This window comes from Nonomuraea sp. NPDC050227, assembly GCF_044459705.1.
GTDB lineage: Bacteria > Actinomycetota > Actinomycetes > Streptosporangiales > Streptosporangiaceae > Nonomuraea.
On record NZ_JBITJF010000004.1, the window covers coordinates 1 to 57352 of the forward strand.

Sequence of the window (57352 nt, forward strand, 5' to 3'; positions counted from 1 at the left end):
CCGGCGGGCACGGCCAGCGCGCCCGCGACCAGCGCGAGGACGCATAACCGGGGCTTCCACGAGTTCATCGGGTGGCTCCTGGGGGGTGAGCGGCTCTTCATCGTGTTCCCACAAGGAGTCACACGTGTCAACAGATAAACAATCTTGGAACGATCCAATTTTAGGAAAGTTTCCTAACTCTCGTGGCGAGGGTTGCCGCGATACATCCGATGTGCAAACGGATGTGGACAGATATTTGCTGGAGATGTATGGCTGAAGCAGGCATGAGATCGGACCTGTGCTCGCCGCCGTTCGACAGGAGGGCAAGATCATGCCGCTCAGAAACCGACATCGTGCGGTCGCTCTCGTCGCGGCAGGATTACTGCTCATCCCGCCCGTCCCCGCGGCCGTGGCCCTCACCGCCACCTTGTACGAGGCGGAGGACGCGACGATCTCACAAGGGACGGTCGACTCCGACCATGCCGGGTACACCGGGACCGGGTTCGTCAACTACGACAACGCCGTGGGCTCGTCCGTGGAGTTCCAGGTCAATGCCGTGGGGAGTGGGGCGCATGCCCTGGTCTTCCGCTTCGCCAACGGCACGACCACCGACCGGTCGATGACCATCACGGTCAACGGCGTCGCCGTGTCCCAGTCGTTTCCCGGCACCGGCGCCTGGACGACTTGGCGGACCGCGACCGTCCGGGCCTCGCTCGACGCCGGCACGAACACTGTACGGGCCGCCGCCGCCACCGCAGCGGGCGGGCCGAACCTCGACTCGCTGACAGTGGACGACGACGCCCCGACCATTGACTGGTCCCGCGCCGTGGTCGACTCGACCATGGCCAGGTACACGCCGGGCACGCTGGGCGGCTGGAGCTACACCCGCGGCCTGTACCTTTGGGCCCAATACCTGGTGTGGCGGCGCACCGGCGAACCTCGCTACCTGAGCTACATCAAGGACTGGGCCGACCGGTTCGTGGACGCCTCCGGCGGCATCTCCCAGAGCTTTAACAATCTGGACAGCATGCAGGCGGGCAACGTCCTGCTGGCCCTGTACCGGGAGACCGGCCAGGCCCGTTACCGGACCGCCGCCGCCAAGATCAGAACCAGGCTGAACACCTACCCGCGCACCTCCGACGGCGGCTGGTGGCACTCGACCTCCGACTCACGTCAGGGACAGCTCTGGGGCGACGGTGTGTACATGGTCGACCCGTTCCTGGCCAGATACGGATCCTGGGTCGAGGCCGACTCCTTCACCGGCGCGGAACCGGCCAGGCAGCTCGAGGTGTACTGGAGTCACCTGCGTCGAACGGACGGGACGGCGGCCGGACTGCTGTACCACGCCTACGACGAGCCCGGCGGCCTGACCGCGCCGTGGGTCAAACCGTCGATCGGCAACACGAACGGCGTCTCCTGGTGCCGGGCGATGGGCTGGTTCGGCATGGCCGTCGTCGACGTGCTGGACCTCGTCCCGGCCACCCATCCGCGCCGGGCGGCGCTCGTCGGCATCCTGCGCGACCTGGTCCCGGCCTACGCTCGCTGGCAGGATCCGGCGACCGGCCGCTGGTGGCAGGTGGTCACCGAGCCGTCGAACGCCGCCAACTGGACCGAGACGTCCTGCTCGGCGATGTACACGTACACGATCTCCAAGTCGGTCGAACGCGGGTACGTGGACGCCTCCTACCAGGTCAACGCCGACCGCGGATACCAGGGGGTGCTGGCCACGCTGTCGGTGGGCGGCGACGGCCGGACCAACATCGCGGACATCAGCGAGGGGACCAACGCGAGCGACTCCCTGAGCTATTACTTCGGCCGGGCCAGGCCGGTCAACGACTTCCACGGGCTGGGCGCGTTCCTCATCATGAACGAACAGGTGCGCCGCTGAGGCCGCGTCGATCCGCAACGGATCGGCTCTGAGCAGCTTTCGAGCGCCATCAGCTGAGGGAGGGCTCCTCATCCTTGATCTCCGGGTTCGAAGGCGTGATCAGGCTGGGGCGGTGAGCAGTGTGGCGAGGTCCCGGACGAGCAGCCGTGGTCGCGAGCGTCGCTGAAATCCGCGCCCGCCGTAGGCTCCTGCATGCCGCCGCCGGGCGCTCTTCTCGCTGCTGACATGAGCACACCCACCCTCGTGACGCTGTGCCGTACGAACCACAGCCTCGGGCGCCGGCCCTGACCGGAGCGGTTCAGCCCAGGTAGAAGTCCCGGCGAGCGGCCACGAACGCCTCGATCGTCCCGGCCGGTACGCCGGTCACCCGTTCGACGTCGTCGGAGGCGCGGTCGTAACGGTTCTCCCGGTGCAGCCGGGCCATGGTGGCGATGTGCTCCTCGATGTGCGGCGGCAGGCCCGCCTTCGCGAGCACCTCGGCCCGCCATCGGTCCAGGGGCACGTCCAGGTAGGACACCGTACGTCCCAGGGCCCGCGAGAACTCCTCGGCCATCTCCGTCATGTCGACCGTGCGCGGCCCCGTCAGCTCGTAGACGTGCCCCACGTGCGGAACCGGATCGCGCAGCACGGTGGCGACCACCCGGGCGACGTCGTCCACGGCGATCGGCGACGTGCGCCCGGTGCCGAACGGCAGCGCGATCGTTCCGTTCTCCCGGATCGATCGGGCCGCCAGTGTGGTGAACAGCGGATTGTCCAGGAACGACGTCGGCCGGATGTGCACCACCGGCAGGCCGGACCAGTCGAACACCTGTTCCGCCAGCCAGTGCAGCCGCTGCTGGTGCGACTCGGCAGTGCTGGTGGCAGTCATCTGCGACACCGTCATCTGCGACATGTCGACCAGGCCCGCCAGCTCGGCGTACTCCTTGGCCACGGTGGCCACCACGGTCGCCGCCAGCAGGTGGTCCGGCGACACGGGCATCGCGAAGTACATTCGCCCGGCTCCTTCCAGCGCGGCGGCGACGCTCTCCGGCCGGGTCAGATCGCCGACGACCACCTCTGCGCCACGAGCACGCAGGTCCGCGGCACGGTCATTGTCCCGGTGAACCATTGCGCGCACCGGTACGTCCTGCGCGCGCAGCTGGTCCAGGACCGTGCGGCCGACATCGCCGGCCCCGGCGATGAGAACAAGGTTGCTGACGGCCATCGGTCGATCTCTTTCTGGTAGTCGATCATCTGAGCGAAGGTGCGATCGCACGGGCATATGGGTGTCACTGACTCGCGTACCGTAATTCCACGGCAGGTGTACCCACGTCCGAGTCGGATGAGCCAGGAGCAGGGACAGGCCGGCCGCATCGACGCGGAGATCGGCGCCGAGCCGTACCTCAGCGCCCGCACCGTCGAACGGCGCCAGCGCAGGGTCTCGCCGACGCGGGAGCGGGCGAGAAGGAGGATGGCCGCCGGCGATCGGGACCCTGACCAACTCGGTCCAACGCCAGGAGCCGTACTCGGTGACCAGGCCCGATCCGGGGCATCCGGGCGGACATCAGCGCGGCCGGCATGCTCGCCGCACTCACCGGGATCGCGCCGGCCTCCGGCGAACCGGAACAGCGCGACCCGGCCGGGCGGCTTTTGGACCTCATCATGGACGGCCTGTGGCCGTAGCTCAGAGCAGGGCGCGCAGGACGGGTTGGAGGGCGCGGTGGAAGGTGGGGTAGGCGAAGTGCATGTCGGCCAGAGTGGTGAGCGGGACCCGGGCATGGATCGCGGTCACCAGCGCGGAGAGCACCTCACCGCCTGTGCTGCCGACGACGGTGCCGCCGACCAGCACGCCCTGCGCGGCGACCAGCTTGACGGGACCTGACTCGCCGGCGATCCAGCCTCGGGTGCCGAGGTCGCCGGTGGCTGTCTTGACGTCGAGGCCGCAGGCGCGGGCGGCGGCCTCGGTCAGTCCGACGGAGCCGACTTCGGGGGCGGTGAAGGTGACGCGGCCGACGGCGCGGTAGTCCGCCCGGGGGCCGTCCCCGCCGGTGAGATCGCGGATGACGAGGTCGGCCTGGTACATCGACATGTGGGTGAAGGCGCCCTTGCCGGTGATGTCGCCGATGGCCCACACACCGTCGGCGACCCGCATCCGCTCGTCGGGCTCCAGCACGCGGGCCTGCGGGTCCAGGCCGACGTGTTCCAGGCCCAGACCGGTGAGGTTGTTGCGGCGTCCCGCCGCGACCAGCAGATGGTCTGTGGTGACCACCCGATCGGCCAGGTGAACGCGGAAGCCGTCGTCGTCGTGCTCGACCCGTTCGGCGCGTGCGGAGGTGAGCACGGTGATGCCGTCCTCGGCGAACGCCTGCGCCACGGCCGCCGACGCCTCGGGCTCCTCGACGGCGAGGATCCGGTCGGCGGTCTCGATGACGGTCACCTTCACGCCGAAGGCGGCGAGGGCCGGACCACATCCCGGTTGGTCCAGTACGGGGTGTCGGCCAGGCTGGCGATGGGCGGGGCGGACGGGGTGGTACCGGTGTTGAGCACGATGCCGCGCGACGGGCTTCCAGTCGGGGCGGACGTCTGCCGTGCCGGCGTGACGTGCCGTTCGGAGGCGGTCGGCGGCGGCGATCACCATCTTGGTGGGGATGCACCCGTAGTAGGGCGTTCGCCGCCGACGAGGCGTTCGTCCACGCCGACCACTGACAGTCCGGCCTTGGCCAGGCTCGTGGCCGCGTGTTCGCCGCCGGGTCCCAGGCCGATCACCACGACATCGCATTCCATGGTCTCTCACCTTCCGCTCGTGTCGTCCGTCTGCTCCGACCATCTCGGATATCCCGGGCATTCGCACCCGTGGCACCCACGGGCCCGGACCAGGGGTCGTCCCTGGTGCGACGCCACCGCCGCCGGACGAGGCTGACAGCACTGCAGCACGACCGAGAAGGAGCGGGCATGAAACCGATCAAGACCAAGACCGTCACCGTGGACGGGCTCACCGTCCGGTACGCGGAGAGCGAGCCGCGCGACACGCACGCGCTGCTGCTCAGCCCCTGGCCCGAGAGCGTGTACGCCTTCGAGCCGACCTGGACGGACCTGGCGGCCGACACGCACCTGGTGGCCGTGGACCTGCCCGGGTTCGGGCAGTCGCAGGGCCGTCCCGACGTGCTCGTTCCCCGTGCGGCGGGGGCGTTCGTGCACCGGATCCTGGACGCGCTCGGACTGGACAAGGTGCACGTCGTCGGCCCCGACATCGGCACCAGCGCTTCGCTGTTCGCGGCGGCCCTGCGGCCCGGCCGTTTCCACAGCGTCGTCATCGGCAGCGGCGGCGCCTCCGCCGACCTCGAACTAGGTGAGCCGCTCGCGGGCTGGGTGAAGGACCCCGACCTCACCTGGTACGAGCAGAACGCCGACGCCATCATGGCCGCGACCCTGGACAACATCTTCCCGGCGACGCCTCTCCCCGACCACGTACGCGAGGACTACCTCACCTCCTACGGCGGGCGCCGCTTCGCCGAGTCGATGCGGTACGTCCGCGCCTACCCCGAAGAGCTCAGAGCCCTGGAGCGGCTGCTGCCGTCCATCCCGACCCCGGTGCGGATCATCGCCCCCGAGCGGGACCAGGTCGTCCCGCCCGCGCACGCCGAGTTCCTCGCCGCCCGGCTGCCCCACAGCAGCCTCGCCGTCGTCGACGCGGGCCACTTCATCTGGGAAGAAGCCCCGAAAACCTACGCCTCCCTGGTCCTTGAGTGGTGGGACCTCAACCGCGCCCACCCCGAAAGGTGACAACCATGAACAGCACATCGGACCTCAAGCTCGAAGCCGTCGTCATCCCGGTCGCCGACGTCGACCGCTCGAAGCGGTTCTACCAGGCGCTCGGCTGGCGGCTCGACGCCGACTTCGCCTTCGACAACGGCTTCCGGGTCGTCCAGGTGACGCCTCCCGGCTCGCCGGCGTCCATCCAGTTCGGCACCCTGATCACCGGCCAGAAGCCCGGCACCGCCGAAGGCGTCTACCTGGTGGTCTCGGACCTCGCCGCCGCCCGCGACCAGCTCGTGGCTCTCGGCGCCGAGGTCGGCGAGATCTTCCACCCGCAGGCTCCCGGAGCCCAGTTCAGCCAGATCATGGACGGGCAGGCCGACGGTCTTGCCGCCGACCGCGCCAGCTACGGATCGTTCGCGACCTTCCGCGACCCGGACGGCAACGCCTTCCTGCTCCAGGAGGTGACGGTCCGCCTCCCCGGCCGCGTCGACACCGCCGCCACCTCGTACCTCTCGCGGGGTGACCTGGTCGAGGCGCTCAAGCGGGCGGCGGCGGCACACGGCGAGCACGAGACGCGCAACGGCGGCGCCCACGACGAGAACTGGCCGGAATGGTACGCGACCTACATGGTCGCGGAGCAGCACGGCGACGAACTTCCCCGGTAAGGACGGACTCATCATGACCACACCTACGCAGCTCACCGCGCCCATCCTCGACGTCACCGCCGCCAACGGCGTGACGTACGCCTACCGCCGCTTCGGCCTCACCGGCTCGGGCGCTCCGCCGCTGGTCTTCCTCCAGCACTTCCGCGGCACCCTCGACAACTGGGACCCGATCCTCGTCGACACCCTCGCCGCCGGACGAGAGGTCATCCTGCTCGACAACGCCGGGGTCGGAAGCTCCAGCGGCGAGGTGCCCGCCACGGTGACGCAGATGGCCAGGGACGCCATCGCCTTCCTCGACGCGCTCGGCCTCGCCAGGGTCGACCTGCTCGGCTTCTCGCTCGGCGGCATGGTCGCCCAGGAGATCGCCCTGCTCAGGCCGCGCGGCGTCAGGCGGATCGTGCTGGCGGGAACCGGCCCCAGAGGCGGACGCCAGATGCACGGCTGGACGCTCGACATCGAGCGCGCCGCGAACAAGAACGAGGCTGAGCTCGACGATCTGTTGCACATCTTCTTCGGCGTCACCGAGAGCAGTCGCGCCCTCGGCGTGCAGTACGCCCAGCGGGTCTACAGCAGGACCGAGAACCCCGACAAGGCCAACGGCCCCGAGGTGGCCCGCGCCCAGTACGACGCGATCGTCGAGTGGGGCATCCCGGATCCGAGCCGGCTCGCCCGACTGGCGGGGATCACCCAGCCCACGCTGGTCGCCGCGGGCGACAACGACCCGGTGATCCCGACGATCAACTCGCAGGTGCTCGCCCACCATCTGCCGAACGCCAGGCTGCGGATCTTCTCCGACGCCGGGCACGGGTTCCTGTTCCAGTACCCGCGCCAGTTCGCGGAGCTCGTCGAGGAGTTCCTCAACGATCTGGTCCCGGCCCGAGGGTGATCACTAGAATCGACGCGTGGCAGCAGCGCCGATCCTCCAAGGCCGCCGGCACGAACGTGAGCGGCTGGATCAGGCGCTGCTTCGCGTCGAGGACGGCGAGAGCGCCGTCCTCGTCCTGCGCGGCGAGGCGGGCGCGGGCAAGACCACGCTCCTGCGCCATCTGGAGGAGCGGGCGTCCGGTTGCCGGATCGCCAGGATCACCGGCGTCGAGTCCGAGCTCGACCTGCCGTTCGCCGCGCTCCACCAGCTCTGCGCCCCCCTGCTCGCCTCGGCCGCGACGCTCCCCGAGCCGCAGCGGCAGGCGATCGACGTGGCGTTCGGCAACGCCACAGGAGCGGCCCCCGGCAAGCTCGTCCTCGGGCTGGCGGTGCTGAGCCTCCTGGCGGAAGCGGCCGAGGAACGGCCGCTCGTCTGCCTCGTGGACGACGCCCAGTGGCTCGACGTGGCCACCCGGCAGGTGCTCGGCTTCGTCGCCAGGCGGCTGCACGCCGAATCGGTGCTGCTGGTCTTCGCGGTCAGGGAGCCCAGCCAGGACACCTTCCTGGCCGGACTGCCCGAGCTGACCGTCGACGGGCTGGCCGAGGAGGACGCCAGGGCGCTCCTGACCGCGACCACTCCTGGCCTCCTCGACGCCAAGGTCGCCGACCGTATCGTGGCCGAGACGCGCGGCAACCCCCTGGCCCTGCTGGAGCTGTCACACAGCGGCCGGGCCGAACTGCTCGGCGGCTTCGCGCTTCCTGCCATCGGGACCGGCGCGCTCCAGGAGCGGTACGAGAAACGCATCCGCGCGCTTCCGGAACCCACCCGGCTGCTGCTCCTGCTGGCGGCGGCCGACCCCACCGGTGACGCCGCCCTGTTCTGGCGCGCCTCGCAGACCCTCGGCCTCGAAGCCGAGCAGGCGGTCCCGGCGCAGGAGGCGCAGCTCGTCGAGATCGGCGGGAACGTCAGGTTCCGGCATCCGCTGGTGCGTTCCGCCGCCTACGCCGCCGGCGACGCCGAGGCGCGGCGGGCCGTACACCGTGCGCTGGCCGGCGCGTCGGAGGGCGGCGGCGACCGGCGGCGCCGGGTCTGGCACCTGGCCGCGGCGGCGACAGGCCCTGACGAGCGGCTCGCGGCCGAACTCGCCGCCGTCGCGGAAGGGGTGGAGTCCCGAGGCGGGTTCGCGGCCGCCGCGGCGCTGCTGCGGCGCTCCTCCGAGCTCACCATCGCCCCCGGGCTCAAGATCGAGCGCACGCTCGCCGCGTCCCGTGCCGCGCTCGACGCGGGCGACTTCGCATCCGTGCTCGCCATGCTCGCCCGCGCCGAAGCCCTCCCGGTCGACGATCTGCAGAGCGCCCGGATCTACCTGATCCGGGGGCTCACCGACCGCGCCGCCCACTCCGGGCGCGAGGCTCCGGCGGCGCTGCTGCGTGCAGCCCGGCGGCTCGAACCCCTGGACGGCAGGCTCGCCAGGCACACGCTGCTGGACGCCTGGAGCGCGGCCCTCGTCGCCGGTCGTCTCGCCGTTCCCGGGGGCGACCTGTCCGCCGTCTCCGCCGCGACGCCACCCTTGAACGACGCTCCGACCGCCGCCGATCATCTGCTCGACGGCCTGGCCGCCCTCATCACCACCGGCACCGGGGCGGGACGGCCCTCGCTGCGCGAGGCGGTCACCGAGTTCCTCGCCGACGGCGTCCCGGCCGACCTGTGGCTGCGGTACGGCGTGCTGGTCGCGAACGCCGCGCTGTCGCTGTGGGACTACGAGGGCTGGGAGGCCGCCAATGCCCGGCACGCCGACCTGGCTCGCGCCAGCGGCGCTCTCGTGCCGCTCATCAACGCGCTGAACGTCCGCCGGGTCATCGCGCTGTGGCGCGGCGACGTGACGTACGCCCGTGAGCTGGGTCTGGAGGAGTCGACGGTCAAGGAGGCCACAGGCACTCGCCGGGCCTCATACGGCGACTTCTTCCTCCTCGCCTATCAAGGCCGCGCGGCGCAGGCGCTGCCGCTGCTCACGGAAGCCGCCAACGAGGCGAGCGCGCGCGGCGAAGGGCTCGGCCTGTACTTCACCGAGCGCGCCACCGCACTGCTCCACCTGGGCCTCGGGCACTACGCCGAGGCGACGGCCGCCGCCGAACGGGCCGCGAGTGGCGACCTCGGCCCGTTCACCGCGCAGGCGCTGCCTGACCTGGTCGAGGCCGCGGTGCGCAGCGGCGCGACCGCACTCGCGGAGAGCGCCCTGGTCCGGCTCGGGACGTACACCGCAGGTTCGGACCTGGAGTGGGGGCTCGGCCTGCAGGCCCGCGCTCGCGCTCTCGTCAGCCACGGCGGCGAGGCCGACCGGTCCTACGCCGAGGCCGTTGAGCGGCTCAGCCGTACCCGGTTGAGGTTCGAGCTGGCTCGCACCCGGCTGGTGTACGGCGAGTGGCTGCGCCGCGAGCGCAGCCGGGTGGCCGCCCGTCAGCAACTCAAGCAGGCCTACGAAGAGTTCATCGCGATGGGCGCCGACGGCTTCGCGGAACGGGCCAGGCACGAGCTGCTGGCGACGGGGGAGAAGGTCCGCAAGCGCACCGCCGACACCGCCGACGACCTCACCCCGCAAGAGGAGCAGGTCGCCCGGATGGCCAAAGACGGGCGCACCAACGCCGAGATCGGCGCCGAGCTGTACATCAGCGCCCGCACCGTCGAATGGCACCTACGCAAGGTCTTCGGCAAGCTCGGCATCACCTCGCGCAGGGAACTCCGCGACGCGCCGCTCCACCCGCCCCGCAGGACGCGTCCTGGTCCTGCGCGGTGATCCGGGCGTGGGTAAGACCGCGCTGATCGAGCACCTCGCCGGAGTGGCCGCCGGATGCCGGATACTGCGGGTGGCCGGAGTCCAGTCGGAGATGGAGCTGGCCTTCGCCGGACTTCACCAGCTCTGCGTCCCGATGCTGACCGGGCTGGAGCGGCTGCCCGGGCCACAGCGAAAGGCGCTGCGAACCGCCTTCGGGCTTGTCGACGGAATTCCGCCCGACCGGTTCCTGGTCGGGCTCGCGCTGCTGAGCCTGCTCGCCGACGCGGCGGAGGAACGTCCGGTGGTGTGCGTCATCGACGACGTCCACTGGCTCGACCAGGCGTCGGCGCAGGCACTGGGATTCGTGGCGCGGCGGCTCGCGGCCGATCCCGTCGCGCTGGTGTTCGGCACGAGAACCGCCACGGACGAGCTCGCCGGACTTCCCGAGATGGAGGTGAGCGGGCTTGCCGAGCCCGACGCGCTCGCCCTGCTCAACTCTGTCCTCACCACCCCGCTCGACGACCGGATCAAGGACCAGATCGTCGCGGAGACCCGTGGGAGCGACGTCGGCGGGTACTCCACCCGCGGCGGCGTCACCGAGGGCGGCCGGGCGGCCACCGTCACCGCGACCGAGAAGTCCCTCACGGCGGAGGGCGACAAGCAGCTCGACTCCACTCTCGACACCGCCCTCTGCGCCAGGCGACAGCCGGCCGCGGGTCAGGCTCTGAGGTAGGCGAGCACGGCCAGGACCCTGCGGTGGCCGCTTTCGGAGGGTTGCAGGCCCAGCTTGGCGAAGATGTTCCTGATGTGCTTGTTGACCGCCCCCTCGCTGATCACCAGCCGCGCGCTGAGGTCGGTGTTGGACAAGCCCTCGGCCATGAGCGCGAGCACCTCCCGCTCCCGGGCGGTCAACGCGTGGAGGGGATCACCGGCCCGGCGGCGGACCAGGAGCTGGGCGATCACCTCGGGGTCGATCGCGGTCCCGCCCCCGGCCACCCGGTACAACGCGTCCAGGAAGGACTGCACCTTGCCGACGCGCTCCTTCAACAGGTAGCCGACGCCCACGCCACCCTCGCTGAGCAGGGCGGAGGCGTAGGTGTCCTCGACGTAGGAGGACAGCACCAGGACGGGCAGCCCGGGCTGCGTCCGCCTGGCCTCGATCGCCGCGCGCAGGCCCTCGTCGCGGAAGTCCGGCGGCAGCCGCACGTCCACGATCAGCGCGTCGGGCTTCTCGGCCGCGACGGCGGCGAGCAGGTCGTCGGCGTTGTCGACGGCGGCCGGCACCTCGACGCCCTCGGCGGCCAGCAGCAGCGCCAGCCCTTCGCGCAGCAGCGCGTCGTCCTCGGCGATCACAACCCGCATGGCAACTCCACTTTCAACAGGGTCGGCCCGCCGGGCGGGCTCGTCAGGGTGCTCCGGCCGCCGAAGGCGGCGGCTCGGTGGTCGATTCCGGTCAGGCCGCTGCCTGCGCCGCTCTCGGCGCCGCCCACGCCGTCGTCCTCGATCTCCACGGTCAGCAGGCCGCCGTCCTGGTGCACGCGTACCGCCGCCTTGCCGGCGCGGCTGTGCTTGGCGACGTTGGTGAGCGCTTCGGCGACGGTGAAGTAGGCGGCCGCCTCGACGGCCGCGGGCAGACGGGGGAAGTCGGCGGTCTCGACGGCGCAGGGGACGGGGCTGCGCGCGGCCAGCGCGGTGAGCGCGCCGTCGAGCCCGTGTTCGGTGAGGACGGGCGGATGGATGGCCCGGATGGCGTCACGCAGGTTGACCAGGGCGTCGGAGGCGGCCTCATGGGCGCGTACGGCCAGCTGCCGGGTGCCGTCGGGAGCGGTGGTCAGGGCACGTTCGAGCATGCCGAGGTGCATGACGACGGCGACCAGGCGGTTCTGCGTGCCGTCGTGGAGCGTGCGCTCGATACGCCTGAGCTCCTGCGCGTGGGCTTCGAGCGCCGAGGCCCTGGCCGCGGTCAGCATCGCCACCTGCTGCGCCAGCCGTACCCGGCCCACGGGTTCGAGCAGGCGGCGGCTGAGCCGTCCGGACAGGCCGGCGGCGGCCGGCAGGACCAGGCAGGCCACGCCCAGATAGCCCGCGGCGACGAACGGGCCGGTCAGGGCCAGCGGCCAGGAGTCGATGGCGTAGCCGAGCACCGACGGCGGGCTGCCCGGCGTGAGCCGCCACCACAGCGGCAGGGTGGCCGCGTTGAGCGCGGCCACGGGCAGGCCGAGCGCCAGGAAGCCGAGGACGACGCCGGTGAGGCCGTGCGTGAGGAGCCAGAGCACCTCCCGCGGCGTGGCGGGGTCGCCCACGGCCGCGCGCACGCGTACCGGCAGCGGCCCCTCAAGCGGCAGGTACGGCGGAGCCGGCACCCCCAGACGGCGGCGCTGCCCCCCGGCCAGCCGCCTGACCAGCCGCGTCACCGGCGGGATCAGGGGCAGGCCGACCCCGGCCAGGCTCAGCAGCGCGACGCAGACGACCAGCCAGAACAGCGGCAGTGCGAGCAGCGCGGCGCCGGACCCGAGGATCAGGAAGAGCGCGGCCTTCCGCGTGGCCGTCAGGACGTTCATGGCCGACATTCTGCATGGTGGTGCCCGCACCACCATCAAGACGCCCATCGGTGGGATGTCGCCCTCTCACCCCTCGCTCCTACGTTTGGTGCGGTCCAGGGAAGATCGATGGGGGGCTGCGTTGGCGGTTCGGGTGGAGGAGCTCCACAAGACGTACGGGAAGGTGACCGCGCTCGACGGGGTCACGCTGGAGATCGCCGACGGCGAATTCGTCGCGATGATGGGGCCGTCAGGGTCGGGCAAGAGCACGTTGCTGCATTGTGCGGCCGGGCTGGACACGCCGAGCTCCGGCCGGGTGCTCCTGGGCGGCGTGGACGTGACGGCGCTGGACGAGCCGGGCCTGGCCGCGCTGCGCCGGGAGCGGATCGGCTTCGTCTTCCAGGCCTACAACCTGCTGCAGGCGCTCGACGTCGCCGACAACGTCACCCTGCCGCTGCGCCTGGCCGGCCGCCCGGTGGACGAGGCGAGACTCATGGCCATCGCGTCCAGGGTGGGGCTCGGTGCGCGGCTGGGCCACCGCCCGGCCGAGCTGTCCGGCGGCCAGCAGCAGCGGGTGGCGCTGGCCAGGGCGCTGATCACCGATCCCGAGGTGGTCTTCGCCGACGAGCCCACCGGCGCGCTGGACACGCGGACCGCCCGCGAGGTGCTGACGTTGCTGCGCGAACTGGTGGACGAGGCCGGACAGACCCTCGTCATGGTCACCCACGACCCGGTCGCCGCCTCCTACGCCCACCGCGTGGTCTTCCTCGCCGACGGGCGGCTGGCGGGCCAGGCGCTGCGGCCCACGCCGGAGCGGGTGGCCGAGCGTATGACGCAACTGGGCGCGTCATGACCGACCTGATCTGGAAGCTCCTCAAAGCCGACAAGGCGGGCCTGGCCGGCGCGTTCGCCGCCCTGTTCGCCGCCTCGGCACTGCTGACCGCCTGCGGGCTGATCCTGCAGTCGGGCCTGGCCGCCGGGGTCCCGGCCGAGCGGTACGCCGCCGCCGACGTCGTGGTGAGCGGCCCCGACTCGGTGCGGGTGACGATCGGCGGGGAGAGCGAGACCGAGCCGCTGACCGAGCCCACGACCCTGCCGAGCGCCCTGCTCGAACGGGTGGCCGCGGTGCCGGGCGTGCGCGCCGCCGTCCCCGACCGCGGCTTTCCCGTCGATCTCGTCATCGGCGGCGGCTCGCCGGCCGCCACCGGCCACGGCTGGTCCACCGCGCCGCTGGCCCCGTTCACCCTCGCCGCCGGGCACGCCCCCGGCCCCGGCGAAGTCGTCGTGGACGCCTCCGCCGGGCTGCGGCCGGGCGATCACGTCACCGTCGTCGCCGGTACGGCTCCCGCCGCCGCCTACCGCGTGGCCGGTGTCGTCCGCGGCGAGCTGCGCCGCCCGCTGGTGCTCTTCCCCGACGAGGAGGCCACCCGCCTGTACGGCGGGCCGCGGGCGCTCGACGCCATCGGCGTGCTGGCCCGGCCCGGCATCGACCCGGAGGAACTGGCCGGACGTCTCAAGGAGGCGCTCGGCGACTCCGTCACCATCGCCACGGGAGAGGCGCGCGGCCGGGCCGAGTTCGGCGACGTGCGGAAGGCGCGCTCCGACCTCCAGGAGCTGGCCGCCTCGCTGATCGGCAGCGTGGTCGTGATCGCCGGCCTGGTGCTGACCGGCGCGCTCTCGCTCACCGCGCACCGCAGGCGACGCCAGATCGCGCTGCTGCGGGCGGTCGGCGCGAGCTCGCGGCACGTCACCAGGATGATCGCCGCCGAGACCGCCGCCGTCGCGCTGCTCGCGGGCCTGTCCGGCGGTCTGCCCGGCGGCCTGCTGGCCGCGCTGCTGCTCGACGCGCTGCGCGTGGTGGGCCTGGCGCCCGCCGACTTCGAGATCTCGGTGGGGCCCGTCCCGATGGTGGCCGCGGTCGCCGTCTGCCTGCTGCTCTCGCAGGCCGCCGCCTGGGCGGTCGGCCGCCGGGTGCTGCGGCCGCTGCCCGCGCAGGCGCTGACCGAGGTGTCGGTGGAGCCGTCCCGGTTGCCGGCGGTCCGGCTCGCCTCGGGCGTGCTGCTGCTGATCATCGGTGTCGCGGGGGCGTCGGCGCCGCTGTGGTGGAGCAGCGTGTACGCGGTGGCGCTCGCGGCCGGCGGCGGCCTGATCATGATCATCGCGTTGAGCGTGCTCGGACCGCCCATCGTGCGGCTGGCGACCAGGATGCTCGCCGACCGGCTGCGCCGCAGGTACGGGGCGGCGGGCCATCTGGCCGTGGCCAACAGCCTCGCCCACTCACGGCGGCTGGCCGCGACGGTCTCGCCCATGGCGCTGGCGATCGGCTTCGCGCTCCTGCAGATCGGCCTGCCGGCCACGACCGCCGCCGCGGCCCGGCGCGATCTGGAAGGGGGCACACTGGCCACGCACACGCTCACCGGCGGTGAGTGGGGCCTGCCGCCCGGCGTGCGCGCGGATGCCGCCGGACTGCCCGGGGTACGGGCGGTCACGCCGATCGTGCGGACCCGCGTCTACGCCGTGATCCGCCTGCTCGACAGCCCCGAAGTGATCGACTACCAGGCGCAGGCCGTCGATCCGGCGGGGCTCGCCGGCACTGTCGACCTGGGGGTGGAGGCCGGGTCGGCGGCCGGGCTGCGTCCCGGCACGGTGGCGATCAGCCGGGCCGCCGCGGGCACGCTGTCGGCGAAGGTCGGTTCGACGCTCACCCTGTACCTGGGGGACGGAACGCCGTACCGGCCACAAGTGGTGGCGATCTACCGCCGTGGCTCGGGCTTCGGCGACCTCACGCTGCCGCGCGCGGTGGTGCCGGCGAGTCGTGACGACGCCGTCCTCGTGCGCGCCGACCCGTCGGCCGACCTGGGCGCGCTCGTCCGGGCGCATCCGGGGCTGGTGGTCAGCGACGGCGCGGCCATGCGGGCCGCCCAGGAGGAGGGCGAGGCCGCCGCGATGCTCGGTGGGCTGCTGCCACTGCTGCTGGTCTTCGGATATCTGGCGGTGTCGGTGGCCAACGCCCTGACCCTGGCGGTGACCGAGCGGACCAGGGAGTTCGCGCTGCTCCGCCTGGCCGGGGGCAGCCGCGGCCAGGTCATGCGGATGCTGCGCGCCGAGTCGGCGCTGACCGTCCTGCTCGCGGTCGGCATCGGGACCGCCGCGCCGCTCCTGCCGCTGACGATGATCGCCTACGGCCTGACCGGGCTGCCGCTGCCCGCCGTCCAGCCCGTGACCTACCTGGCAGTGGTCGGCGCCACCTCGGCGCTCGGCGTGCTGTCGGTGCTCGTCCCCGCGCGGATCGCCCTGCGAACGCGTCCCGTCCAGGCCCTCAGCGGCCGTGGCTGACAAGGAGATCGACATGACCGAACCCCGTTGGACCCCGCCGAAGCAGAAGCGGCAGTGGCCCTGGATCCTGCTGGCGATCGTCGTCGTCGCCGTCGTGATCAACGTGGCGCTGACCATCTGAGCGGCAACATCAGGGCGACCCGTCACCGGCGCCGGGCTGCGCCACGGCGCCGGTGACGTCGATGCCACCTGTGACGGCGTGCACCGACCTGAAGCCCGGCAATTACCAGCTGTGGGAACCGCGCACCTGCACCCGGATCGGCAGGCCCATGGCGTCAGGGGCCGACCGCCCCACGTTCAGCCCCGACGGCAGCGTGCTCGTCGTCAGGGAACCGTTCAGCGAGACGCCCACGCTCTGGAACGCCCGGACGGGAACCCGCATCGACGAAGGAACCATCACCGGCTCATCGCACTTCACCCGTGACGACAAGATCCTCGTGACGGTGAACGGCATGCATGTGTGGCTGTTCGACACCACGAGGGGAAAGGTCCTCGACGGCCCGCTGCCCGGGTACAGCCCGATGCCCGTGGCGCCGGTCGACAGCAGCCGGGCCTACCTGATCCGCTGGAGTCGCCCAAGCGGTTCACTTGCGGTCAGATGGCTGTGGGGAGACCAGCGCACTTTCACCTTCCCCGGCGTGCTCGCCCAGGACATCAGCGGCGGTGTGCCGGCGGTCGTGCTCGGAAACGGGCAGATCCGGCTGTGGAGCCTGGACGACGGCAGCCCGCTCGGCTCCGTCGACACCGGCCACCCCCTGTCGAGGGGGACAAGCGTCGAGCTCAGCTCCCACGGGCGAAGCTTGCGCCTGGAGGACACGGGCGGTCGCGGCATCGAGTACTGGGACATCGGACGACGGGTGCGCGTGAGCTTCGTGGAGACGATGGGGAATGTGGAAACGCGGTTCATGCCCGGCACACGGACGGCGGTCGTCGCCGAACTGTCGAGAGACGGCCGCCGCATCAGCAGCCTCATCGACCTCGACACCGGCGAAACGAAGCCTGTCACTATCCCCGATGGCTGGACGAACAACCGATGCAACCAACTCGCCTGCAGATCCGCGGACAGACGGACGATTGAGGTGTGGGAAGCACGAGGATGCCTCGCCCTGATCGGCCGGATCCCTACGTGGCCACGGTGCACTCGTCCGGCGACGGCGGAGCAGTGGACTCCCTACTGCGATCCTGTGCGAACCAAACCAGGAGCCGACCGAGATCATAGCTTTAGGTGTTCGTGTGGCCACTGATGGTGATAACTCTGGAGTGATCAACAAACAGCAGATCGCGAGCGCCCTGAGCGCCGCGCCGCCGGTCGTCCTGTCATCCAGCGCCAGCTCAAGGGCGACCGCCACCACCACCGCTCCTCCCGCCGCGGAGTGGAGCGACCGCTGGCCGCTGCCCGGCGGCACCGCGTGGGTGTACTACGGCGAACACAACCAGGCCCTGACCCGGCCGGTGCTCCTGGCCGACGGCTTCGGATCCGGGGCCAGCGACATCGACGAGCTCTACGACGGCCTGGAGAGGCGTGCCTTCCCGCTGATCAGCGAGCTGCGCCGGCGCGGCCGCGACGTCGTCGTCATCGGCTACGACGACCGCGGCGCCTCCATCCTCGACAACGCGCAGACCGCCACCGCGGCGATCCACCGCGCCGCCGCCGAGCGGGTCGGCGGCACCCGCCTGCTGGCCGGCGGGTTCAGCATGGGTGGCCTGGTCACCCGCTACGCCCTGGCCCGGATGGAGAGGCAGCGCATCGACCACCAGGTCGGCGTGTACTTCTCCTGGGACACCCCGCACCGTGGCGCCTACGTGCCGATCTCGCTTCAGGCGTTCGCGCACCACATCAACGCCTACGACTCGCGCTTCTCCGACCTGTTCAACAGCCCCGCCGCCCGCCAGCTGCTGGCCTGGCACCTGCCTGGCACCGACGGCGTGCCCGGTGTCGACCCGCTGCGTACCCAGTTCCTGCGCGAGCTGGAGTCCGTCGGCGGGTGGCCGCGCATCCCGCGCCTGCTCGCCGTGGCCGACGGTGCGGGCAACGGTGCGGGCAACGGCACCGGCGCGGGGGAGAGCGCGCTGCTGGGCACCGGCGACCTCATCACCGGTACCGACCTGCGCACGCAGCCCAAGGCGCCCGAGACCCTGGCCGGCATGATTCGCCTGGTGACGCCCGACGTCATCGAGGTGCAGGCGCCGGGAGTCCCGTGCGTGGACGGCGCGCCCGGCGGCATCCTGACCGGCTTCAAGATCCTCGCCGACGCGCTGAACGCCATCGCCGAAGCCACAGGTCTCGGCCTGGACGTCGACAATCCGATCGCCGGGCACTGCTTCGTCCCGTCCATCAGCGCCGTCTCCGTCCGCGACGTCACCGACGCCGACCTGTACACCGACATCGACGCGCTGTCCCCGGACGAGAGCGACTTCGACGACTTCCTGTGCGCCGGCGACAACCGCGGCCACACCGAGATCACCGAAGAGGGCGCCACCTGGTTCCTGGACCGCCTGCCCGACTAGAAGGCGCAACCAACCTCACGACAGCCCCGCATCCTCGATGGCGACACTGTCGGCGAATTGAGCAAGGGACGCAGCGGCCCCGTGATCACCAGTGAGATCACGGGGCCGCTCTTTGTCATGCTTTTAGAGCTGCTGACGGAATGAGATGAGGCGTCGCCAGCAGATGAGCGCGCAGGCCAGCTTGAGGAACGCCTCATGAATGTCGTCGCGGACCTCCCAGCAGATGCGCAAGCGTCGGAACGCATGGAGCAGGGCGAAGGTCTGCTCGACCACGTAGCGGTGTTTGCCCAAGCCGGTGCCGCGGCGGGCGATCAGCGGGCGGATCTGCAGTTCGCGGACCAAACGGCGGTACTTGTCGTGGTCGTAGCCGCGGTCGGCGAGGACCACGTCGGGGCGCTGACGCGGCCGGCCACGCTTGCCGCGGACCTTCGGGATGGCGTCCAGCAGCGGGCGCAGCTGAGTGACGTCATTGCGGTTGGCGCCAGTCAGGATCACCGCGAGCGGGACGCCGGTGGCGTCGGTGATCAGGTGGTGCTTGCTGCCGGCTCGTCCTCGGTCGACCGGGGACGAGCCGGTCTGCTCCCCCCTTTCAACGCTCTGATCTGCGAGGAGTCCACCGCGGGCCGGGAGAAGTCGAGCACGTCGGCGGCCCGCAGCCGATCCAGCAGGACCTCATGCAGCCGCTGCCACACGCCGGAGGCGTTCCACTCGGCCAGGCGTCGTCAGCACGTCATGCCCGAGCCGTAGCCGAGCTCCTGCGGCAGGTGCTCCCAGGCGATCCCGGTGTGCAGCACGAACAAGATGCCCTGCAGTGACAGCCGGTCATCCAGTCGCCTACGCCCTGGATGCCGGAACAGCCGCTGACGCTGCGGTAACAGCGGCTCGATCACAGCCCAGAGATCATCGCTGACCTCCCATGGCTTCGGCTTGGCCACCTGCGCCCCTCTCGCTCGGCTACAGCGAGAGATCAAAGCACAACCGAGATCATTCTGTTAGGTGCTCTCAGCGCGTCCTCGGCGTTGAGGGCGCGTTCCCGCTGGGTCGCTTCGATGGCCGCGCCGGAAACTGGCGTGAAGAAAATCTGCCGAGCGGCGAACACTGGGAGACAGTCGCCTTCGGAAGGACGCCATGGCTGCACCACCTGACGCCAACGATGTGCTGGAAGACGTCACCATGGTCGAGCGGTCGATGGACAATCCCGAGCTTTTCGCCCTCCTGTACGACCGGTACTTCAAGGAGGTCTACCGCTACCTGGCCGCCCGGCTCGGCGGCGAGCAGGCCGAGGACCTGGTCGCGGAGGCATTCCTGCTCGCGTTCGACGGCAGGTGCGGCTTCGATCCGCAGCGGGGCACCGTGCGGTCGTGGTTATTCGGCATCGCCACGAATGTCGTGGCCCGGCACCGCCGCAGGGAGGGCCGCCGCCTGAACGCGCTCAGCAAGATCGCGGCTGAGGACTCCGGTGACGGGCACGAGGACCGAGTGACCTCGCAGCTCGCGGCGCAGGCCAGCCGGCCGGAGCTCGTACGGGGGCTGAAGGGCCTGGCGAAGGGCGATCGCGACGTGGTGTTCCTGCTCGTGTTCGGCGGGCTGGGCTACGAGGAGATCGCCGCCGCCCTGGACGTACCGGTGGGGACCGTCGGGTCCCGGTTCAACAGGGCGCGCAAGAAGCTGCGAAAGGCCTTGGGCGACGTCAACCCGATCGGGGAGTGGTGATGGACGAGTTGAAGCTGATCGAGGCCGTGTTCGCGGAGCCCGAGCCGACGCCGGAGGCGGCAGCGAGGGGGCGTGACCGCTTCCTCCGCCTGACCCGCCAGGCACAGGCGTCACGGTTGGACCGTCCGCGCCGCTGGTGGCCCACCGCGCTGCCGATCCGGCGCGTCGCCCTGGTCGGCGCCATGGCGGTGATGCTCACCGGCGGAATCATCGTCAGCCAGGTGAGTCTGGGCGGCTCCGGCTCGCGTACCCCCGGGTACCTGATCGCTGCCCCTCCGGCCGACGCTAAGGCGCTGCTCACCCTGGCCGCGCGGGCCGCTGCCGACCGGCCCGACACGGTGCCGGCCCGCGGCCAGTACGTTCACACCAAGACGCTGGCCCAGCACAGCCTGTACACCAGGGACAAGGCGGGCACCATGCAGTACACCAAGGTGATGGTCAACGAGGAGCGCTGGGAGGCCGCCGACGTGGGGAAGCCCTGGCTGAGCCGCAAGCAGAGCCTGTCAGCCACGGGACCGGCGCCTCGGCGTTTCTGGGACCACGGCGTCGAGGACATCCTCTCCGAGTCGTCGGGCTGCCCTGGCCAACCGGCCTACGCCCGGCTGCGCACCTGGCCGACGGACCCCGCCCAGGTGCGCGCGAAGATCGTGGCTGGCACGGGCGAGGAGCCGCTGCGCATCTGGTCCTCCCTCCAGGGCCTGATCCGCGAGTCCGTGGTACGGCCCAGCCTGGGCGCCGCGCTCTACCAGGTGGCCGCCGGGCTGGACGGCATCGTGCTCATCGGTGACGCGGCGGACGTCTCCGGCCGCCCCGGGCTGGCCGTCGCCATGGACGAGGGCAACGGCACCCGGTCCGAGCTGATCTTCGACCGGCAGACCTATCACTACCTGGGCGAGCGCACGGTGGTCACCAAGGGCAAGAGGGTGGAGCTGCCCAAGGGCGAGTACATCGAGAAGAAGGGCACGGTGACCGGCACCGCGGTGCTCGCCGCCGATCTCGCCCCCGGCCTGCCCGAGGTGTCGCCGAAGGCGTCCCGCATGAAGATCCCCTGCTGAGACCTTTCCCCACCTGATCCGGCCTTTCGGGCCGTGAGTTCTGTTTCGCATGCCCTCAGATCGATCCGGCATGCCCTCAAGGAAAAGGAGAACCTGCATGTTCATCGCCAAGGCCGTCGCGGTCACCCTGCTCGCCGGTTCGTTCGGCGGCCTCACCTCGCCGCCGTCGGGGGACGCCACCGCGTACGAGAAGCAGACACAACAGGAGGCCAAGCGCGTCGCCTGCATGATGGAGCGGGGCCTGGACTACGTGGCCTCCCCGGAGCCTCGGTACACGTGGCAGCCCGGGGAGCAGGAGCGGCTCGCGGGTGACCTGGAGGCGCTGCGGGAGTACCGGGCCAAGTACGGCTTCGGCGTCTGGTCCCCGAACGTCTATCCCAAGGACAAGGTCGTCAACCCCGTCCAGCACGAGGACCCGAACAACAAGATGCTGATGTCGCTCTCGGCCGGCCAGCTGAAGAAGTGGCGCGCCGCCGACGACGCCTGCTTCTCCCAGGCGGTCAAGGAGGTGCTGGGCAAGACCGTCACCTCCCAGGAGGACTACTACGACCAGCTCGAAGCGGCGGTGGACAAGTCGCTGAGCGTCCTCGACCAGGACAAGCAGCTCGTCCAGCTGGGCAAGCAGTTCGCCACGTGCCTGGGGGTCGGCGAGACCAGGCCGACCGCGCTGGACGGTCTGAGCCACACGAAGATCGTGCGGCAGGCTTCGGACGTCGCCAAGAAGACGTGGAAGGGCGAACTACCCAAGGAGGCCGAGGGCAAGACCGTCATCTTCCGGCCGAATCTGAAGCCCGCGCAGGCCAGGCCGTACCTGGACAAGGAGATCAAGGCGGCGCTGAGGGACCTGGAGTGCGGAAAGGCCTTCTACCCCGCCTACTTGCCCAAGGCCGTGGAGATCACGTCGCGGGTCTACCAGGAGTTCGGAAGGGAAGGCGCGGCCCAGGCGGTCCCGTCCCGGATCTACGGCAAGCTCGTCTGACGCAGCGCTCGCGGGGTGCCGCTCGTGGCGCGTGAGCGGCACCCCTCGCAACGAGTGACGCACGAGTTCGGATCTCACGGGCCGGCCTGGGCGCCCCTTGCCCGCGCCCACCTCCAAGGTCCCCTGCTGACCAGAAGGTAGAGCAGAGTCACTTCCCAGGCCATCAGCGTCTCTGCCCCATCTGAGGGCTTCAACTGCACATCGACAACGAGAGAGCAAATGAAATTAACCCACGCAACCCTCGCCGTGATCGTGGCGGGATCTCTCATCGCAGGCGGTACCACGAGTGCCGCACAGGCAGCCGAGCCGGCATCTCCCGTGACCGGGGTGTCGGGCTCAGTGACGCTGCTGACCGGCGACCGGGTGACTGTCACAGCGAACGGCTACCGGATCGAGCCTGGTCCGGGCAGAAACCATCGCTTCGACGTCCAGCGCCGTCAGGGCCACCTTCACGTCATTCCAGAGGATGCCAAACGGCTGCTGGCCCAGGGCCTGCTGGATGAGCGCTTGTTCGACGTCACGCAGCTGCTCACCTGGCGGTACGGCGACGGCTACAAGGCGGAGATACCGCTGATCGTCCAGTCCGCCGAAGGGAAGGCGGCACCGGCGCTCAGCGGAACGCGCAAGGCGAAGGAGTTCGCCGGGCTGGGGCTGGCCGGCACGAGCGTGTCCAAGGCGACGGCGGGCCAGACCTGGCAGAGCCTGGTCGGCGGCGCCCGATCACTGGCCGCCGGCAAGTCGAAGATCTGGCTGGACGGGAAGCGGCCCATCACCCTTGACCGGAGCGTCAAGCAGATCGGGGCTCCGCAGGCGTGGCAACAGGGGCTGACCGGATCCGGTGTCACGGTCGCCGTGCTCGACTCCGGTTACGACGCCACCCACCCCGATCTCAAGGACGTGGTCACGCAGTCGCGGAACTTCTCCGACGAACCAGACATCACCGATAACGTGGGGCATGGCACCCATGTCGCCTCCATCGTGGCGGGCACCGGAGAGAAGTATCGGGGTGTCGCGCCGGGCGCGAAGATCGCGCTTGGCAAGGTCGGCGGAGAAAGCATCAGCGAATCGGCAATGCTGGCAGGCATGGAATGGGCCGCTGTCGAGGTCAAAGCAAAGATCATCAACATGAGCATCGGCGGCCCGGACACACCTGGCATCGACCCGATCGAGCAGGCCGTCAACACCCTGTCAGCGCGTACGGGAGCGCTGTTCGTCATCGCGGCGGGCAACGACGGAGCACCCGGCTCGGTCGGCAGCCCGGGCAGCGCCGATGCGGCGTTGACGGTCGGCGCGGTCGACAAGTCCGACAAGATGGCCGAATTCTCCAGCCGCGGCCCGAGAAATGGCGATCACGCGATCAAGCCCGACGTGACCGCACCCGGCGCCGACATCATGGCGGCGGCCGCGCAGGGCACGGCAGACGGCCCGTACGTCGCCCACAGCGGTACCTCCATGGCGGCGCCGCACGTCGCGGGCGCGGCGGCGATCCTCGCCCAGCAGCACCCGGACTGGAGCGGCGAGCAGCTCAAGGCCGCGCTCATCGGTAGCGCCGCGCCGCAGGCTGGCGCCACGCACTTCGACCAGGGCGCCGGGCGCGTCGACCTGGTTCGCGCGGTCGGTCAGCAGGTGTATGCCAGTCCCGCGAACATCGGCACGGTCCTCCGCTGGGGCAGATCCGGCGAACGGCAGGCGACCAAGGAGATCACGTACACCAACACCGGCGACTCTGCGGTCACGCTGAACCTCACCGTGGACGGCGACGTGCTGCGCACCTCGGCACAGCGGGTCGAGGTGCCCGCCAAGGGCACGGCATCGGTCGCCGTGACGATCGACGGGACCGGCAAGGAGCCCGGCGATCATCCGGGCACCATCACGGCCCGATCGGGTGACCTTCTCGTCCGTACCGTCGCCACCGCGTACGTGGAGCCGGAAGCCTACGACGTGAAGATCAGCGCACTGGGTACCGACGGCCAGCCCGTCGACGCGGTCGGGGAATTCTACAACGGCAAGGGCGAGAGCCTCCGGATGGTCCTTCGCGGCGCGCCGGACACCTACCGGCTCCCCGCCGGCGAGTGGAGCCTGTACGTGGACATCTACGAAGGCACGCGCATCACGACCACGCACATGCCGGTGAAGGTCGGCGAACAGGGCACGGAGATCGTCCTGGACACGCGCCAGGCCAAACCGATCAGATTCACTCTGGACGAGCCCACGGCTGTCGTCAGCGGGTGGACCGAGATGTGGGTGATCAACGGTTCGTGGTACCTCGGCTGGGCCGGAGGCAGGCCCGACCCCAGCGCCGTGTACTTCGTGCTCGGCTCCAAGCAGCCCGGACTGAAGTACGTCACCAGAATGCACTTCCACAAGAAGGACGCCTCTCCCACCCCCGTCCGCTACGACCTGGTGGACGAACGCCATGACGGCGTGCCCGAAGACCCCACGTACGCGGCCAGGGTGAAGGACCTCGACAAGGTGACCACCACCTTCCGCGGTGCCGGAACGGCCGCGAAGGGCACCTACTTCGTGGCGAACGCCATCGAAGGCGTTTCTGACGGATTCCTGACCCCCACGAACGATGTGCCTCTGCCGGGCAAGCTCACGGAATACCGGACGCGAGGGCACAAGTGGTCCAGCGCGCTGCGCGTCGGCGAATCCGCGGTCACGGGGGCCACGGGACCCACCGGCGACGGCCGCGATCGGCAGACGTGGGGCGTCGCGGTCAGCGGCCCGTCCTTCGCCACCTCGGGCGCCTGGCGGGAGGGGAACACCGTGACGTTCGACGGCGCCCGGCTGTTCTCCGAGGGCGTGCCCGGCCGGGTCGGCATGGACGGCGCCGCCACCGGCACCGTCAGCCTCGCCAAGGGTGATCAGGTCATCTCCACGATCGACTACACCAGGTGCGGGCTGTGGGAGGCCGATTCCTGCCGGCTGAGCACCGGTCTCCCGGCGGAGCCCGCCAGGTACACGCTCAGCGCGACGGCCAGCCGACAGGTGCCGCACTCCACGCTGTCCACGAAAGTGGAATCGACGTGGACGTTCCGCTCGGCGAGCACTGCCAAGCGGGAAGCGCTCGCCCTGGCGGCGGTTCGCTTCGCCCCGGAGGGGCTGGACGAGTACAACCGCGCCAAGCCCGGATCGTCCACCCGGCTGCCGATCTGGATCGAACGCAATCCCGGCGCTCCCGCGGCGGCCGTGAAGTCCATCCACCTGCAGATGTCCGTCGATGACGGAGCGACCTGGCGCGACATCCGGGTCAGAGCCAAGGGCTCGGACTGGACGGCGCAGATGACCAACCCGCGCACGGCGGGCTTCGTGTCCCTGCGCGCCACGTCGACCGACACCGCGGGCAACACCGTCAGCCAGACCATCCACCACGCCTACGCGGTCGGATAACCCTCCCCGCAGGGTGGTAGCGATCTTGGACGCCTTGATCACGCACGAGTTCTGGCCCCACCTGGGTGAGATCCCGGTTCGAGGGTTCAGTCCGTCTGTGGGTTCGGGGACACTGCCGTCCCCGAACCCCTGCAGGGCGTGAACATCGCCCCCCGCGGGCGCGGGCTCAGCTCAGCATCCATGCCGAAAGAGGACGTCACTGCCGGCATAGATCGCCATGGCGGGACCAGAGAACGAGCATTGACTATCGCTGCAAGACCGCGCGCCACTCATCTTCGATGATGCTGAACAGCTCGGAGTCTCGCCAACCGTCACGAATCAGCGCGGTGTGGCGATGCCGCCCTTCCCAGGTCATGCCGAGCTTGCTGAGCACCCGAGCCGATCCAACATTTCGCGGGTCACAGGTGGCATAGATCCGGTGAAGGCCAATCTCCTCGAATCCTCGTCTGAGGAGCTCATTCCCTATCGCGGTTCCTACCCCTTGGCCCCACCTGTGCGGGTGAACAACATAGGTGATCTCGCCTTGGCGTTGTTCTTGACTCCGGACGTGCAGCTCACCCATGCCAACCACGTCGCCGATCGAATCACAAGCCGATCTTGCCAGTCGCGCTTGGCAGCGAGCTGAAGATGTGAATCAGGCACTCACGCACCGGACAACGGGTTGACCGCCGTCAGCTGTGGGTGGAGTGCTGGGCCTCGCTCTGAGCGAGCCGGTAGGAGCGAGTGCCGGTGTCGATGATGGCGGCGTTGAAGGTGCGGCGGTCGACGATCGCGGCGCAGAGACGCGGCTCGGTGAAGGTCTTGGTCCATGCGTCCTTCTCCCGAAGCTGCCCCCAGCCGTCAGGTAGCACTGATCGGACAGAACGCCTATTTTCCGTCCGGTTCCGGAATGACTGAGTCGCAGGTCAGCGCATCCGAGACGCTCTCCACGCGGATTCGAGCGTATTCCAGCGCTAACATCCGGTGCCGAAAACTCGGTCTCTGCTGTCCGGCGCGGACCCCGCGCGACCTGTAACGATCGCCGGGTCGTACTGATTGATCAGCACACGGACAGCAGCGGTTACCTGATCATGGCCTGCCAGTAGGAGCGGACCGGTGAACCGGGTTTGGTGTCACATGCGTTGACCCTGTGCGGGATGATGGTCGACGGTCGCCCTGTCGTGATCTCTGACGGGAGTCACTGACCAGCCGACCCCCTGGGGGGGAGAGGTGCCTGATGGCCCTGCCGGTGGTGACTGATGCGAGGGAGTGGCGCGCGAAGGCGTTGGCGAGAGCAGCCGAGGCGCGGAAAGCGCACGGCGCGGCGTGCGGCCTCAAGTAAGCCATGCGAACTGAGAGGCTTTCGTGGATTTTACGATCTGCCAGTTTCTGGGGCACACATGCGCAGATGGCCGGGACTCGCCTATCTGGCACGCGCAGATGCAGGTGGCGGCATGTGCGCATCTGCTGAATGAGTGGCTGCAGGAGGACACCCCTGACAAGGAAGCGGTCGGCATTCGCCTCCTCGTCGATGTTCGTGAAGTGACGCAGGCCCCCGCCGGGCCGGAGACCGCCTCCCTCGTGAACGCCGGTGTGTTTCCGGCCTTGTCGCCCTATGGGCCGGTGCGCGAGCCGCTCTCCTGCGAGCCGATCCCTCTCCCCGGGGTGGCTACGGCCGTGGAGCGCGCCCTGTTCGGCACGCCGGCGTCACGGCGCGTCGAACTGATGTCCGCCGCTCTTCGGGCGTCGATCGAAGACTGGGCAGAGGAGGCGGCGCTGGTGAGGGTCGCCGACCCGGCCGGTGGCGACGTCCAGGGGGAAACGCATGTTGTGCTTCTGTCCTCCTCCGGCCTGATGCGCCTCAGTGTCGTGCGCGTGGCTGATCGCGGACTCGACCGTGACCCGGCCTGTTCCTTCGCGGGGCATTGGTGCGACAGCGGAGCCCGGCCGGGGGAGCGGAGTCACGCGCTCACCGAGGCGAGGCTGCGGGCCATCTGCGCGGGAACTGCTCTTCACGCCCCGCTGGACCTCTTCGGCTACGGCCCGTTCAAGATCGAATGGGTGCGGCATGGGCTGCCGTCCTCAGCTGGAGTGGACGCCATCCGGACGTGGTGGAGAAGTAGCGCGTGGAGCCGACGGTATCTCGAGGATTACCTGCTCGACGAGCTGCCCGTCCCTGACGATCCGCAGGCGTATTTCGAGGATCCGGACAATCTGACGGAGGAGCGTGATCCGCTCGAACTGGGCGACCCGGACAACGGCCGGGCATGGTGGGGAGGGGAGGTCGGCGCCGGACTCCAGCCTCTGGACACGACGGAGTTCTTCCGGGAACTGCAGTCCTTCCGTGCCGCCTGCCTGCAGGAAGCAGTTGGCACGGAGGCGGCAGAGCTGGTGCCGTATCTCCTGAACGAGCTTCTCGACCGGCCCATCCGCCGCGTGGGCGGTCCGGAACGCCGTTTACGGGTGTGGGCCGATGCCGACGAGGACGGCCGCTTCTGGCGGGATGCGACAGACGAGGTCTACCGGTACGGCCATGGGCGCAGGCTCTTGATCCTTGGTCCGGAGGAGGCGATGTACATCGTGTTCAAGGATGAGCAGAATCCCTGAGCCTCCGTCGTGGGCCGTTCTTGAAACGGCTGGACTGAAGTTGACGGGATCCCGTCTGATCGTTGAGATCGGGCGGGATCTCGTCGTTTCAAGGGTTTCCGAATCGGATTCGTCCTGGTTAGGGGACTGCGGAGCGGGTGTCCGGGAAGGCCGGGTGGGGGTCTGTCTAGATAACGGCTCTGGCCCACTTTCGGTGGTGACGGAAAGTGGTTAGCCGAGCAGGATGCGATGGCGAAGGAGCGCGAAGCCGGCTCGCCCGTACATCTGCCTCTTGATCATTTTCGTTTTGGTGTTGACGCCTTCGGTGCCGCCGTTGTGGAACGGGAGGGTGAGGGCGGCGTTGACGGCGGCCCGGTCGTAGTCCAGCCCGCGGGTGAAGGCGTGCAGGTGAGGCAGGTCGACCTGCCGCGCTTGTCCGATCCAGGCGGTCAGTCGCTGGTCGTTGCCCTGCTTGGGATCGAGGAGAGCGGCGAAGTCCCGGACGAATGTCGCGAGCATGGTCATCTCGTGGCAGGCGTTGATGGTGGCATCCAGTCGCTCGGCGTGGTGGCCGGTGAGCTTGCTCGGTTCGGTGAGAAGAAGGCCGGCCAGACGCTTGGGTGAGATTGCGGGCCGGTCGCATTCGACGCGGCCTTGGTTGATGTAGCGGTAGAGCAGGTTCTGGCTGCCGGTATAGCCGAGTTTCTTGATCTCGGCGAGGAGTTGCTGGACCGGGACGGCGGGATCGCCGGCCCGGCGTTCACGCAGATGGTCGCGGAACGGGTCGACGAGCGTGGGCCGGTATTTCGGCACGCGTACCAGCCGTTCGGGTTGGCTGACCCGGGCGTAGCGCTTGACGGTGTTGAGCGCCAGGCCGAGACGGCGGGCGCATTCCAGCAGACCGACACCCTGATTGAGCAGGGCATGAACCTGCTGCCAGCGCTCGCGTGTGGTGGCGGACCGTACCCCTTCTTTCGGCGGCGGGCCGGTCTTGCCCCAGCAGATCGAGTGCGCGGCGACCTCCTTGACCACGGCTTCGGCCAGGTTGTGCCAGATATGCCAGCGATCACCGATCTGCACTGCGTTCGGCAGGGCGCGACGGATCGCCTCGGCATAGGCACCGCTGCTGTCCCGGCACACCATCCGCACCCCAGGGTGGGCACGCAGCCATGCCTGCAAGGTGTCGGCCTGACGATCGGTGAGCACATCGATCCGTTCCCGCGTCACCGCGTCGATGATCACGGTGGCGTAGCGGTGTCGTTTACGGAGCGCGAAGTCGTCCACCCCGATCACCTCCGGCACCGGACGAGCCGGCAGGGGCAGGCGCAGCAACGAACGGACGGCGCTCTGCCGCGACATCCTGACTCCCAGCATGGCCAGCAGGCGCGATCCCGCCCGCCCGGCCAGTTCCCGCACCACTGCCCCCACCTGCGTGGTCAAGGCGATCGTGCGGCGCTGATACGGCTCGGCCAGCCAGGGCAGCGGCTCTCGAAACGTCTGCCGCTCACACCCGACCGTCGGGCACCTCAGCCGCCGCAACCGCAGCCGCACCAGCACTCGCTGCCCGCCAACCGGAAGGTCAGCCAACTGCCGATCCACATAGCCATGCACCCGCCCGGCCGCCCCACAGCCGGGACACGCCACCGGCGCGTCCCTGGAGGCAACATGCACCACGATCGCCTCTGCTCTGAGTTGAACACTGCCGATGGCCAGGCCGGCCAGTTGGGGGAACACCAGCCTCGCAAGATCTTTTACGTCACACCTGCGTCATGCTGACACAGCACTCCGAGACAGCCATGGACCGACACGAACCCTCACACTCCGTCACCACCGAAGGTGGACCAGAGCCGTTGTTCTTACAGTCCCGCCCGCGCGGTTCAGCTGCCCTCTGTTATGGAGGCGGCGAGGTGGTCTTGGAAGGTGGCGTGGCGGAACTGGTAGATCGGGCCGACGGAACGCAGCAGGCCGAGGCGGTGGGCGTCGTCCAGGAAGTCCATCAGCTTGCGGGGGATGTGTCCCTCGTGGGCCAACCGCCATATGGCGAGCGTGTAGATCAGCCAGGCGTGGCGACGCCCGAGCATGAGTCCGGATACGAGCCCGGCCGCGAGCCCGGCCGCGAGCCCATCCGCGAGCCCGACCATTGGCCCGGCCGCGAAACCGCCCGCAAGCCCGGCCACGAGCGCGCTCACGAGTCCAGGGATGGTGGTTCGTAGTGTCGTGAGGGTTCTGTCGGCTCTCCAGCTCGACAAGGGCGTGATTGCAGCCGTAAGGGATGCTGGACGTTCCGCCCATTCGATGAGCCCGAGCGCGAGCGCGAAAACGAGCCCGGCCGGGAGTCCCACCGCGAACCCCCCAGCGATCCCGAACGCGTCTATCACCGCGAGCCCTCCCGCGAGCCAGGTCGTGGCCTGCCCGAGCAAAAGCCCGAACACTAGCTGGAATCGCACATTCTTGGTGAACCGGGCTGTTCTGCCGGTGAGGCGAAGATCGGCATAGCCGGGCAATTCAGTGAACCAGGTGAAGGCCTTGGGCCCGTCCATGGCTCCCATGAGCCCGAGCATGAGGCCGGGGATGAGCCCGAGCATGAGTCCGAACGGAAGCCCGCCCTCGAGACCGGGCTCGAGATCGAGCGCGGGCCCGCCCACGAACCCGAACAGGAGCGCGACTGCGAGTCCGAGCGTGAGTCCGGCTGCCACCCCGGATCGTTGGATGACGAGGCGCTGTTCGGCTGGAGAGGTGGTGTGCTGGGCCAGGTTCCACCAGGCCAGGTCGTAGGTGGAGTGCTCGTGCATGAGGCGGGCGAGGCAGGCAAGGTAGTTACGGGCGTGGTCGGGGTTCCAGGCGGTGCGGGGCCGGAAATGATCGGCGGGGTCAAGGCTGCGGGGCCGGTTGTCGATGACGGCCGGGATGAGATGGTCGAACAGGTGCCGCCGCAGGGTCGCCTCTTGTTCGGCCAGAGGGCCGGTCAGCGGGGCGGGGTCGGCGGCGGGGGTGATGTAGACGGTCCGGATGAGCCAGAGCCCCAGTGCCGTTTCGGTCAGCCGGCTCAGCCCTGGGTGGGAGCCGTCGCGCAGGGCGGCCCAGACCGGGTCCCAGTCGTGGCGGGGCACCGGCGGCAGGCATGTGTACAGGTAGGTTTCCGCGGCGGCGGCGGTGATGGAAGCGGGGGTGATGACAGCGGCGGCAGTCAGCACGTCCCCGGCCTGGTCGATCGCGGTGGCGAACTCCTCGGTGCGGCTGGTCAGGATAAAGGCGTCTCCTTTGGCCAGCCACCGGTTCAGTGTGCCGATCACCTGGGCGCGGGCTTGGACGGGGATCTCGTCCAGGCCGTCCAGGATGGGGAGGACATGGCCGTGGTCGACCAGGGCCTTGGCCGCGCCTGGGCCGAACCGCTGGGCTCTCAGCGCGGGGTAGTCGCGGCTCAAGCGGGTGGAGAGCCAGTCGTGTAGCCGCGGGTAGGTGGCGGCGTCCCAGTCGTTGACTGGCACGAGGACCGGCACCGGGTCGTCGTCTCGACGGTCAGGGCCAGCCAGTTCATGCAGGAGTTGGATGGCCAGGGTGGTTTTGCCGGTTCCGGGGCCGCCGGTGATGACGAGCCGTCGGCGGTACAGCTTCCGGAAATCCTCGGCGAGTTGGCGGACGCAGTCACTGGAGGCGGTGAACGTCAACGGTTCGGGGCCGATCAGGCGGAGGTGGTCCATCAGGCGCGGATCATCGGTCAGATGCCAGGAGATCGGGATAGGTTCGGGGTCACCCAGGGCGCGGATACTTGCCTCGGTTTCCCACTGCTGGGCAACTATGACGGCCAAGGTCCTCTTCGCTGCGGCGAGGTTTTCCTCCGGCGTTCCCGCAGCCAATGGAAGGCGGGCGACACGCTCGGCCCACATCCCGCGCGCCGTCAGGCCCAGGCCGATCACGCCGATGAACGCGCCGATCACGCTGGATGCCTGATCCGCCTTCTCCAAACCGACCTGGCTGAAGTGCAAGCCCATCCAACCCACGATGCTGGCGAACGTAATGATGCCTGCCCATTTGAGAACTCGTCCCGGCATGGACTCATCGTCGCGTCACGGCACTACCAATGGGGATAATCAAAGGCAAGGTTAATCCGACCGTTGCACGATTTCCTCAGCCGTACAAGGCAGTGAGGGGAGTGGTAGTTCCAGCCTGTGCGGTGCCAAAACGCGGTTACTGCTGCTGAGCTGGGCGTTTGTCGGGCGATCAGGATGCTCCGTGGTGTTCGTTGATCGAGCCTGCGACGGTCCTTCGACAGTGGATCCGGGAAGTCATGTCGACCACCTTGCGGGGATCGTGCAACAGCGGGCGAGGAGAACGGCCCTGATGCGGGCGATGATGGTTGAAATAGTGTTCGTACTCGGCCAGGACCTTACGCAGGTACCGCTCACCATGGATGAGTAGGTGATCGAGGCACTCAGGGCGTAGCGTTCCTAAGAACCGCTCCACGAACGCGTTCGCTCGGGGCGACCGGACGGGCGTCTTAATGACCCGCACGCCATTGGCGGTGCACACCTCATCGAACGAGCGGGAGAACTTGCCGTCACGGTCTCGGATGAGAACCCTGACGGCGCTGGCGCGCTCGTCCAGGTCCATCAGCAGGTTCCGGGCTTACTGGGTGGCCCAAGCGCCCGTGGAGTTGGGAATCGCCGGAGCTGCTTGCCGGCTACAACGCCGGCCGAGCAGTCCGGCAAGTCGTCGCTGCCGGCGGCGACCAAGCAGGTGGCCCTGGGCACGGCCAGCGTGGCCAACGGTTGGCAGTACTGGGTGGTCGCGCACTCCATCCTGGCGCTGCGCGCGCGGGTGCCGGCCGAGGTGGTCCAGGACCTGCGTGCGGACCGGCCGCCGGCCGACGAGGCCAGGAGTGGAGCCGGGAACAGGCGGCAGTGTGAGCACTGTGATCCGTGCCGGTCAGACCCGGTGTCGCTCGGCGCGCCGTCTACTGGACGGCCTTGTGGCGCGTCAGTGGCACGGTCGTCCCCGCCACTGATCTCGTGAGGTGCCCAGGCCGGGCGAACGCCTCGCGCGCCGCCTGAGCCTCGGACCGGATGACGCACTCCTTGACATGATCGTTGATCAGGCCCATCGCCTGCGGGAACGCATGCACGGTGGTCGGCCCGACGAACTGCCAGCCCTGCTTGCGCAGATCCTTCGACAGCGCGATCGAGGCCGAGGACGTCGAGACGGTCTGCGGTTCGGGCAGTTCAACCCACCGCTCAGTAGGGGCGCGTCTGCCCATGGGGGGTGAGGCGCGGCGGACTTGCTCGATAGTAGCGAGCTCTTGCTCAATCCCGCTCTTCTCAGAGGAGAGGCGGAAGCAGCGCCTGAGGGTGATCGCGTGACGGCTATGCTCGCAGCAGCCTGTATCCGGAAGTGGTGAGGCACTGACCGACGCAGTGAGGTACCCGTGGCCAGTGATGCGTTATTCGGCCGCCGTGCCGAGCTCGAACAGCTGTCCGGCTTTCTCGACGCGGCTCGGCGGCATGGCGACGCGCGGCTGATATGGGGTGACCCCGGCATCGGCAAGTCCGCTCTCATGGCCGCTGCGGCCGAGCTGGCGGTCACGGCGGGGATGCGCGTGCTGCGAGCGTCCGGGTCGGAGTTCGAAGCCGACGTCAGTTACTCCTGCCTCAATCAGCTGCTCCTGCCGGTCGAGGCCGACATCCAGCACCTGCCGCCGCAGCTTCGAGAGGCATTGTCGGTGGCGTTGGGGTTCGGCGTCGGCGCGCCCACAGACGCGCTCCTGGTCTGCAACGCCGCGCTCCTGCTCGTCAAGAGGGTCGCCGCTGAGACATCGCTCGCCCTTCTGGTGGACGACGTTCAATGGATCGACCGGGCCAGCGCCGTCGTGCTGGGATTCGTCGCCCGCCGGCTGCAGGGGGTCGGGGCCGCGCTGCTGTTCTCCGCCAGGACGGGCGCAGTGAGCTCCGCGGCGCCGCGCGGGTTGACCGAGATGGCCGTCCAGCCCCTGGATCGAGCGGCGGCAGGGCAACTGGTCGACGTCCACTTCCCGGACATGCCGGTACGGATCAGGAATCGGCTGCTCGACCTGGCCCAGGGCAATCCGCTGGCCTTGACGGAACTGCCTTCGACGTTGCTGGGCGCGACGCATCCCGCGGTGGCGCACTCGGAGGTGGTCCCGCTCAGCGACCGGCTCCAGGCGATGTTCGCCGCGCGGATCGCCGATCTGCCGGCGTCGACCCGGAGAATGCTGTTGCTGGCCACGTTCGAGGGCACCGGCGACGTCCGGGTGCTCAGGGCTGCCTCGGCGGATGAGGCCGGGCTGGCCGACCTCGCCCCCGCCGAGCGGGCGCAGCTGGTACGCGTGGACGACGCCACGGCGCGGATCGCGTTCCGGCACCCGCTGATCAGGTCGGCGATCGTGGCGGGGTCCACGCACGAAGAGCGCCGGACCGCGCATGTCGCCCTCGCCGGCGCCCTGCCGGGTGACCAGGAACGTCGTGCGTGGCATCTGGCCGCGGCCGCCGTCGGCCCGGACGAGACGGTGGCGGCGCTGCTGGAGGGCTCGGCGCATCGCATCATGCTGCGCGGTGACGCGTTGGCCGCGGTCGCCGCGCTGGTCCGGGCAGCCGAGTTGAGCGTGACGAGCGCCGATCGGGGGCGTCGGCTGTCCGAGGCCGCGTACATCGGCGCCGAGGCGAGCGGGGCCGTCGACGACGCGAAGACGCTCCTGACCGACGCGCGGCGGGCGGCTCCGGATTCCACCGGCTCGCTTCACGCGGCCAACGCGGCCGCGTTCCTGATGCTCAACGGGGATGGCGACGTCGCCACCGCCCACCGGCTCCTGCTCGGCGCCATCGAGACCGCCGGGCACGGCTACCGGGCGGAGGATCCCGCGCTCGTCGAGGCCATGCACACGTTGATGCTGTTGTCCTGGTACGGCAGCGCTCCGGAATACTGGGAGCCGTTCTACCGGGTGTTGGAACGGTTGGAGCCGCGACCGCCCGACGTGTTGTCGCTGGCGAGCAGGACCTTCCCGGACCCGGTCCGCACGGGGGCGTCGGCGCTGGCGAGCAGCCGGCGCATCCTCGACACTCTGACGGACGAGACCGACCCCACGCGGATCGTGCGGGTCGGCACGGCCTCGGTCTATCTGGATCGGCTGGGTGACTGCCGCGAGTCCTCGTGGCGGCTGGTCCGGCAGGGACGGGACGGAGGCGCGCCCCGACGGCACCTCGGCGCCCTCATGCACCTGTGCCTGGACGACTTTCTCGTCGGCCGATGGGACGAGGCCGAGGAACTGGCCAGTGAGGGTCAGCAGGTCTGCCAGACCAGCGGCTTCTCCTTCTTCGCGTGGTACTTCCTGTACAACAGGGCGATCCTCGCCGCCGGACGGGGACGCTTCGAGGAGGCGTACGCGCTCGCCGACGAGATCACCCACTGGGCGCTCCCACGCGGTGTGACGGCCGCGGCGCTGTTCGCCCAGCATCCGCGTGCCCTCGCGGCGCTGGGACAGGGGGACTTCGGCGCGGCTTTCCACCACGCCGCCGCGATGAGCCCGCCCGGCGCGCTCGCCGCGTACGTGCCTCACTGCACGTGGGTCATGCTCGACCTCGTCGAGGCGGCGGTGCGGACCGGGCGGATGGTCGAGGCCAGGGCGCACGTCGAGGCGATGCGGGCCGCCGACGTGGCCGCGTTGTCGACCCGGATGACGCTGGTCCAGGCGGCCGCGGAGTTCCTCGTGTCCGACGACGAGGGGACGAGGGCGCGGCTGGAGTCGCTGTTGTCGGGCCACGTGGCGAAACGGTGGCTGTGGGACGCCTCCCGCGTCCGGCTCGTCCTCGGCGAGAGGCTGCGTCGTGACAGGTCGGCGTCGCAGGCGCGCCGGCAGCTGCTCATCGCCCGCGACGGCTTCGCCGCGATGGCCGCCGGGACCTGGGCCGAGCGTGCACGGAACGAGCTGCACGCCGCCGGACACCGGACGGCCGAGACCTCGGCAGGCGGCCCGGCCGCCCTGACCGCGCAGGAGTTGCAGATCGCCGAGCTGGCGGCGAGCGGCCTGACCAACAAACAGATCGCCGAGCGGCTGTACCTGTCGCACCGGACGGTGGGCGCGCACCTGTACCGCATCTTCCCCAAGCTCGGCGTCGCCTCCCGCGCCGGGCTCAGGGATGCTCTCGCACCGGATTCCGAAGCCCCGCGCTGAGCTCGTCGGCCTGTGCCTCCTTCTCCTCCAGCAGCCGCTCCAGCAGGCGCCGGGTGGTGGGGTCGTCGGCCCCGACCCAGCGCACCGCCTCCTGCAACGACTGGACGAGGATCCGCGCCCCCACGAGGTCCTGCGTCACGATGCCGGTGAGATCGCCGTCCTGGAACGTCTGGAAGGTGATGCGCGACCGCGCCGGCAGGTGCCGTGGGTCGTGGTCGGCGGCGAACCCGAGGTGAGCGATGCGGGTCGCGAGCAGCCGCGCGCCGGCGCGGTCACGGTCGGCGCAGCCGTGGAGGAACTCCGCGACCGCTCGATGCGACGGCCCGCGGACGAGCAGGGCGTGCTGCTCGTACTGCAACGAGGACACGACCAGGCTGGCCAGCAGCACGTTCAGCAGGTGTGCGACCGCTTTGAGCTCGGCCCGGTTCGACGGCGTGACCGCACCGTCGTCCGGGTCGAACAGCGCCCGGTCCCGGACCTCCCGCATGCGCAGGACGGCCGGCGGCTCTGAAGGACTCGTCACGTGTCGATGGTCGGGCACGCGCCCGAGCCGCGCATCTGTCAAATGACCTAACCGCACCAGCGGTTAGGTCATCGGCCGCCATGGGCGCTCAAGGCGGGAGTCGGATGACTGATGTGACGCCGGCCGGGCGGCGCCGACAGTGGGCTGCGACAGATCCACCCGTGAGGAGTGATCCCATGACCATCGGCCACGGCTTCCACGCCGCCATGACCGCGCAGCCGGGCCGGGGCGACGACCTGGTCGCCGCCCTGCTCGACGCGCCGTCCCTGCCGAACGACGACTGCCGTGTCTTCCTGGTCGGCCGCTCGGCCGGCGATCCGGACACCGTTTACGTCACCGAGGGCTGGGTCAGCCAGGAGGCCCACGCCCGGTTCTTCGCGACCGAGCAGGCCCAGACGTTCGCCGCCGCCCTCCAGCCGCTGCTGGCCGGGCAGCCGCGGTACGCCGACGAGATTCCCGTCGGCGGCAAGGCCGCCCTGTGAACGAGGAGACCACGATGGCCCGTCCCGGCCTCGACCCCGAACTGCGCGCGTTCCTCGCCGACCTGCCTCCCAGGCCCGAGCTCGGTCCGGAGGTGCTCGCCGAGCTGCGCGGACTGCCGTCCACGCCGGTCGACGTCATCCTCCAGGGCCGCGCCGCCGGCCACCGCGAGATCACCGCTCCCGTCCCCATGTCGATCTTCACCCCGGCCAGGACCGGTCACGCGCCGGCCCCGTGCGTCTACTGGGTCCACGGCGGCGGCATGGTCATGGGAGACCGCTTCTCGCAGATCGACATCCCCCTGGACTGGCTCGACCTGTTCGGTGCCGCCGTCGTCTCCGTGGACTACCGGCTGGCGCCGGAGGCCACCGGCACGATCCCGGTCGAGGACTGTTACCAGGGCCTGCTCTGGGTCGCCGAGCACGCCGATGAGCTGGGCATCGACCCGAGCCGGATCGTCGTGGCGGGAGTCAGCGCCGGCGGTGGCCTGGCCGCCGGGCTCACCCTGATGGCCCGTGACCGGGGCGGGCCGCCGATCGCCGCGCAGGTGCTGATCTGTCCCATGCTCGATCACCGCAACGACACCACCTCCAGCCGCCAGTACTCCGGCGCGCCCGGGGTCTGGACCCGCGAGATGAACGCGTTCGGCTGGCGGTCGCTCATCGGCGGCGGCGAGGTGTCCGGCTACCTGTCGCCCGCGATCGCCGAGGACCTGTCCGGCCTGCCGACCACCTACGTCGACGCCGGGACGGCCGAGGTGTTCCGTGACGAGGACGTCGCGTTCGCCACCCGGATCTGGGCCGCCGGCGGCCAGGCGGAGCTGCACGTCTGGGCGGGCGGCTTTCACGGCTTCGACGCCCTGTGTCCCGAGGCCCGGATCTCGGTCGCGGCCCGGCGTACCAGGAACGACTGGCTCGCCCGGGTGCTGGGCACGTCGCCCGGAGCCGTCCGGTGAGCGCCCACGACCGCGCCGCGTTCCTGCACGAGTTCGCGCGCGCCCCCTTCACCGTCGGCGCGGTCGCGCCGAGCGGCGAGCCGCTGGCCGACCTGATCACCTCGCCTGTCACACGTGACGGTGACCCGTTGGTCGTCGAGGTCGGGCCGGGCACGGGCGCGTTCACCGCGGCGATCCAGCGCCGGCTCGGCGGCCGTGGCCATCACCTGGCCGTCGAGGTCAACGAGCGGTTCGCGCGGCGTCTCGCCACCCGGTACCCGCGGATCGACGTCGCCGTGGCCGACGCCCGGGACCTGGGCGACGTGCTCGCGGCGCGCGGCCACCACCGCGCGGACGTCATCGTGAGCGGACTGCCCTGGGCGGCGTTCACCGCGAACCGCCAGCACGACCTGCTCGACGCCCTCACCGGCGCCCTCGCCCCGCACGGCGCATTCACCACGTTCGCGTACGCGCACACGCGGTGGACGCCGCCGGCGCGACGGTTACGGCGATCCCTGGACGGGCTGTTCGAGGAGGTCGTGGTCAGCCGGACGGTGTGGGCCAACGTGCCGCCCGCGTTCGTCTACTTCTGCCGCCGGCCCCGTGTCCGGGCCCTGGTCCTCGATTAGATGCGGCAGAAGACTTCGCCGGTCGGCGAGGACCACCGGGCGACGCCCTTCGAACTGTTCTTCGACCTCGTCTACGTCTTCGCGATCACGCAGCTCACCGGCTCCATGGCACGCGAGCGCGACGCCGACGGCGTGTTCCGGGGGCTGCTGATGCTGGCACTGCTGTGGGGCACCTGGTCCGGCTACACCTGGCTGGGCAACCATTCCCGGGCGGACGGCGGTCTGCTGCGGGGCGGGATGGTCGTCGCGATGGCGGCGATGTTCGTGGTCGGCCTCACCATCCCGGAGGCGTGGGCCGACGGGCCGGGCGCCTTCGTGCTGGTGGGCGCCTATCTGGTGGTCCGGTGGGTGCATCTCGTGGTCTTCGCCGTGGCCGCGGACGGTGACACCGGGCTGCGCCGTCAGATCGCCATCACCTGGCTGCCCATGACGGCGAGCGCGGCGCTCCTGGTGTCCGGGACGGCGCTGGGGAGCTGGACGCAGGTGCTGCTGTTCGCGGTCGCCCTGGTGGTGGACTGGGCGGGCATCTACCTCACGGCCAGGAACGGTCACTGGCGGCTGCGCAGCCCGGCGCACCTGACCGAGCGGCACGGGTTGTTCCTGATCCTGGCCATCGGCGAGTCGGTCGTCGCCGTCGGCGTCGGCGCCGCAGGACGGCCCATCAGCGCGGGGCTGCTGCTGGCGGCCGTCCTCGGCATCGCCGTCGCGGTGTGCCTGTGGTGGCTCTACTTCGACGTGGTGGCGGGCGCGGCCGAGCGCAGGCTGCGCGGCGTACGCGGCGAGGAGCAGGTCATGCTGGCCGTCGAGGCCTACACCTACGGGCACTTCCCCATGATCGCCGGGATTCTGCTCACCGCTCTGGGTGTCGAGGGCGTGGTCGCGCACGCCGGCGAGGGTGCGCCCTTGGGTGTGTTCTCCGCGCTCGCGCTCCATGGCGGTGTCGCGCTCTACCTCGTGGGACATCTGCTGTTCAGGCTCCGGACGCACCGCACGCTCGGCCGCCGGCGGCCGGCCGCGGCCTGCGCCGTCCTTGCCGCCGCGCCGGTCGCCGCGGTCCTGCCGCCGCTGGTCGGGCCGGCCGTCGTGGTGGCCGTCCTGGCCGCGCTGATCGCCGCCGAGAGCCGCCCGCCTCGTGAGCAGGAATGGGCAAGGACGCGCGAGCTTCGGGGATCGTCCGCCCGGCGCGGAACTGATTACGTAGCCCCGAGAGAGGGAGGACGATGACGAACCATCACCGCAGCGTGATCTCGCTCCAGGTCAACGGCGTGCCGCACCGGCTGGACGTCGACAACCGCACGACGCTGCTGGACGCGTTGCGCGAGGACGTCGGCCACACCGGCCCCAAGAAGGGCTGCGACCACGGCCAGTGCGGCGCGTGCACCGTGCTCCTCGACGGCCGGCGGGTGGTCTCCTGCCTGATGCTGGCGGTGGCCGCCGAGGACGCCGAGGTCACGACCGTCGAAGGGCTGGCCGGTGACGGCGAGCTGCTGCCGCTGCAGCGGGCGTTCATCGGGCTCGACGGCTTTCAATGCGGATACTGCACGTCCGGGCAGCTCTGCTCGGCGGCCGGGATGCTGGCCGAACACGCGGCGGGCTGGCCCAGCGCGGTCACCGCCGACGTGTCCCCGGGCGGCCCGGCGCCGGTGCTGGACGCGGCGGAGGTGCGGGAGCGAATGAGCGGCAACCTGTGCCGCTGCGGCGCCTACCCGTCCATCGTCCGGGCCGTGCTGGAGACGGCTGCCCGGAAGGAGATCGCGGGATGAGGGAGTTCGCCTACGAACGCGCGGCGGACGTCCGTCAAGCGTTGATCGCAGCCGGCGGCGGCGCCCGGTACCTGGGCGGCGGCACCAATCTCGTCGATCTGATGAAGGCCGGGGTGGAGGCTCCCACGAGGCTGGTCGACCTACGGCGGCTGCCGCTCGCCGGCGTCGCCGAGGCGCCGGACGGCGGGCTGGTCGTCGGCGCCACGACGACCAACAGCGACCTCGCCGCCCACCCCGAGGTGCGGCGGCGCTACCCGGCGCTGAGCCAGGCGGTGCTGGCCGGCGCGTCCGGCCAGCTCCGCAACATGGCCACGGTGGGCGGCAACCTGCTCCAGCGGACCCGGTGCGCCTACTTCGCCGCGCAGGTGTGCAACAAGCGCGTCCCCGGCACCGGCTGTCCCGCGATCGCCGGGGAGCACCACAACCACGCCGTCCTCGGCTGGACGCCGAGCTGCGCGGCCACCCATCCCTCCGACATGGCGGTCGCGATGCTGGCGTTCGACGCGGTCGTGCGTTACGAGACGCTCGACGGCCCCGGGGAGCTCCCGCTGGCGGACTTCTACCCGCCGGTCGGGGACACGCCGGACCGCGAGACGGCGCTGCCGCCGGGCGCGTTGATCACCGCGGTGGCCCTGCCCGGGAGCGCGGTGTCCCCGCGCTCGCGCTACCGGAAGGTCCGCGAGCGCGCGTCCTACGCCTTCGCCACCGTCTCGGTCGCGGCGGCGCTCGACCCGGACGACGGCTCGGTGCGCATCGCTCTCGGCGGGGTCGCCTCGCGGCCCTGGCGCGCCCGCACCGCCGAGGCTTTCCTGTCGGACTCTCCCCTCACGCCCGGCGCGTTCCGTGCCGCCGCGGACGCCGAACTGGCCGCCGCCGAACCGCTGCCCGGCAACGGTTACAAGGTGCGGCTGGCCGGCAACCTCATCGAGACCGTCCTTGAGGAGCTCCTGCCATGACGAACGCGGTCGGGGCGGCGCGGCCGCGGATCGAGGGCCGGGCCAAGGTCACCGGCGCCGCCCTTTATGCCGCCGACGTGCCGGTGCCGGGCCTGGCCTTCGGCGTGGTCGTCCTGGCCGCCGTGTCCCGGGGCCGCGTCAGGGACGTCGGGGTCTCCACCGTCCAGAGCATGCCCGGCGTGCTGGGTGTGATCGACCACCGGAACGCGCCTCGGCTGGACCCGGCGGCGGGCGGCTTCTTCGGCCCGGACGGCCAGCTGCAGCTGTTGCAGGACGAGGTGATCCCCTTCGCCGGCCGGCCCGTCGCGCTCGTCGTGGCCGAGACACTCGAACAGGCCCAGGCGGCGGCCGAGGCGCTGCCGGTGATCTACGACGAGGAGCCGCACGACACGGCCTTCACCGCCGACCACCCGGCGAGCCGTCCTGCGGTGACGATCTTCGACGAGCCCGTGGACGTCGGCGACGTGGCGGCGGAGCTCGCCGCGTCGCAGGTGGTGGTCGAGGAGCGCTACCGCACCCCCGAGGAACACTGCAGCGCCATGGAGCCGCACTCGGCGACCGCGTGGTGGGAGGGAGAGCACCTGGAGGCGATCGACTCCAACCAGGGACCCTTCTCCGTGGCCCGCACCCTGGCCACGCTGTTCTCCTTGAGCCCGGAACTGGTACGCGTCCGCACCGAGCACGTCGGCGGCGGCTTCGGCTCCAAGGGGCTCTGCGGCCCGCAGTTGATCCTGGCCGCGATGGCCGCGCGGCTGTTCGGCCGGCCGGTGCGGGTCACGCTCACCCGTGCCCAGGTGTTCCTGGCGACCGCGATGCGGCCCGCGACCGACCAGCTGATCCGGATCGGCGCCGACGCGGACGGCCGGCTGCGGGCGATCCACCACGAGGCGGCGTTCGAGATCTCGCCGCTGGTGGAGTACCTGGAGGGCTGCACCGAGCTCACCAAGACGCTCTACGCGGTGCGCGCGATCCGAACCCGGCTCAGCGCGGTGCCGCTCGACATCCTGCCGCCGTACTCGATGCGGGGACCGGGCGCCGCGCCCGGGTCGTTCGCCCTCGAATCCGCCATGGACGAGCTGGCCGAGCGGCTGGGCATGGATCCGCTGGAACTGCGGCTGCGCAATGAGCCGGTGGTCGGTCCCGTGTCCGGCCTGCCGTTCAGCAGCCGCAATCTGGTCGCGTGCCTGCGCGAAGGCGCCCGCAGGTTCGGCTGGGACACCCGCGATCACCGGCCGCGGACGCGGCGGGAGGGGCCTCTGCTGGTCGGCACGGGGCTGGCCGCGACGTCCTTCAGCGTCGGGGCCTTCCCCTCCTCGGCCACGATCACCGCCGAGGCGGACGGGACCTTCACGGTCGCCGTCGGCGCCACCGACCTCGGCACCGGCGCGCGCACCGCGCTGACCGCGATCGCCGCCGACGCGCTGGCGGTCGGCACGGACCGGATCCGGCTCCGGATCTCCGACAGCGGCCTCGGTCCCGCGTGGGGCGCGGGCGGTTCCCGGGGAACCACGTCCTGGGGCTGGGCGATCATCGAGGCCGCGGAGAAGCTACGCGGCCAGGGCCGCCGCGGGACGGTCACGGCCGACACCACGAGCTCGCTCGGCGGGTTGCCGTCCCTGGAACGGCACGCCTTCAGCGCCGTGTTCACCGACGTGACCGTCGATCCGATGACGGGCGAGGTGCGGGTGCGGCGGCTGCTCGGGATGTTCGCGGTAGGCCGAGTGGTCAACCCGCTCATGGCCCGCAGCCAGGTCGTCGGCGGAATGATCGGCGGGCTCTCCATGGCGTTGCACGAAGAGGGCCTGCGCGATCCGGTCTCCGGCCGGCACGTCAACGCGGACTTCGCCGGCTACCACATCGCCGCGCACGCCGACGTGCCCGACATCCAAGCCGACTTCGTACCCGACCACGAGCCCGGCATCCCCATGGGCGTCAAGGGCGCCGGCGAGATCGGCAACGTCGGCACGGCCGCCGCGATCGCGAACGCCGTCTGGCACGCCACCGGCGTCAGGCAGAGATCCCTGCCGATCCGTCTCGATCGCGTGCTGGAGTGAGGCGCCTGGCGTCCTGGCTCGGCGGCGCGCCGAACTGGCGACGGTACTCGCGGCTGAACTGGGACGGGCTGGTGTAGCCGACGCGCCGGCTGACGGCGGCGACGTCACCCGGCGCCGCGGCGAGCTGGAGCCGTGCCTGCTGGAGGCGGATCTGCTTCTGGAACTGGATCGGGCTCATCGCGGTGGCGGCGTGGAAGTTGCGGTGGAAGGCCGAGACGCTCATCCCCGCCAGTCTGGCCACGTCCTCGACGCCGAAGGGCTGCGCGTAGTGGTCGCGGATCCACTGCACCGCGCGGGCGACGTGGCTGAGGCTGCTGTCGGGAAGCCCGAACTGGCGCACGATCGCGCCCTGCTCGCCCGTGATCAGCCGCCACAGGATCTCCCGTTTGACGAGCGGCGCGAGGACGGTGATGTCGCCGGGCCGGTCGAGCAGGCGCAGCAGGCGGACGACCGCGTCGAGCAGCTCGGCGGAGGCGGTGCTGACCGCCAGCCCGGGCGGCGCATCGTCGCCGAGCTCCGACAGGTCGTCCGGGCCCGCCTGCAGCAACACCTCCGCGATGGCCGCCGGATGCAGGGTCAGCCCGACCCCGAGCCCGGGTCGTTCGGCGTCGGCCTTGGCGAAATGGGCGGTCACCGGCAGGTCGATCGAGGCGACGAGGTACTGCCCCTCGTGGTACTCGTACAGGCGGTCGCCCAGCGCGAACCGTTTCGTGCCCTGGGCGACGAGCGCCAGCACCTTGCCGTAGGTCGTCGGTGTCGGTGGCCGGGGGCGTTCGGCCTTGAAGATCAGCACATCCTCGATGGGAGTGGTGAGATCAGGTCGAGCATGGCGGATGAGGAGGTCGCGCAGCTCGTCGAGGGCCATGATCCCCATCCAAACACCGCGGGAGGTTCGGTGACAATCGGGCCCACACACCCGGGTGGAGGCGTGGCGGCCGAGGAAGCAGAAGGTGGCGCCAGCGCCAGTGCGCTGATCCGCCAGAGGGCCGCTCACGCCGATCTTCCTCGGTGAGTTTGCCGGCCACTGCGGATCTCGCAGAACGGCCTGAAGGAGCTGGGTATTGATGAACACCAATGAGGACTGCAGCAGGTGCAAGGTGAGCATGGACACCTCGGCGTGCTCGCGGTCGGCCCCGGTCAGCACGCCTTCGCGCCCGTAAAAGATCTTGCCGTTGGCGCTGTTCCAGTTCTCCGCGACCTGCAGTCCGCCATTGATCTCCCGGCGTAGCCGCTCGTCGGCGAGATGGTCGCAGGCGAAGATCGTACGCACGACCCGGCCGGGTTCCTCCAGGGCCAGGTAGACCGGGTGCTTGGGGCCGTTGCCCTTGATAAAACGCCGCAGGACCTGCTCGGTTTCCGCCGTCCGCAGCCGCAGCGCCGCCGCATACTTTGATCATCCGGTCGTAGTTGCGGGCCTGACGCTGTGCGCGGGCACCTGCACGGCGGCCGTCCCACCTGGAGCCCTTCGAATCCACCCTTGCCACGGATCCGAGTACGGTCCACTCCGCCCCGCTCGCGACCTATACCGGCGGCCAGGTGCTGCTCGACGCCCCGCACAAGGACCCGCGCCGGGCGCGTTCAGCGGCCGTCAACATCGTCCCCACGACCACGGGTGCTGCCCGCATGGTCGGTCAGGTGCTGCCCGAGCTCGCGGGGCGCCTGAACGGCGTCGCCATCCGGGTGCCGGTCGAGGACGGCTCGATCACCGATCTGTCCGCTCAGCTCTCCCGGCCGGTCCCCGCGCAGGAGGTGAACGACGCTATTCGGTGTTGCTGAGTACCAGTAGTCAGTGTTACTTTGTACTGGTAGTAAGCACTACTGAGTAGCGGAAGTGTGGAGATTCCATGGGTGAGGAGGTGACGGAGATGCTCAAGGGCGTGCTGGAGGGCGTCGTCCTGGCGATCCGGGCCGGCCGGCCCGCGTACGGCTACGAGATCACGGCGTGGCTCCCAGATCAGGGCTTCTCCGACATCGCCGAGGGCGCCCTGATCCCGCGTAACCATCCTCGAAGGAGACCGCATGTCAAACCCCCGATGGCGAGGGTTCCTCGCCGCAGTCGCGCTTGAGCTCCCGCTCGTAGTGGCCGCTGCCCCCGTCGCGTCCGCGACGGCGGAGCCGGAGATCAAGGTCTCCGGCGGGCTCACGCAGCCGGTCTTCTCCTATCAGGACGCCATCCGCGAGCACGTCCGGGTGCAGTCACCGGTCGACAGTGACGGGGACGGCAAGAAGGATCTGGTCCGGGTGGACATCATCCGGCCGAAGGAGTCGGGTTCCGCGCTGAAGGTCCCGGTGATCATGCATGAAAGCCCGTATTACGACGTGCCGGGTGTCGGCTACGAGATCGAACACAAGAAGTATGACGCGAACGGGAACGTAACGAAGTTCCCGATGTACTGGGACAACTATTTCGTGCCGCGCGGATACGCGTTCGTGTCGGTCGACATGATCGGCACCAGGCTGTCCGATGGTTGCCCGACCACTTACGGTGCTTCCGACGTGCTGGGCGGCAAGGCGGTCGTTGACTGGCTGAACGGCCGGGCGATCGCCTATGACGACAAGGGCGATCCGGTCGAAGCCGGCTGGACCACCGGACGCACCGGGATGATCGGTCATTCCTATGAGGGAGCGCTCGGTGTCGGCGTGGCCGGCACCGGCGTGCCGGGGCTGGCGACGATCGTGAACATTTCGGGTTACACCAGCGGATACGAGACATCGCGCAACAACGGCACCGTCACTTGGTACAAGGGCGGGCAGGAGGAGCTGGCCCAGCGGGTCGACCTCGATCCGGATGAGAAATGCGCGGCGGTGCACCAGCGCCTGCGCGAGGGCTCGGACGACGCCACCGGCAACTACAACGCCTACTGGGACGAGCGCAACTACCGGACCGGGCCGATCTCGAAGGCGCGCAACGTCCGCGCCAGCGTCTTCTCGGTGATGGGCATGCAGGACCGCAACGTCGTGGGCAGCCAGTTCTCCGAGTGGTGGGCCAAGCTGCCCCGCACCGTGGAGCGCAAGGCGTGGGTGACCCAGTACGGGCACCTCGATCCGTTCTGGGCCCGCCGCGACGTGTGGCTCACCACCCTGAACAAGTGGTTCGACCACGAGCTGATGGGCGTCCCCAACGACATCATGCGTCAGCCGCGCGCCGACGTGCAGCTCGGCCCGGGCCGATGGGTCACCCAGGCCGACTGGCCTGCATCGACGCGCACGATGACTCTGCGGCCACAGCATGACGGTTCCCTGGGCCGTAAGCCCTCGACCGGCTCCGGCAGCTATCTCGACACCGCCCAGACCGAGATCGCGATGGCCGGCAATCCCGCCACCGCCAACCCCAACAGGCTGGCCTTCCTGACCCCGCCGCTGGAGAACGCGACGCGGCTGTCGGGGACACCGTCGGTGAGCCTGCGTCTCAAGCTGGACAAACCGACCGCCAACCTGGGCGTCCTCCTCGTCGACTACGGTACCGACACCCGCATCAACTACCGCGAACGCACCGCGACGTCCGCGGAAGGCCTCAAGTTTCTCGGCGGCGAAGACTGCGTCGGCCAGAGCACGGCCGACGACGACGGCTGCTACCTCAGGGCCGGCGACAACACGGCGACCTCCGGCTTCCACGTGGTCACCCGCGGCATCCTGGACGCCCAGAACCACAAGTCGCTCAGCCGCCAGGAACCGCTGACCCCAGGCAAGTCCTACCAGATCACCTGGAAGACGCTGCCGCTGGACTACGAGTTCAAGGCCGGACACCGGCTGGGCCTGGTGCTGACCGGCGCAAACGACGACTTCAACCTCGACGTCACCGGCAACGGCGGCGGGGACGATGCCGAACCCGGCACCGGGGCCAAGGTCACCGTCGACCTGGCCGGTACGTCGATCTCGCTGCCGCTGGTCACCGGCACGTCCACCGGGTCCAGCTAGTACTGCGTTCCTCAAAGGGTTAGGTGAACCGTCGGTGTGGCTGGCGGCCAGTCCCGGATTCCGAGTCCTGGTCGCGCGTGTCATGGGCACGGCCGTGAGCCGGCCGCGGCGATGTTGCGGCGCGCTCAGCAGGACGGCATGGTGGCCGGCGCGGTGGCGGCCTACCGGGTCCTCAAGTCGAACCCGCCGGACACCGCCGAGATGCTGTGCTGTCTCACCGCCGTCTATCGCCAGGCTGGCTGGTATCCGCCCGCTTGGCGCGATTGACAAACACCTGGCGCTCGGACTCCGTGCGGCAGGGTGGGGGATTGGTCAGCGCGTGTGGTCGGCTCGGTTCCACCAGCCGGTGGTCGCTGCGACGCCGGCCGCTCCGGTGAGCACCACCAGCAGCAGGCCCGGCGGACCTGGCGGGTCCTGGACCACCCCGGCGATGCCGGCGTACAGGCCGGGGACCGACCAGGGGAAGACGGGGCCGTAGCCGAGTGCGGCGATGATTTGGGCGGCGAAGATGATGCCGAACAGCACGCCGACGGCGGCGAGGTAGCCGCGGCCGGCGCTGGCGGCCAGGGCCAGCGGCGTGGTGGTCAGCGCGGCCAGCCCCGCCGCCGCCACGAGTCGCGCGACCCCGGCGGCCACGGTCGGCGCCGACCAGCCGGGCAGGGCGAGCACCGCGCCGATCAGCAGGCCCAGCCCGGCGAGCAGCAGGGCCAGCAGCAGCGCCCAGATGGCGGCGACGGTGAACTTGGCGGCCACGACGGCGGTTCGGGAGGTACGGTTCCGGCAGTGGGCGCGATCATGCCGAGCAGCATGCGGATCAGGGTCGTCTTGCCGGCGCCGTTGAGGCCCAGCAGCGCGTAGATCTCGCCTCTGCGCACACTCAGGCTGACGTCGTCGACGGCCACGACGCCGGTGTAGCGCTTGGTCGGGCCGGCCACCTCGATGACCGGGGCGCCTGCGCTGCCCATATGGTGCTCCTTCATCGCCCGGTGATGGCTGGCAGGATGCACAGGCCGTACACGATCTCCACCTCACACCTCTGTGACGACGTTGCGGCGACGCAGGCGGGCGGCGGCGACGGTGATCCAGGCGAAGCCGACCAGCAGGGCGGCGTGTTCGAGCAGCCCGGCGGGCGCCGGCCGGACCACGCTCTGCGCATCCAGGCGGAAGGCGACCCCTGCGGCGATGGCAAAGGTGATGACAAGAGCCCCGGACCATCGCGAGTAGATCGTCCACCTGCGGCTCCCGGCGTGCGGGCCCCGTGCCAGCACGAGCGGCATGGCCGCCAGCGCGGCGAACAGCACCAGGCCGGCCAGCCCGTGGACGCGGCCCGCGGTGGTGACCACCTCGGGCCGGCCCGGCGGATAGCCGAGGGCCGGATCAGTGGGCACGACCCCCGCCACGACCATCGCCAGACCACCGGCCACCAGGAGGAACGCCGCCCAGACGGTGGCCCGGCCGGGAAGAGCGCGGCTTATTCCGGCGGCGAAGGCGAGCAGCAGGAGCCCGCCGATCATGAAGTTGGCCGTTTGCAGCCAGCCGCGTTCGCCGGTGCCGAGCTGGCTGGCGCCGTTGTGCCAGAGGCTGTAGCCGGGCCGGGTGGCGCCGTCGATCAGGAGCACCGCTGGGACGAGTACGCCGGCGGCGACGCCGCAGCCGAGAAGGGTCGTGGTCGGGCGCATGGGGAGCAAGCCTCCTAGCTCCGCGATCGGAAGATCGCGGGCCGACCAGGCTTCCCGGCTCACCCACGTTCGCGCCCCTTCTCGGGGCACGTTCATGCAGACGCCTGGAATGTAACACCTGGCCGTCCGCCCGGCCAGGTCTCACACGGCTTCAGCCCTGGATGAAGCGGCGGGTCATGTACCGGCGCACCGGTGGCAGGGACGCCAGCCGCAGCGGAAGCAGGCTCAGCCACAGCACCAGGGGGTTGGCCGGGGCGTAGACGCCTTTGACCCGGCGGCCGAGCTTCTGCTTGCGTTCGGCCTCGGGACGGATCGCGGCCTCCCACGCGGCCAACGCGGCGGGGATGTCGCCGGGGTGGGCGGCCAGTTCGGTGCCGAGCCGGTCGGCGCCGCCGACGGCCAGCGAGGAGCCGTACCCGGCGAACAGGGTGACGCACCAGGCGGCGTCGCCGAGCAGCACCACCCGGCCCTTGCTCCAGGACGGGGCGACGACCTGGCTGATGGTGTCGAAGTAGACCGAGTCGGCCCGCTGGAGGCCGGCGAGGGCTTCGGGGATGACCCAGCCGAGGTCGCCGTAGACGCGTCCCAGCTGGGTGGCGACGTCCTCGCCCGGGCGGGCGTGGTCGGTGCGGTAGCCGAAGAAGGCCACGTTGCGGCCGTCGCCGACGCTGATGACCGCCGCGGTACGACCGTTGGACGACAAGGTGCCGGTCGCGCCGGGTGCGATGGTGGCGGGCAGCCGGTCCAGCATGAAGACGGCGACCTTGTGCTCCAGGTCGAGCAGGAAGTCCTCCTCCGGGCCGAACAGCAGAGCGCGGGTGGCCGAGTGCAGGCCGTCGGCGCCGATCAGCAGGTCGGCCTCCTCGACCGAGCTGTCGCTCAGGGTGACGCGGACGCCGTGGTCGTCCTGGTCGACGTGGGTGAGGGTGGTGCCGAAGCGGATCTCGGTGTGGTCGCGGACCCTGTCGTACAGGACGGCTTCGAGGTCGCCGCGCAGGATGGTGATCGAGCGTGGCCCGGTGGTGGCGGCGATGGTGGCGCGATCGAGTGCGAAGCGGCGGGAGCCGTCGCTCTTGTGGTAGACGAGCTCGGTGGTGTCGAAGGCCTTGGCTCGCAGGTCGGTCACGATGTCCATGTGTTCGGCGGCGTCGTAGCCGATGCCGCCGAAGGTGACCGCGTAGCCGCCGCCGCGGCGGGCCGGGGCGCGTTCGACGATGAGGGTGTCCCAGCCGATCTGGCGCAGGCGCAGGGCGGTGGCCAGGCCGGCGATGCCGGCTCCGATGATGACGGCGCGCATGATGGGTGCTTCCTTCAGTGGGAGAGCTGGTCGAGCAGCCGCTGTTCGGCGGCGGCGTCCAGCCAGGTGTCGGGGGAGGGTGCGTCGGCGCGGGGTGCCGGGTCGCCTTCGGCCTGAAGCCAGGCCCAGGTGTCGGCGAGGGTCTCGCGCAGCGGGCGGGTGGTGAGCCCTTCGGCCAGGGCGGCGCTGACGTCGGCGTCGTGCATGCCGCTCGGCACGCTGCCGTCTGGCAGCCGTAGCCCGAACTCCATGCCGAGCGGCAGGCCGTGCTGCAGGAGCAGCTCCGGCGGTGTCCACACCAGTTCGGTGTCGAAGCCGGTGACGTTCAGCGCCGTGGTGAGCAGGTCGCCGAGGGTGGTCGCGCCCGGCGGGCCGGTCACGGTGAAGGCCCCCTTCAGGCCGCGTTCGGCCGAGCGCAGCATCCAGGTGGCCAGGTCCCGGACGTCGAGATACTGCAAGGGGGTATGGGCGAGAGCGGGGGACAGGACCCTGCCGCCCTTCTCCAGGCGGCGCAGCCACCACGGGATGCGGCCGACATCCTCGTACGGGCCGAGGATCATCCCTGCCCTGGCCAGCAGTGCCCGCTCGCCGAAGGATTCCAGGACGGCGAGTTCGCCGCCGCGCTTGGCCGCGGCGTAGTCGGCGTCGTCCGTACTGGCTGGGTCGCCGTCGACCAGCGGCGCCTGCTCGTCGGCGTCCGCCGGCCAGGGCCAGCGGTGTACGCCGCGGCTGGAGACGTATCCGTAGTGCCCGGCCCGGCCGGACAGCAGGCGGGCGCTGTCGCGCACCACCTTGGGCGCCCAGGCCCAGGTGTCGATGACCGCGTCCCACTCGCTGTCGCCCAGTGCCAGCCGTACGGACTCGGTGTCGGTGCGGTCGGCGAGCAGCGGCCGCACGCCGGGCGCGGGGGCGCGGCTGAGTCCGCGGTTGAGCGTGCTCACCTCATCGCCCCGCTCCAGCGCGGCCTCCACGACGGCGCGACCCACGTGGTGGGTGCCGCCGAGAACCAGTAGTTTCACGATGCTCCTGAGGTGAGGGGCAGCCAGAGGGCTGACGGGTGCTGATGGTCGTGGAAGATCTCGTGCTCCGAGGCGCGCAGGTTCGTGCCGGTCGCGAGCGGCCCGCCGACGCCGGCATGACGGCCGTGCCGTCGGCCGGACCATGGCGTCGCGCACAATGGCCGGGGCGGCGGGGAAGGCATCGGGTCGTCTCCTGGGTCGGCAATGCTGCTCGCCGACCAGGCTTCCCGGCACACCATCGTGCCCTCTCGCGGAGAGGTCGATGTGATGACTGTATCGAAGTTTCAGAAATTACTGAAGAGTGAGCATGTTCGATAGCCTGCCTCTTGAGAAGGAGGCGCCTTGAACGACAGGTCTGAACAGTGGCAGGCGGCGGAACGACTGGCCCTGACCTTGATCGAGGGCGGGCTTCAGCGCATGCCCGCTCGCACGCTCGCGGTCTTCCTGTTCACCGATCAGGACAGTGTCACCGCCGGCGAGATCGCCGAACGGCTTGAGGCCAGTGCGGGATCGGTCTCCGGCGCCATCAGATCGCTGCTGGCCGTCGGACTGATCGAACGCCTGCCCGCGCCCGGCAGCCGCCGTGAGCACTACCGACTCCGTGACGACGCCTGGGCCACCCTGTTCACCAGCCAGAACACCGTCATCCAGGCCATGCTCCAAGCCGCGACCGCCGGAATCGCCGCCACCGAGGAGGGCGATCCCGCTCGGCAGCGCCTGACGCAAATGCACGCCTTCTACGAGTTCCTCCTCGGCGAACTCCCCGCCCTGCTGCAACGCTGGCACCATCAAAGCGGCTGACTCCGGCCAAGATCTCGTCAAAGCGGCCCCGTCACATCAGGTAGCGCAGCCATAGATACGGCGCCACCAGGGCGACGGTGACAACGGTGACGATCAGGCCGTACTTGGTGAACTGCCAGAAACTGATCGGGATGCCGTTGCGGGCGGCGATGCCGAACGCGACGACGTTGGCGGCGGCGGCAACGGCGGTCCGCCCGGTCACGGCACGACCCTGTCGAGGAGGGATCGCCATGGACTCATCGGTGCCGGACGTCGTCATCGCATGACACGCGGATCTGGACATGTCCTCCCCGGGTCGCGGTCATCATGCCCGCATACCGTCCGATCGGGGACTCAGACCAAGAGCCGGACCGAGGGAACCTCCGCATCAGCCGCGATTTCGTCTTGCATTCTCCGCACCGTGGACTCCAAGGACGACGCACGTTCGTCTGAATCGATCCCCGCCCCGCTTGGCATCCTGGAACGGCACCCACCAGAAGACGATCACGGCCCTCAAAGCCAACAGAGCGCTCTCGCTCGTCAGGTCAGCGCTGCATGTCGATGATGAGCTTCCCGCGGACTCCGCCGGCTTCGAGTCGTCGGTGAGCCTCTGCGACGTCGCCGATCGGGTAGACCGTGTCGATCACAGGGCGGATGCTGCCCGCCTCGGCGGAGGCGGTGAGCTCGGCGATCCGCGCGGGGGAGGGGTTGTTGCTGAAGAGTTTCATGCGCCGGGGCGAGAGGGCGGCCCGCAGTCCCGTGGTGACCATGGAGGCCAGGATGCGGTCCTGGTCGAAGGCGAGCGCGACCATGCGGCCGCCCCGGGCGAGCCGGGCCTGGTAGGCGCCGAGATCGGTGCCTACGACATCGAGGATCACATCGTAATGACCGAGGTCCTGAGGCCGGGTCGTGCGGTAGTCCAGGGCCGCGTCGGCGCCGAGTTCGGTGACCCAGCCGAGATTGCGGGCGCCGGCGAGCGCGGTGACGTGGGCGCCGAGCGCCTTGCCCAGTTGCACGGCGATGCTGCCGACGCCGCCTGTGGCGCCGCGGACCAAAAGCCGTTCACCGCTGGTGAGGCCGGCCTTGTCGGTCAGGGCGGTGAGGGCGGTGGTGCCGGACGAGGGCAGGGCGGCGGCGTCGAGCAGGCTCAGGTTCTCGGGGGCTCGGGCGAGCCGCTGTTCGGGGACGGCCACGTAGTCGGCGATGGCGCCGAAGGCGAAGTGCGGCATCAGCCCCCACACCTCCTCTCCCACGCTCCAGGCGGATACACCGGGCCCCAGGGCCGCGACGCGGCCGGTGAAGTCCCCTCCCAGGCCGCGGGGGAATCGGGCGCGGGCGATGCCGCGCAGCCTGCCTGCGCGGAAGGCGAGTTCGCCGGCGTCCACGCTCGCGGCACGGACCTCGACGAGCACTTCTCCTGGCCCGGGCCGAGGTGCGGGCACGTCGTCGACGCGCAGCACCTCGGGAGGGCCGAAACGGGTGTATTGGACGGCGCGCATGATCTCTCCCAGTCGCTTCGAGCATAAGTGGGCTAGCAGCCCACTTATGGTTCGGCTACTCTAACCGGAGCGCCAGCCCACTTGTCAAAACCTGGAGGAGGCCATGCCCCACACCACCCGGCGGCAGCCCCTGCGTGCGGACGCCCAGCGCAACTACGACCGCATCGTCAGCGCGGCCCGGGACGTCTTCGCACGTGACGGCGCCGGCGCCGCCCTGAACGAGATCGCCCGTCAGGCCGGGACAGGATCGGCGACGCTGCACCGCCTCTTCCCCTCCCGTCGCGCCCTGCTCGAAGCCGTCTTCCACGACCGCGTCGAGGAGTTGTGCGCCATGGCGGCACAACGCGCCGAGCAGAGCGAGCCGGGCCCCGCGCTCCTGACCTGGCTGGGCGACCTCAACGCCTACGCGAGCGCCAGTCGCGGTCTGGCCGCCTCGCTGCTGCACGGCAGCCGGGATGCCGACCTGCTGGAGCAGAACGAGGGCTGCCAGGCGATGATCACAGAAGCGGCGCGCGAACTCCTGCGACGAGCACAACAGGCAGGCGCCGTACGCCCAGGGATCCGCGCCGAGGACCTGCTCGCGCTCGTCAACGCCATCTCGCTGGCCACCGAGCATCACGAGGACGACCATCAGGCCGACCGGCTGCTGGACATCGCGATCAAGGGCATCAGCGGCCGGTCGGCATGACGGATCAGGTGGCCCGCACCTGGCCGGGGCGCAGGGTGTCAGTGGCGCGTGGCACTGTGACATCCATGAAGGTGAGCGTGCGTGAAGCCGTCCTCGACGCCGGACGGGCCCTTGACCTACCCGAACCGGTGACCGAGGCGTTCATTCGCCTCCTGCGCCCCTGTGTCTACCTCTGCCCCTATGACGAACTGCCGGAAGAGCTGAAGAAGAATGCCCGTCCGGCCGCTCGGGCCGTCGGGCTTCCCCATCTGCCCAAGGACCTGGAACTGCCCTCATACGTGCCGCACGTGGTGACCATCGACTGCGCCGCCCTGCCCACCGGCGTCCTCGACATCGACTTTCCCGCCGACGGCCACCTGGTCATCCTCGCCGAGATCACCGACCTCGACGAAGGCGTCGTCATCCACCTGCCGCCAGGCACCGAGACCGTCGAACGCCACTCGCAGGCGAAGGCTCACGAGCCGTTCCCGCTCTACGCGGTTCCTGGCACCACCTGGTCTGCCGCTCTTCGCTGGTCCGACGTCGCGGAAGCGGCCGACTACGCCGAGGGGGACGCCGAGCGGGCCGGCCTGGTGGCCAAGTTCCTCGATGACATGGGGGAGATTCCTGACCTCCGATGGAGATTCGACATCCAGCTCGGCGGCTACTCCCGCGCCTGGCACAACCCGGTGGAAGCGCGCGGGAAGGTGCTGTTCGCCTCCATCCCGGAGAGCGCGGTCTTCGGGGACGGCTGCATCACCCTCATCTCGGGGACCCGGGAGCAGATCGCGGAGTTCCGCTACGATGAGCTCGATTTCGACGTCGAGTGCTGATTTCCAGGTCGTGGGTTCGACCAGGGTGATCAGACATGCGGTCAGCGGCGGACGACGCGACGACCGTGGAGCATCGGACGGTTGTGGCACGGCCGCCCACTGCTCGGCGGCCAGTGCGGCTGCGACGGCGGCACTTGCACCTCCGCCTACGGCACTCCGGACCGGCAGCTCACCGGCATCCGGCTCCAGGGCGGATGGCCGTCCCGGATGCGGCGCCGGCCGGCCCCGGCTTCTGGACCACCCTCAACCCCGAGGCCCGCTGGGTCTTCCCCGGCCGGAACCCCCGAGAACCCCTCAACGCAGCCACCATTCGAGAGCAACTCCGGCAACTCCCCGCTGTCATAAAGGAGATCCTCACCGAGGCCGGTATCAAGACGGTGCTCACCGGCATCCGGATACCGCGGATGAAATCGATCAGTAGGGTATGCCCGCTGTGGGTCCGGCTTGACGGGGTACCCGGGGCCGCATCGGGCAACGGGTCTACGACCGCTGGTTCCCCGGTTGCACGACGCCGATCGACGAGCGCGACGACGAGGCGATCCGGTGCCTCATGGTCCGTATGGCCGCCGACGGGTTCTGGGGATACGAGAACGCGCTGGGCGCCTCCATCCCCAGCAGGGTCAGGGAGCGCCTCGTAGACGACATTCTTGCCCTCATCCCTGAGCCGCCGGAGTCCTGAGGGGTCCGCTCGCCGCCTGGCATGCCCTACGAGGGGCAGGGCGACTCCATCTGCCCCGGTCCTACGAAAGATGGCGGGTTGGTCGGCGGGACCGTAGACCACGGAGGGCTTCGCGTCGTGCCCGGCGGCCGCGGTGCCCGCAGGACGCCCTCCGCGCCAGCCGCTGGCGGAGGTAGGTTGTTGACGAGCGATCGGGACAAGGTGAGCCGACATGGCGCATCGAGTTCGAGGGGTGTCGAAGCAGAGAAGCGGAGACCGACATGGAATCCGTTGATCTTCCAACGGCATCCGTCCCTCTACACGCGGTGGTCGCCCCAAGAGCTATGTGCCCTGCACGGGATGTGGTTTCCCAGACCGCGCCTTACCTCAGGGCTGGGCTGTTGCAGTGTGACCTCGTCCCACAATCCGTGGGACGAGGTTCCCCGACTACACGTTCGTGCCTGCCATCGGAAAGGACGGGGTCGATGTCCCTAGCCCTTCGTAAGGACAGCTAGCACAAGGTGTGGGCTGCGATCGGTGAAACGGTCAGCAGCCCCTACGTCTGGCTCCTGCCGATCGCTCTACCAGTCGTGGCGTTTCTGGGAGTCCTTCGCCTGATGGCCAAGGGCGACGCACACAAGGTGGAGTCGCTGAAGTGGAAGACCAGATTCCTTGGTGAGCTTGAGCTGACCTTCCGCGAATCGGACTCCTCCGACATGGGGGACAGCAGCGGCGATGCCTTACCGGGCAACGTACCTGCATGGAAGAGATGGTGGCGTCGCCTACGTAGGCGGGAGTGACCGCTCCTCCGATGCATGAGCTCTCGAACCTTCCGCGGCCCCGGACATCCATCATGGCCGGGGCCTGCTGCTTTTCAGGGTGCCCTGCCCGTCGAACCCCTACAGCCGCCACACGGGCGGGCCACGTCCACCGACCGTGTCAGCACGCCCTCCCCCTGCTCGGCTGAGCCTGCACCCGGTGGTGCCACACATCCAGCGGAGCGTCGAACGGCAGATCCTCCCGCCACCACTGCCGGACGGTGATCACGCCTCCGACCCCTCCCGCGTTGACTTCCGGGCGGATGGGCCGCCTACTGCTTATAGGAAGGGCTTGGCTCCGTGACATGGGAGGGCTCATGGCCAAGAAGGGCAGCGTCGAGAGGGCGATCGAGAAGGTCGAAGAAGAGATCATCCGCGACACGCCGGACGGCGGGTTTAAGGGCGCCGTGAAGGGTGCGGACAGGGGGGCCACCGCCGGCATCGTGCTCGGCGGCTTGGCCGGCGCCGAGGGCGGCCTGACCGGCATGGCGGTCGGTGCTCATCTCGGCGGCATCGCCGGGGGAATCCGCGGCGCCGTTCTCGGGGCGAAGAAGAAGAGGCAGAAGGACTGAGGCCCTGCCACACCGTGAGGGGCATCGGGCCGCAGGCCGAGCGCCCCTCACGCTGGTGTGCCTCGTGGTCAGGGCCCGGCGGGCGGGGCCGGGG

General features: G+C 70.3%; 50 protein-coding genes and 2 pseudogenes. 32 read left to right on the plus strand and 20 right to left on the minus strand.

The genetic code is table 11. The features are described from left to right. Positions 1-310: 310 nt before the first annotated feature. The gene (locus ACIBK9_RS17055; protein WP_397159015.1) at positions 311-1867 is read left to right on the plus strand and encodes a glycoside hydrolase family 88 protein; all 1557 of its coding nucleotides are present in this window, start codon (positions 311-313) and stop codon (positions 1865-1867) included. Positions 1868-2165: 298 nt separating this feature from the next. Here the strand turns inward: ACIBK9_RS17055 and ACIBK9_RS17060 are convergent, their stop codons facing one another. Beyond that, on the minus strand, positions 2166-3071 hold the full coding sequence (locus tag ACIBK9_RS17060) for an NAD(P)H-binding protein (protein WP_397159017.1): 906 nt from the start codon (positions 3069-3071) through the stop codon (positions 2166-2168). A 459-nt stretch (positions 3072-3530) separates the two neighbouring features. After that, positions 3531-4289 (minus strand): FAD-dependent oxidoreductase, encoded by a 759-nt coding sequence (locus ACIBK9_RS17065; protein ID WP_397159019.1) that lies wholly within the window; start codon positions 4287-4289, stop codon positions 3531-3533. A 509-nt stretch (positions 4290-4798) separates the two neighbouring features. Between ACIBK9_RS17065 and ACIBK9_RS17070 the strand changes: the two genes are divergently transcribed. The 5 genes from ACIBK9_RS17070 to ACIBK9_RS17090 are packed head-to-tail and all read left to right on the plus strand — an operon-like array spanning position 4799 to position 10641. Beyond that, the gene (locus ACIBK9_RS17070) at positions 4799-5629 is read left to right on the plus strand and encodes an alpha/beta fold hydrolase (protein WP_397159021.1); all 831 of its coding nucleotides are present in this window, start codon (positions 4799-4801) and stop codon (positions 5627-5629) included. Positions 5630-5634: 5 nt separating this feature from the next. Further along, a complete protein-coding gene (locus tag ACIBK9_RS17075) occupies positions 5635-6270 on the plus strand; it encodes a VOC family protein (RefSeq protein WP_397159023.1) in 636 nt (211 codons plus the stop codon). Positions 6271-6283: 13 nt separating this feature from the next. Next, positions 6284-7156: an alpha/beta fold hydrolase gene (locus ACIBK9_RS17080; RefSeq protein WP_397159025.1), complete on the plus strand. Its 873-nt coding sequence runs from the start codon at positions 6284-6286 to the stop codon at positions 7154-7156. A gap of 16 nt (positions 7157-7172) precedes the next feature. Beyond that, entirely contained in the window at positions 7173-9929 is a 2757-nt protein-coding gene (locus ACIBK9_RS17085; protein WP_397159027.1) for a BREX system ATP-binding domain-containing protein, read from the plus strand. A gap of 7 nt (positions 9930-9936) precedes the next feature. After that, complete coding sequence (locus ACIBK9_RS17090) at positions 9937-10641, plus strand: AAA family ATPase (RefSeq protein ID WP_397159029.1); 705 nt, start codon at positions 9937-9939, stop codon at positions 10639-10641. Here ACIBK9_RS17090 and ACIBK9_RS17095 read toward each other — a convergent pair. Next, positions 10626-11270 (minus strand): response regulator, encoded by a 645-nt coding sequence (locus tag ACIBK9_RS17095; protein ID WP_397159031.1) that lies wholly within the window; start codon positions 11268-11270, stop codon positions 10626-10628. The genes ACIBK9_RS17090 and ACIBK9_RS17095 overlap by 16 nt on opposite strands. After that, on the minus strand, positions 11258-12469 hold the full coding sequence (locus tag ACIBK9_RS17100) for a sensor histidine kinase (protein WP_397159033.1): 1212 nt from the start codon (positions 12467-12469) through the stop codon (positions 11258-11260). Before ACIBK9_RS17100 ends, ACIBK9_RS17095 begins: the two co-directional genes overlap by 13 nt. A 121-nt stretch (positions 12470-12590) precedes the next feature. Between ACIBK9_RS17100 and ACIBK9_RS17105 the strand changes: the two genes are divergently transcribed. The 4 genes from ACIBK9_RS17105 to ACIBK9_RS17120 all read left to right on the plus strand — a co-directional run bounded on the left by ACIBK9_RS17105 (position 12591) and on the right by ACIBK9_RS17120 (position 18292). Then, entirely contained in the window at positions 12591-13301 is a 711-nt protein-coding gene (locus tag ACIBK9_RS17105; RefSeq protein WP_364335987.1) for an ABC transporter ATP-binding protein, read from the plus strand. Beyond that, entirely contained in the window at positions 13298-15784 is a 2487-nt protein-coding gene (locus tag ACIBK9_RS17110) for an FtsX-like permease family protein (protein ID WP_397159036.1), read from the plus strand. The genes ACIBK9_RS17105 and ACIBK9_RS17110 overlap by 4 nt, the downstream gene beginning before the upstream one ends. A 182-nt stretch (positions 15785-15966) precedes the next feature. After that, complete coding sequence (locus ACIBK9_RS17115) at positions 15967-17028, plus strand: hypothetical protein (protein WP_397159038.1); 1062 nt, start codon at positions 15967-15969, stop codon at positions 17026-17028. A 16-nt stretch (positions 17029-17044) separates the two neighbouring features. Further along, entirely contained in the window at positions 17045-18292 is a 1248-nt protein-coding gene (locus ACIBK9_RS17120; RefSeq protein ID WP_397159040.1) for an esterase/lipase family protein, read from the plus strand. Positions 18293-18415: 123 nt separating this feature from the next. Here ACIBK9_RS17120 and ACIBK9_RS17125 read toward each other — a convergent pair. Further along, positions 18416-19227, minus strand: a pseudogene (locus ACIBK9_RS17125) (IS5 family transposase). A gap of 193 nt (positions 19228-19420) precedes the next feature. Between ACIBK9_RS17125 and ACIBK9_RS17130 the strand changes: the two are divergent. The 4 genes from ACIBK9_RS17130 to ACIBK9_RS17145 all read left to right on the plus strand — a co-directional run bounded on the left by ACIBK9_RS17130 (position 19421) and on the right by ACIBK9_RS17145 (position 25432). Then, positions 19421-20005: an RNA polymerase sigma factor gene (locus tag ACIBK9_RS17130; protein ID WP_397159042.1), complete on the plus strand. Its 585-nt coding sequence runs from the start codon at positions 19421-19423 to the stop codon at positions 20003-20005. Next, positions 20005-21060 (plus strand): CU044_5270 family protein, encoded by a 1056-nt coding sequence (locus ACIBK9_RS17135; RefSeq protein WP_397159044.1) that lies wholly within the window; start codon positions 20005-20007, stop codon positions 21058-21060. The genes ACIBK9_RS17130 and ACIBK9_RS17135 overlap by 1 nt, the downstream gene beginning before the upstream one ends. 97 nt (positions 21061-21157) lie before the next feature. Then, positions 21158-22039 carry a hypothetical protein gene (locus tag ACIBK9_RS17140; protein WP_397159046.1) on the plus strand — a complete coding sequence of 294 codons (882 nt, stop codon included), beginning with the start codon at positions 21158-21160 and terminating at the stop codon, positions 22037-22039. Positions 22040-22378: 339 nt separating this feature from the next. Further along, entirely contained in the window at positions 22379-25432 is a 3054-nt protein-coding gene (locus ACIBK9_RS17145) for a S8 family serine peptidase (protein ID WP_397159048.1), read from the plus strand. A gap of 244 nt (positions 25433-25676) precedes the next feature. On the opposite strand, the gene ACIBK9_RS17150 is transcribed toward ACIBK9_RS17145, so the two are convergent. Together ACIBK9_RS17150 and ACIBK9_RS17155 are read right to left on the minus strand one after the other, a co-directional pair. Beyond that, complete coding sequence (locus ACIBK9_RS17150) at positions 25677-26003, minus strand: GNAT family N-acetyltransferase (protein WP_397159050.1); 327 nt, start codon at positions 26001-26003, stop codon at positions 25677-25679. Positions 26004-26103: 100 nt separating this feature from the next. Further along, positions 26104-26283 carry a hypothetical protein gene (locus ACIBK9_RS17155; RefSeq protein WP_397159052.1) on the minus strand — a complete coding sequence of 60 codons (180 nt, stop codon included), beginning with the start codon at positions 26281-26283 and terminating at the stop codon, positions 26104-26106. 568 nt (positions 26284-26851) lie between these two features. Between ACIBK9_RS17155 and ACIBK9_RS17160 the strand changes: the two genes are divergently transcribed. Beyond that, positions 26852-28018 carry a hypothetical protein gene (locus ACIBK9_RS17160; protein WP_397159054.1) on the plus strand — a complete coding sequence of 389 codons (1167 nt, stop codon included), beginning with the start codon at positions 26852-26854 and terminating at the stop codon, positions 28016-28018. Positions 28019-28228: 210 nt separating this feature from the next. Here ACIBK9_RS17160 and ACIBK9_RS17165 read toward each other — a convergent pair whose 3' ends face one another. The 4 genes from ACIBK9_RS17165 to ACIBK9_RS17180 form a co-directional block, all read right to left on the minus strand. Beyond that, positions 28229-29731, minus strand: coding sequence for an ISL3 family transposase (locus tag ACIBK9_RS17165; RefSeq protein WP_397159056.1), 1503 nt, complete (start codon positions 29729-29731; stop codon positions 28229-28231). Between the two features lie 143 nt (positions 29732-29874). Beyond that, positions 29875-31989, minus strand: a complete 2115-nt coding sequence (locus tag ACIBK9_RS17170) for an NACHT domain-containing protein (RefSeq protein WP_397159058.1) — start codon at positions 31987-31989, stop codon at positions 29875-29877. Between the two features lie 229 nt (positions 31990-32218). Continuing rightward, positions 32219-32608 carry an integrase core domain-containing protein gene (locus ACIBK9_RS17175; protein ID WP_397159060.1) on the minus strand — a complete coding sequence of 130 codons (390 nt, stop codon included), beginning with the start codon at positions 32606-32608 and terminating at the stop codon, positions 32219-32221. A gap of 343 nt (positions 32609-32951) precedes the next feature. Then, a complete protein-coding gene (locus ACIBK9_RS17180) occupies positions 32952-33251 on the minus strand; it encodes a DNA-3-methyladenine glycosylase I (protein ID WP_397159062.1) in 300 nt (99 codons plus the stop codon). A gap of 168 nt (positions 33252-33419) precedes the next feature. Here ACIBK9_RS17180 and ACIBK9_RS17185 point away from each other — a divergent pair, with 168 nt between their 5' ends. Further along, positions 33420-36179, plus strand: a complete 2760-nt coding sequence (locus ACIBK9_RS17185; protein WP_397159064.1) for an AAA family ATPase — start codon at positions 33420-33422, stop codon at positions 36177-36179. On the opposite strand, the gene ACIBK9_RS17190 is transcribed toward ACIBK9_RS17185, so the two are convergent. Further along, the gene (locus ACIBK9_RS17190) at positions 36139-36702 is read right to left on the minus strand and encodes a ferritin-like domain-containing protein (protein WP_397159066.1); all 564 of its coding nucleotides are present in this window, start codon (positions 36700-36702) and stop codon (positions 36139-36141) included. The two genes, ACIBK9_RS17185 and ACIBK9_RS17190, sit on opposite strands and share 41 nt — an antisense overlap. Before the next feature lie 176 nt (positions 36703-36878). On the opposite strand from ACIBK9_RS17190, the gene ACIBK9_RS17195 reads away from it, so the two are divergent. The 7 genes from ACIBK9_RS17195 to ACIBK9_RS17225 are packed head-to-tail and all read left to right on the plus strand — an operon-like array spanning position 36879 to position 43518. Further along, entirely contained in the window at positions 36879-37184 is a 306-nt protein-coding gene (locus ACIBK9_RS17195) for a putative quinol monooxygenase (protein ID WP_397159068.1), read from the plus strand. Continuing rightward, a complete protein-coding gene (locus ACIBK9_RS17200; RefSeq protein ID WP_397159070.1) occupies positions 37181-38137 on the plus strand; it encodes an alpha/beta hydrolase in 957 nt (318 codons plus the stop codon). The genes ACIBK9_RS17195 and ACIBK9_RS17200 overlap by 4 nt, the downstream gene beginning before the upstream one ends. Continuing rightward, the gene (locus ACIBK9_RS17205) at positions 38134-38745 is read left to right on the plus strand and encodes a class I SAM-dependent methyltransferase (RefSeq protein ID WP_397159072.1); all 612 of its coding nucleotides are present in this window, start codon (positions 38134-38136) and stop codon (positions 38743-38745) included. Before ACIBK9_RS17200 ends, ACIBK9_RS17205 begins: the two co-directional genes overlap by 4 nt. After that, positions 38746-39969 (plus strand): low temperature requirement protein A, encoded by a 1224-nt coding sequence (locus ACIBK9_RS17210; protein ID WP_397159074.1) that lies wholly within the window; start codon positions 38746-38748, stop codon positions 39967-39969. Continuing rightward, positions 39966-40508: a (2Fe-2S)-binding protein gene (locus tag ACIBK9_RS17215; protein ID WP_387667075.1), complete on the plus strand. Its 543-nt coding sequence runs from the start codon at positions 39966-39968 to the stop codon at positions 40506-40508. The genes ACIBK9_RS17210 and ACIBK9_RS17215 overlap by 4 nt, the downstream gene beginning before the upstream one ends. Next, positions 40505-41464, plus strand: coding sequence for an FAD binding domain-containing protein (locus ACIBK9_RS17220; RefSeq protein ID WP_397159076.1), 960 nt, complete (start codon positions 40505-40507; stop codon positions 41462-41464). Before ACIBK9_RS17215 ends, ACIBK9_RS17220 begins: the two co-directional genes overlap by 4 nt. Then, positions 41461-43518, plus strand: a complete 2058-nt coding sequence (locus ACIBK9_RS17225; RefSeq protein WP_397159078.1) for a xanthine dehydrogenase family protein molybdopterin-binding subunit — start codon at positions 41461-41463, stop codon at positions 43516-43518. Before ACIBK9_RS17220 ends, ACIBK9_RS17225 begins: the two co-directional genes overlap by 4 nt. Here the strand turns inward: ACIBK9_RS17225 and ACIBK9_RS17230 are convergent. Continuing rightward, a complete protein-coding gene (locus ACIBK9_RS17230; RefSeq protein WP_397160171.1) occupies positions 43472-44893 on the minus strand; it encodes an AraC family transcriptional regulator N-terminal domain-containing protein in 1422 nt (473 codons plus the stop codon). The two genes, ACIBK9_RS17225 and ACIBK9_RS17230, sit on opposite strands and share 47 nt — an antisense overlap. Positions 44894-45009: 116 nt before the next feature. On the opposite strand from ACIBK9_RS17230, the pseudogene ACIBK9_RS17235 reads away from it, so the two are divergent. The 4 genes and pseudogenes from ACIBK9_RS17235 to ACIBK9_RS17250 form a co-directional block, all read left to right on the plus strand. Beyond that, positions 45010-45285: pseudogene (locus ACIBK9_RS17235) on the plus strand (type I glyceraldehyde-3-phosphate dehydrogenase); the annotation flags it as partial. Positions 45286-45362: 77 nt separating this feature from the next. Further along, the gene (locus ACIBK9_RS17240) at positions 45363-45584 is read left to right on the plus strand and encodes a hypothetical protein (protein WP_397159080.1); all 222 of its coding nucleotides are present in this window, start codon (positions 45363-45365) and stop codon (positions 45582-45584) included. Next, on the plus strand, positions 45538-47436 hold the full coding sequence (locus ACIBK9_RS17245) for a CocE/NonD family hydrolase (protein ID WP_397159082.1): 1899 nt from the start codon (positions 45538-45540) through the stop codon (positions 47434-47436). Before ACIBK9_RS17240 ends, ACIBK9_RS17245 begins: the two co-directional genes overlap by 47 nt. A gap of 138 nt (positions 47437-47574) precedes the next feature. Next, complete coding sequence (locus ACIBK9_RS17250; RefSeq protein WP_397159084.1) at positions 47575-47703, plus strand: hypothetical protein; 129 nt, start codon at positions 47575-47577, stop codon at positions 47701-47703. 45 nt (positions 47704-47748) lie between these two features. Here ACIBK9_RS17250 and ACIBK9_RS17255 read toward each other — a convergent pair whose 3' ends face one another. The 5 genes from ACIBK9_RS17255 to ACIBK9_RS17275 form a co-directional block, all read right to left on the minus strand. Continuing rightward, a complete protein-coding gene (locus ACIBK9_RS17255; protein ID WP_397159086.1) occupies positions 47749-48189 on the minus strand; it encodes a hypothetical protein in 441 nt (146 codons plus the stop codon). After that, positions 48114-48401: an ATP-binding cassette domain-containing protein gene (locus ACIBK9_RS17260; protein ID WP_397159088.1), complete on the minus strand. Its 288-nt coding sequence runs from the start codon at positions 48399-48401 to the stop codon at positions 48114-48116. Before ACIBK9_RS17260 ends, ACIBK9_RS17255 begins: the two co-directional genes overlap by 76 nt. A 63-nt stretch (positions 48402-48464) precedes the next feature. Beyond that, complete coding sequence (locus tag ACIBK9_RS17265) at positions 48465-49115, minus strand: DUF998 domain-containing protein (protein ID WP_397159090.1); 651 nt, start codon at positions 49113-49115, stop codon at positions 48465-48467. 151 nt (positions 49116-49266) lie between these two features. Then, positions 49267-50412, minus strand: a complete 1146-nt coding sequence (locus ACIBK9_RS17270) for an FAD-dependent oxidoreductase (protein WP_397159092.1) — start codon at positions 50410-50412, stop codon at positions 49267-49269. 14 nt (positions 50413-50426) lie between these two features. Beyond that, on the minus strand, positions 50427-51431 hold the full coding sequence (locus tag ACIBK9_RS17275; protein ID WP_397159094.1) for a reductase: 1005 nt from the start codon (positions 51429-51431) through the stop codon (positions 50427-50429). Positions 51432-51773: 342 nt separating this feature from the next. Here ACIBK9_RS17275 and ACIBK9_RS17280 point away from each other — a divergent pair, with 342 nt between their 5' ends. Beyond that, entirely contained in the window at positions 51774-52232 is a 459-nt protein-coding gene (locus ACIBK9_RS17280) for a GbsR/MarR family transcriptional regulator (RefSeq protein ID WP_397159096.1), read from the plus strand. Between the two features lie 31 nt (positions 52233-52263). Here ACIBK9_RS17280 and ACIBK9_RS17285 read toward each other — a convergent pair whose 3' ends face one another. Together ACIBK9_RS17285 and ACIBK9_RS17290 are read right to left on the minus strand one after the other, a co-directional pair. Continuing rightward, positions 52264-52434 carry a hypothetical protein gene (locus tag ACIBK9_RS17285; protein WP_397159098.1) on the minus strand — a complete coding sequence of 57 codons (171 nt, stop codon included), beginning with the start codon at positions 52432-52434 and terminating at the stop codon, positions 52264-52266. Positions 52435-52756: 322 nt separating this feature from the next. Beyond that, complete coding sequence (locus ACIBK9_RS17290; protein WP_397159100.1) at positions 52757-53710, minus strand: NAD(P)-dependent alcohol dehydrogenase; 954 nt, start codon at positions 53708-53710, stop codon at positions 52757-52759. 103 nt (positions 53711-53813) lie between these two features. On the opposite strand from ACIBK9_RS17290, the gene ACIBK9_RS17295 reads away from it, so the two are divergent. The 4 genes from ACIBK9_RS17295 (at position 53814) to ACIBK9_RS17310 (ending at position 57258) form a co-directional block, all read left to right on the plus strand. Further along, positions 53814-54398 (plus strand): TetR/AcrR family transcriptional regulator, encoded by a 585-nt coding sequence (locus ACIBK9_RS17295; protein ID WP_397159102.1) that lies wholly within the window; start codon positions 53814-53816, stop codon positions 54396-54398. 8 nt (positions 54399-54406) lie between these two features. Beyond that, the gene (locus ACIBK9_RS17300; protein ID WP_397159104.1) at positions 54407-55210 is read left to right on the plus strand and encodes a hypothetical protein; all 804 of its coding nucleotides are present in this window, start codon (positions 54407-54409) and stop codon (positions 55208-55210) included. A gap of 466 nt (positions 55211-55676) precedes the next feature. After that, a complete protein-coding gene (locus ACIBK9_RS17305) occupies positions 55677-55889 on the plus strand; it encodes a hypothetical protein (RefSeq protein ID WP_397160173.1) in 213 nt (70 codons plus the stop codon). Positions 55890-57003: 1114 nt separating this feature from the next. After that, positions 57004-57258 carry a hypothetical protein gene (locus ACIBK9_RS17310; protein WP_397159105.1) on the plus strand — a complete coding sequence of 85 codons (255 nt, stop codon included), beginning with the start codon at positions 57004-57006 and terminating at the stop codon, positions 57256-57258. Positions 57259-57352 lie beyond the last annotated feature (94 nt).

What these genes read in the sequence shown, in the direction of transcription:
- ACIBK9_RS17055 (WP_397159015.1), top strand. Translation starts at nt 311, where the DNA reads ATGCCGCTCAGAAACCGACATCGTGCGGTCGCTCTCGTCGCGGCAGGA.
- ACIBK9_RS17060 (WP_397159017.1), bottom strand. Translation starts at nt 3,071, where the DNA reads ATGGCCGTCAGCAACCTTGTTCTCATCGCCGGGGCCGGCGATGTCGGC.
- ACIBK9_RS17070 (WP_397159021.1), top strand. Translation starts at nt 4,799, where the DNA reads ATGAAACCGATCAAGACCAAGACCGTCACCGTGGACGGGCTCACCGTC.
- ACIBK9_RS17075 (WP_397159023.1), top strand. Translation starts at nt 5,635, where the DNA reads ATGAACAGCACATCGGACCTCAAGCTCGAAGCCGTCGTCATCCCGGTC.
- ACIBK9_RS17080 (WP_397159025.1), top strand. Translation starts at nt 6,284, where the DNA reads ATGACCACACCTACGCAGCTCACCGCGCCCATCCTCGACGTCACCGCC.
- ACIBK9_RS17095 (WP_397159031.1), bottom strand. Translation starts at nt 11,270, where the DNA reads ATGCGGGTTGTGATCGCCGAGGACGACGCGCTGCTGCGCGAAGGGCTG.
- ACIBK9_RS17100 (WP_397159033.1), bottom strand. Translation starts at nt 12,469, where the DNA reads ATGAACGTCCTGACGGCCACGCGGAAGGCCGCGCTCTTCCTGATCCTC.
- ACIBK9_RS17110 (WP_397159036.1), top strand. Translation starts at nt 13,298, where the DNA reads ATGACCGACCTGATCTGGAAGCTCCTCAAAGCCGACAAGGCGGGCCTG.
- ACIBK9_RS17115 (WP_397159038.1), top strand. Translation starts at nt 15,967, where the DNA reads ATGCCACCTGTGACGGCGTGCACCGACCTGAAGCCCGGCAATTACCAG.
- ACIBK9_RS17130 (WP_397159042.1), top strand. Translation starts at nt 19,421, where the DNA reads ATGGCTGCACCACCTGACGCCAACGATGTGCTGGAAGACGTCACCATG.
- ACIBK9_RS17135 (WP_397159044.1), top strand. Translation starts at nt 20,005, where the DNA reads ATGGACGAGTTGAAGCTGATCGAGGCCGTGTTCGCGGAGCCCGAGCCG.
- ACIBK9_RS17140 (WP_397159046.1), top strand. Translation starts at nt 21,158, where the DNA reads ATGTTCATCGCCAAGGCCGTCGCGGTCACCCTGCTCGCCGGTTCGTTC.
- ACIBK9_RS17160 (WP_397159054.1), top strand. Translation starts at nt 26,852, where the DNA reads ATGCAGGTGGCGGCATGTGCGCATCTGCTGAATGAGTGGCTGCAGGAG.
- ACIBK9_RS17170 (WP_397159058.1), bottom strand. Translation starts at nt 31,989, where the DNA reads ATGGGCTTGCACTTCAGCCAGGTCGGTTTGGAGAAGGCGGATCAGGCA.
- ACIBK9_RS17175 (WP_397159060.1), bottom strand. Translation starts at nt 32,608, where the DNA reads ATGGACCTGGACGAGCGCGCCAGCGCCGTCAGGGTTCTCATCCGAGAC.
- ACIBK9_RS17180 (WP_397159062.1), bottom strand. Translation starts at nt 33,251, where the DNA reads ATGGGCAGACGCGCCCCTACTGAGCGGTGGGTTGAACTGCCCGAACCG.
- ACIBK9_RS17195 (WP_397159068.1), top strand. Translation starts at nt 36,879, where the DNA reads ATGACCATCGGCCACGGCTTCCACGCCGCCATGACCGCGCAGCCGGGC.
- ACIBK9_RS17210 (WP_397159074.1), top strand. Translation starts at nt 38,746, where the DNA reads ATGCGGCAGAAGACTTCGCCGGTCGGCGAGGACCACCGGGCGACGCCC.
- ACIBK9_RS17215 (WP_387667075.1), top strand. Translation starts at nt 39,966, where the DNA reads ATGACGAACCATCACCGCAGCGTGATCTCGCTCCAGGTCAACGGCGTG.
- ACIBK9_RS17220 (WP_397159076.1), top strand. Translation starts at nt 40,505, where the DNA reads ATGAGGGAGTTCGCCTACGAACGCGCGGCGGACGTCCGTCAAGCGTTG.
- ACIBK9_RS17225 (WP_397159078.1), top strand. Translation starts at nt 41,461, where the DNA reads ATGACGAACGCGGTCGGGGCGGCGCGGCCGCGGATCGAGGGCCGGGCC.
- ACIBK9_RS17240 (WP_397159080.1), top strand. Translation starts at nt 45,363, where the DNA reads ATGGGTGAGGAGGTGACGGAGATGCTCAAGGGCGTGCTGGAGGGCGTC.
- ACIBK9_RS17245 (WP_397159082.1), top strand. Translation starts at nt 45,538, where the DNA reads ATGTCAAACCCCCGATGGCGAGGGTTCCTCGCCGCAGTCGCGCTTGAG.
- ACIBK9_RS17250 (WP_397159084.1), top strand. Translation starts at nt 47,575, where the DNA reads ATGGTGGCCGGCGCGGTGGCGGCCTACCGGGTCCTCAAGTCGAACCCG.
- ACIBK9_RS17260 (WP_397159088.1), bottom strand. Translation starts at nt 48,401, where the DNA reads ATGGGCAGCGCAGGCGCCCCGGTCATCGAGGTGGCCGGCCCGACCAAG.
- ACIBK9_RS17265 (WP_397159090.1), bottom strand. Translation starts at nt 49,115, where the DNA reads ATGCGCCCGACCACGACCCTTCTCGGCTGCGGCGTCGCCGCCGGCGTA.
- ACIBK9_RS17270 (WP_397159092.1), bottom strand. Translation starts at nt 50,412, where the DNA reads ATGCGCGCCGTCATCATCGGAGCCGGCATCGCCGGCCTGGCCACCGCC.
- ACIBK9_RS17290 (WP_397159100.1), bottom strand. Translation starts at nt 53,710, where the DNA reads ATGCGCGCCGTCCAATACACCCGTTTCGGCCCTCCCGAGGTGCTGCGC.
- ACIBK9_RS17295 (WP_397159102.1), top strand. Translation starts at nt 53,814, where the DNA reads ATGCCCCACACCACCCGGCGGCAGCCCCTGCGTGCGGACGCCCAGCGC.
- ACIBK9_RS17310 (WP_397159105.1), top strand. Translation starts at nt 57,004, where the DNA reads ATGGCCAAGAAGGGCAGCGTCGAGAGGGCGATCGAGAAGGTCGAAGAA.